General features: G+C 62.3%; 42 protein-coding genes and 1 tRNA gene. 18 read left to right on the top strand and 25 right to left on the bottom strand.

Annotation, left to right across the window (positions count from 1 at the left end):
• Positions 1 to 158: 158 nt before the first annotated feature.
• From aroG to V5B39_RS11515, 6 genes are all read right to left on the bottom strand, one after another.
• Complete coding sequence (gene aroG, locus V5B39_RS11490; protein ID WP_332343032.1) at positions 159 to 1,238, bottom strand: 3-deoxy-7-phosphoheptulonate synthase AroG; 1,080 nt, start codon at positions 1,236 to 1,238, stop codon at positions 159 to 161.
• 204 nt (positions 1,239 to 1,442) lie between these two features.
• The gene (locus V5B39_RS11495) at positions 1,443 to 2,558 is read right to left on the bottom strand and encodes an HD-GYP domain-containing protein (RefSeq protein WP_332343033.1); all 1,116 of its coding nucleotides are present in this window, start codon (positions 2,556 to 2,558) and stop codon (positions 1,443 to 1,445) included.
• Between the two features lie 276 nt (positions 2,559 to 2,834).
• Positions 2,835 to 3,041: an IS3 family transposase gene (locus V5B39_RS11500; protein WP_434735686.1), complete on the bottom strand. Its 207-nt coding sequence runs from the start codon at positions 3,039 to 3,041 to the stop codon at positions 2,835 to 2,837.
• A gap of 132 nt (positions 3,042 to 3,173) precedes the next feature.
• Positions 3,174 to 4,511 (bottom strand): transposase, encoded by a 1,338-nt coding sequence (locus V5B39_RS11505; protein ID WP_332343035.1) that lies wholly within the window; start codon positions 4,509 to 4,511, stop codon positions 3,174 to 3,176.
• Positions 4,512 to 4,686: 175 nt separating this feature from the next.
• Positions 4,687 to 4,762: transfer RNA gene (locus V5B39_RS11510), tRNA-Asn, on the bottom strand.
• 133 nt (positions 4,763 to 4,895) lie between these two features.
• Positions 4,896 to 6,070 (bottom strand): IS3 family transposase gene (locus V5B39_RS11515; RefSeq protein WP_332343036.1). Its coding sequence is split into 2 segments (ribosomal slippage): positions 4,896 to 5,032 and positions 5,032 to 6,070, totalling 1,176 coding nucleotides; the frame shifts between segments, so codons are not numbered across the junction.
• A gap of 163 nt (positions 6,071 to 6,233) precedes the next feature.
• Between V5B39_RS11515 and V5B39_RS11520 the strand changes: the two genes are divergently transcribed.
• The 5 genes from V5B39_RS11520 to V5B39_RS11540 all read left to right on the top strand — a co-directional run bounded on the left by V5B39_RS11520 (position 6,234) and on the right by V5B39_RS11540 (position 10,075).
• Positions 6,234 to 6,794: a YqgE/AlgH family protein gene (locus V5B39_RS11520; RefSeq protein ID WP_332343037.1), complete on the top strand. Its 561-nt coding sequence runs from the start codon at positions 6,234 to 6,236 to the stop codon at positions 6,792 to 6,794.
• The gene (gene ruvX, locus V5B39_RS11525) at positions 6,787 to 7,242 is read left to right on the top strand and encodes a Holliday junction resolvase RuvX (RefSeq protein WP_332343038.1); all 456 of its coding nucleotides are present in this window, start codon (positions 6,787 to 6,789) and stop codon (positions 7,240 to 7,242) included. The genes V5B39_RS11520 and ruvX overlap by 8 nt, the downstream gene beginning before the upstream one ends.
• A 93-nt stretch (positions 7,243 to 7,335) precedes the next feature.
• Complete coding sequence (gene pyrR / locus V5B39_RS11530) at positions 7,336 to 7,863, top strand: bifunctional pyr operon transcriptional regulator/uracil phosphoribosyltransferase PyrR (protein WP_434735687.1); 528 nt, start codon at positions 7,336 to 7,338, stop codon at positions 7,861 to 7,863.
• Complete coding sequence (locus V5B39_RS11535; RefSeq protein ID WP_332343039.1) at positions 7,856 to 8,815, top strand: aspartate carbamoyltransferase catalytic subunit; 960 nt, start codon at positions 7,856 to 7,858, stop codon at positions 8,813 to 8,815. Before pyrR ends, V5B39_RS11535 begins: the two co-directional genes overlap by 8 nt.
• 3 nt (positions 8,816 to 8,818) lie before the next feature.
• On the top strand, positions 8,819 to 10,075 hold the full coding sequence (locus V5B39_RS11540) for a dihydroorotase (RefSeq protein WP_332343040.1): 1,257 nt from the start codon (positions 8,819 to 8,821) through the stop codon (positions 10,073 to 10,075).
• 54 nt (positions 10,076 to 10,129) lie between these two features.
• Here the strand turns inward: V5B39_RS11540 and V5B39_RS11545 are convergent, their stop codons facing one another.
• From V5B39_RS11545 to V5B39_RS11560, 4 genes are read right to left on the bottom strand one after another with little or no spacing between them, the layout of a single operon-like run.
• The gene (locus V5B39_RS11545) at positions 10,130 to 10,420 is read right to left on the bottom strand and encodes a DUF167 domain-containing protein (protein WP_332343041.1); all 291 of its coding nucleotides are present in this window, start codon (positions 10,418 to 10,420) and stop codon (positions 10,130 to 10,132) included.
• A gap of 3 nt (positions 10,421 to 10,423) precedes the next feature.
• On the bottom strand, positions 10,424 to 10,963 hold the full coding sequence (locus V5B39_RS11550) for a YggT family protein (protein WP_332343042.1): 540 nt from the start codon (positions 10,961 to 10,963) through the stop codon (positions 10,424 to 10,426).
• The gene (gene proC, locus V5B39_RS11555; RefSeq protein ID WP_332343043.1) at positions 10,963 to 11,778 is read right to left on the bottom strand and encodes a pyrroline-5-carboxylate reductase; all 816 of its coding nucleotides are present in this window, start codon (positions 11,776 to 11,778) and stop codon (positions 10,963 to 10,965) included. Before proC ends, V5B39_RS11550 begins: the two co-directional genes overlap by 1 nt.
• Positions 11,775 to 12,464 (bottom strand): YggS family pyridoxal phosphate-dependent enzyme, encoded by a 690-nt coding sequence (locus V5B39_RS11560; RefSeq protein WP_332343044.1) that lies wholly within the window; start codon positions 12,462 to 12,464, stop codon positions 11,775 to 11,777. Before V5B39_RS11560 ends, proC begins: the two co-directional genes overlap by 4 nt.
• 69 nt (positions 12,465 to 12,533) lie before the next feature.
• On the opposite strand from V5B39_RS11560, the gene V5B39_RS11565 reads away from it, so the two are divergent.
• The 3 genes from V5B39_RS11565 (at position 12,534) to V5B39_RS11575 (ending at position 15,578) form a co-directional block, all read left to right on the top strand.
• Positions 12,534 to 13,580 (top strand): type IV pilus twitching motility protein PilT, encoded by a 1,047-nt coding sequence (locus V5B39_RS11565; protein ID WP_332343045.1) that lies wholly within the window; start codon positions 12,534 to 12,536, stop codon positions 13,578 to 13,580.
• 27 nt (positions 13,581 to 13,607) lie between these two features.
• A complete protein-coding gene (locus V5B39_RS11570) occupies positions 13,608 to 14,744 on the top strand; it encodes a PilT/PilU family type 4a pilus ATPase (RefSeq protein ID WP_332343046.1) in 1,137 nt (378 codons plus the stop codon).
• 369 nt (positions 14,745 to 15,113) lie between these two features.
• On the top strand, positions 15,114 to 15,578 hold the full coding sequence (locus V5B39_RS11575; RefSeq protein WP_332343047.1) for a YiaA/YiaB family inner membrane protein: 465 nt from the start codon (positions 15,114 to 15,116) through the stop codon (positions 15,576 to 15,578).
• Positions 15,579 to 15,647: 69 nt separating this feature from the next.
• Here the strand turns inward: V5B39_RS11575 and V5B39_RS11580 are convergent, their stop codons facing one another.
• The 6 genes from V5B39_RS11580 to V5B39_RS11605 all read right to left on the bottom strand — a co-directional run bounded on the left by V5B39_RS11580 (position 15,648) and on the right by V5B39_RS11605 (position 20,386).
• A complete protein-coding gene (locus V5B39_RS11580) occupies positions 15,648 to 16,436 on the bottom strand; it encodes a hypothetical protein (protein ID WP_332343048.1) in 789 nt (262 codons plus the stop codon).
• Positions 16,429 to 16,938 carry a siroheme decarboxylase subunit beta gene (gene ahbB, locus V5B39_RS11585; protein WP_332343049.1) on the bottom strand — a complete coding sequence of 170 codons (510 nt, stop codon included), beginning with the start codon at positions 16,936 to 16,938 and terminating at the stop codon, positions 16,429 to 16,431. The genes V5B39_RS11580 and ahbB (V5B39_RS11585) overlap by 8 nt, the downstream gene beginning before the upstream one ends.
• On the bottom strand, positions 16,935 to 17,414 hold the full coding sequence (locus V5B39_RS11590; RefSeq protein WP_332343050.1) for an Lrp/AsnC family transcriptional regulator: 480 nt from the start codon (positions 17,412 to 17,414) through the stop codon (positions 16,935 to 16,937). Before V5B39_RS11590 ends, ahbB (V5B39_RS11585) begins: the two co-directional genes overlap by 4 nt.
• Positions 17,407 to 18,393: a siroheme decarboxylase subunit beta gene (gene ahbB, locus V5B39_RS11595; RefSeq protein ID WP_332343051.1), complete on the bottom strand. Its 987-nt coding sequence runs from the start codon at positions 18,391 to 18,393 to the stop codon at positions 17,407 to 17,409. The genes V5B39_RS11590 and ahbB (V5B39_RS11595) overlap by 8 nt, the downstream gene beginning before the upstream one ends.
• The gene (locus tag V5B39_RS11600) at positions 18,393 to 19,556 is read right to left on the bottom strand and encodes a cytochrome D1 domain-containing protein (RefSeq protein WP_332343052.1); all 1,164 of its coding nucleotides are present in this window, start codon (positions 19,554 to 19,556) and stop codon (positions 18,393 to 18,395) included. Before V5B39_RS11600 ends, ahbB (V5B39_RS11595) begins: the two co-directional genes overlap by 1 nt.
• Before the next feature lie 92 nt (positions 19,557 to 19,648).
• Positions 19,649 to 20,386 carry a c-type cytochrome gene (locus V5B39_RS11605; protein ID WP_332343053.1) on the bottom strand — a complete coding sequence of 246 codons (738 nt, stop codon included), beginning with the start codon at positions 20,384 to 20,386 and terminating at the stop codon, positions 19,649 to 19,651.
• A 240-nt stretch (positions 20,387 to 20,626) separates the two neighbouring features.
• Here V5B39_RS11605 and V5B39_RS11610 point away from each other — a divergent pair, with 240 nt between their 5' ends.
• The 6 genes from V5B39_RS11610 to V5B39_RS11635 all read left to right on the top strand — a co-directional run bounded on the left by V5B39_RS11610 (position 20,627) and on the right by V5B39_RS11635 (position 26,929).
• Positions 20,627 to 21,091 (top strand): hypothetical protein, encoded by a 465-nt coding sequence (locus V5B39_RS11610; protein ID WP_332343054.1) that lies wholly within the window; start codon positions 20,627 to 20,629, stop codon positions 21,089 to 21,091.
• A gap of 332 nt (positions 21,092 to 21,423) precedes the next feature.
• Positions 21,424 to 22,602 (top strand): porin, encoded by a 1,179-nt coding sequence (locus V5B39_RS11615; protein WP_332343055.1) that lies wholly within the window; start codon positions 21,424 to 21,426, stop codon positions 22,600 to 22,602.
• A 385-nt stretch (positions 22,603 to 22,987) separates the two neighbouring features.
• Entirely contained in the window at positions 22,988 to 24,166 is a 1,179-nt protein-coding gene (locus V5B39_RS11620; protein WP_332343056.1) for a porin, read from the top strand.
• Between the two features lie 149 nt (positions 24,167 to 24,315).
• Complete coding sequence (gene rpsT / locus V5B39_RS11625) at positions 24,316 to 24,582, top strand: 30S ribosomal protein S20 (protein WP_034945454.1); 267 nt, start codon at positions 24,316 to 24,318, stop codon at positions 24,580 to 24,582.
• A gap of 257 nt (positions 24,583 to 24,839) precedes the next feature.
• Positions 24,840 to 25,490 (top strand): protein-L-isoaspartate O-methyltransferase family protein, encoded by a 651-nt coding sequence (locus V5B39_RS11630; protein ID WP_332343072.1) that lies wholly within the window; start codon positions 24,840 to 24,842, stop codon positions 25,488 to 25,490.
• Between the two features lie 95 nt (positions 25,491 to 25,585).
• Entirely contained in the window at positions 25,586 to 26,929 is a 1,344-nt protein-coding gene (locus V5B39_RS11635; RefSeq protein WP_332343057.1) for a TolC family outer membrane protein, read from the top strand.
• A 75-nt stretch (positions 26,930 to 27,004) separates the two neighbouring features.
• Here V5B39_RS11635 and waaA read toward each other — a convergent pair whose 3' ends face one another.
• On the bottom strand, positions 27,005 to 28,306 hold the full coding sequence (waaA, locus tag V5B39_RS11640) for a lipid IV(A) 3-deoxy-D-manno-octulosonic acid transferase (RefSeq protein WP_332343058.1): 1,302 nt from the start codon (positions 28,304 to 28,306) through the stop codon (positions 27,005 to 27,007).
• Positions 28,303 to 29,259: a lipopolysaccharide heptosyltransferase I gene (waaC, locus tag V5B39_RS11645; RefSeq protein WP_332343059.1), complete on the bottom strand. Its 957-nt coding sequence runs from the start codon at positions 29,257 to 29,259 to the stop codon at positions 28,303 to 28,305. The genes waaA and waaC overlap by 4 nt, the downstream gene beginning before the upstream one ends.
• 153 nt (positions 29,260 to 29,412) lie before the next feature.
• On the opposite strand from waaC, the gene V5B39_RS11650 reads away from it, so the two are divergent.
• The 3 genes from V5B39_RS11650 to rfbD all read left to right on the top strand — a co-directional run bounded on the left by V5B39_RS11650 (position 29,413) and on the right by rfbD (position 32,892).
• Positions 29,413 to 30,834: a mannose-1-phosphate guanylyltransferase/mannose-6-phosphate isomerase gene (locus V5B39_RS11650; protein WP_332343060.1), complete on the top strand. Its 1,422-nt coding sequence runs from the start codon at positions 29,413 to 29,415 to the stop codon at positions 30,832 to 30,834.
• Between the two features lie 97 nt (positions 30,835 to 30,931).
• Positions 30,932 to 31,999 (top strand): dTDP-glucose 4,6-dehydratase, encoded by a 1,068-nt coding sequence (gene rfbB, locus V5B39_RS11655; protein WP_332343061.1) that lies wholly within the window; start codon positions 30,932 to 30,934, stop codon positions 31,997 to 31,999.
• A complete protein-coding gene (rfbD, locus tag V5B39_RS11660; protein WP_332343062.1) occupies positions 31,996 to 32,892 on the top strand; it encodes a dTDP-4-dehydrorhamnose reductase in 897 nt (298 codons plus the stop codon). The genes rfbB and rfbD overlap by 4 nt, the downstream gene beginning before the upstream one ends.
• A 490-nt stretch (positions 32,893 to 33,382) precedes the next feature.
• Here rfbD and V5B39_RS11665 read toward each other — a convergent pair whose 3' ends face one another.
• The 7 genes from V5B39_RS11665 to V5B39_RS11695 all read right to left on the bottom strand — a co-directional run bounded on the left by V5B39_RS11665 (position 33,383) and on the right by V5B39_RS11695 (position 44,534).
• Positions 33,383 to 33,865, bottom strand: coding sequence for a hypothetical protein (locus tag V5B39_RS11665; RefSeq protein ID WP_332343063.1), 483 nt, complete (start codon positions 33,863 to 33,865; stop codon positions 33,383 to 33,385).
• Complete coding sequence (locus tag V5B39_RS11670) at positions 33,862 to 35,208, bottom strand: AAA family ATPase (protein WP_332343064.1); 1,347 nt, start codon at positions 35,206 to 35,208, stop codon at positions 33,862 to 33,864. Before V5B39_RS11670 ends, V5B39_RS11665 begins: the two co-directional genes overlap by 4 nt.
• 111 nt (positions 35,209 to 35,319) lie before the next feature.
• Positions 35,320 to 36,822, bottom strand: a complete 1,503-nt coding sequence (locus V5B39_RS11675) for a complex I subunit 4 family protein (RefSeq protein WP_332343065.1) — start codon at positions 36,820 to 36,822, stop codon at positions 35,320 to 35,322.
• A complete protein-coding gene (locus tag V5B39_RS11680) occupies positions 36,815 to 38,314 on the bottom strand; it encodes a complex I subunit 4 family protein (protein ID WP_332343066.1) in 1,500 nt (499 codons plus the stop codon). The genes V5B39_RS11675 and V5B39_RS11680 overlap by 8 nt, the downstream gene beginning before the upstream one ends.
• Complete coding sequence (locus V5B39_RS11685) at positions 38,311 to 39,861, bottom strand: proton-conducting transporter transmembrane domain-containing protein (RefSeq protein WP_332343067.1); 1,551 nt, start codon at positions 39,859 to 39,861, stop codon at positions 38,311 to 38,313. Before V5B39_RS11685 ends, V5B39_RS11680 begins: the two co-directional genes overlap by 4 nt.
• The gene (locus tag V5B39_RS11690; protein ID WP_332343068.1) at positions 39,858 to 43,049 is read right to left on the bottom strand and encodes a DUF2309 domain-containing protein; all 3,192 of its coding nucleotides are present in this window, start codon (positions 43,047 to 43,049) and stop codon (positions 39,858 to 39,860) included. Before V5B39_RS11690 ends, V5B39_RS11685 begins: the two co-directional genes overlap by 4 nt.
• Before the next feature lie 12 nt (positions 43,050 to 43,061).
• Positions 43,062 to 44,534: a complex I subunit 4 family protein gene (locus V5B39_RS11695; protein ID WP_332343069.1), complete on the bottom strand. Its 1,473-nt coding sequence runs from the start codon at positions 44,532 to 44,534 to the stop codon at positions 43,062 to 43,064.
• 130 nt (positions 44,535 to 44,664) lie between these two features.
• On the opposite strand from V5B39_RS11695, the gene V5B39_RS11700 reads away from it, so the two are divergent.
• Positions 44,665 to 44,951 (top strand): acylphosphatase (locus V5B39_RS11700; RefSeq protein ID WP_332343070.1); only part of this gene is annotated, 287 nt, incomplete at its 3' end.

Consider the following 44,951-nt stretch of genomic DNA (forward strand, 5'->3'; position numbering starts at 1 on the left):
CATCTGGAAAAGGTCATGTCTGCTCAGGTGCATCGCCCCGCGTCGCTCAGGTCGTCCGAAAGTGCCGCAACTATCCCATACAAATCATCACGCTGGAAGATTTTGTTGAGGGGGTGTGAACGATTACTGATCGGGGGTGCCTGGAAAAATCATGACCGTTAGTGTGCAGCTTCGACCAGCCGGCGCGCGCGTACCCCTTTGGCGAGGATCTCCAGCACCAGCAGCGAGTCCTCCCATCCCAGGCAGGCATCGGTAATGCTTTTGCCGTACTCCAGGGGCTGACCGGGAACGAGATCCTGCCGTCCTTCAACGAGGTGTGATTCAACCATCATGCCGACGATGCGTTGATCGCCGGCGGCAATCTGGCTGGCAGTTTCCCTGACGACTTCGATCTGCCGTTTGAAAAGCTTGTTGCTGTTGGCGTGTGAGGCATCGATCATCAGGCGTGCGGCGAGGTTGGCGGCGGCGATTTCCCGGCAGGCAGCGTCGACATGGGCAGCATCGTAGTTCGGTTCCTTGCCGCCGCGCAGGATGACGTGGCAGTCCTCGTTGCCGCATGTGGAGACAATCGCCGAGCGACCCGCCTTGGTCACCGAGAGAAAATGGTGTGGTGATTGCGCTGCACGGATGGCGTCGATGGCGATGCGGATGTTGCCATCGGTGCCGTTCTTGAAGCCAACCGGGCAGGACAAGCCGGAAGCCAGTTCACGATGCACCTGTGATTCAGTGGTACGCGCACCGATCGCCCCCCAGGCAATCAGGTCGGCCGTATATTGCGGGGTGATCGTGTCGAGGAACTCGGTTGCACAGGGCAGACCCAGGTCATTGATTTCGAGAAGCAGACCGCGCGCCAGGCGCAGCCCCTCATTGATCCGGAAGCTGTTATCGAGACGCGGATCGTTGATCAGGCCCTTCCATCCGACCGTCGTGCGTGGTTTTTCGAAGTACACACGCATCACGATCAAAAGATCGTTGGCAAAACGAGCGGCTTCCTTCTCCAGTCTATGAGCATATTCGACGGCCGAATCGACATCGTGAATCGAGCAGGGGCCAAGGATGACCAGCAAACGGTTATCGGCGCCGTGCAGGATGCGGTGGATGCCCTGGCGCGCTTCATAGGTTGTCGTTGCCGCACGCACACCGACCGGAAATTCACGGAAAATGTGCGCCGGAGGGACCAGTTCCTTGATCTCCCGGATGCGCACATCGTCGGTATTGGGCTTGCTCTGCAAGGTCATGCAACATCCTCCTGGCTTGGGGTCGGGCTCGACCGAGGGCTCGATTCTAATGGAAATGCCGTATCGATTGTGCGCCGCACCAGCAGGATGCGGCAGGTGTTTGCCCATGCCAGGGATGCCAGGGCATCAAGCCGGGTTTCTCCGGGCAACCAGAAACTTCTTCCGCTCTGGTTTACGGACTGCCAGGCACGGTAGCCGTTGCACTTAGGGTATTGCCAGGGCGGTCTGGGCTGGCATATCCGTCTCGCGGATGGCATGCCTTCTGGCGATGCGGATGAATTCTTCCTGGCGGGCAAAAAAGGCATTCACGACGTCCGGGTCGAAATGTGTCCCCCGCCCCTCGTCGATCATCCGCAGCGCTTGTTCAAGGGTAAAAGCCCTCTTGTAGGACCGTGGCGTGATCAAGGCATCGAAGACGTCAGCCAGCGCCATGATGCGTGCAGAAATCGGAATCTGGTTCCCCGCCAGTCCTTCCGGGTAGCCGGATCCATCCCACTTTTCGTGGTGATAATGCGCGATATCCTTGGCCATGCTCAGGAAGTCGACCGAATATTCGGCATCCTGCGCAGCCTGTTCGAGCGCTTGATAACCAAGCTGGCTGTGCGTCTTCATGATGGCCCACTCATCCGGCGTCAGCTTGCCGCGTTTGCGCAGGATGTGATCATCGATACCGACTTTCCCGATGTCATGCAGAGGCGCCGACTTGACGAAGACCTCGATATGGTGTGGCGTCAGGAAATCGGCGAAACGCGGATGCGAACACAATTCTATTGCCAGTGTGCGCACGTAGCCCTGCGTGCGGCGCAGGTGATTGCCGGTTTCCGGGTCGCGGATCTCGGCCAGGCGGGCGAGTGCGCGGATGCTGGTATCCTGGATCAGGAGGTTGTCCGCCATGCGCCGGGTGATTTCCTCTTCCAGACTCCGGTTTCGATCCTGCAGCAGGTCGCGGGCAGCTTTCAGGTCGAGATGAGCCTTGACGCGGGCGATGACGATTGCTGGCCTGATCGGTTTGGTGATGTAGTCCACCGCACCAAGAGCCAGACCACGTTCCTCCTCGTCGGTTTGTTCGAGGGCGCTGACAAAAATGACCGGGATGCCGGACGTGGCCGGGTTGGAAAGCAGGTGCCTGATCACTTCGTAGCCATCCATTTCTGGCATCATCACGTCGAGCAGGATCAGATCCGGCCTTGGCGAGTCGGCTGCAGCCTGCAGGGCGAGTTGTCCAGAAGTGACAGCGCGCACCTGACACATGGGACGCAGCAGGCCGCTCAGGACCGCCAGACATTCGGGGGCATCGTCGACGATCAGAATGGTTGCCATAATGATGAGGATCCTAGCGAAAAAACCGGGGGAAACAGCAATCGGGTGAGCACATTATCCGGGGAAGTGTAAATGACTTGTTTTCTTTTGGACAACCACATCTCCTGCTTGGTTTTCGCTCAGTCGCGCCGCAGCTTAAATGACGGCAGCCGCTTGTCGTTGGGCGTGCCGCGGTCGGTTTTGCGGCGATTGGTCTTTGTTCGATGCCGAACGCCTGCCCGGCCGCGAAAGTCTTTTTGAGGTTCCCTCGGTTTTTCGTCTTCCCAAGGGTGGGTTTCATGCGACCCGTTTTCCCTGATGCGGCTCGCTGATCGAGTTTTCCAGAAACTGAACAGGCGACTTGTCGCCGAAGGTCGAATGCGGGCGTTTCCGGTGGTAAAAAATCTCGATGTATTCCAAGGGGGCTGCTTTGATCTCGGCGGGCGTCGCGGAGCGAATGCCCTGCACCTGCTCGTTCTTGAGGCGGTTGAACCCGCTCTCCATCGGCGCGTTGTCCCGGCAGTGGCCCTTGCAGCTCATCGAGCAAGTCATGCGGTAGGCCTTGAGCTTGTCCAGCCCTTTGCGGGTGTTTTTCTCAGGCTGCGGCCCGCCTGACGAGTAAAAGGCGAGAGGTGGCTACATGCTTGATCTTGCCGCACCTTTCGCGGGGTGGGCGGGGCTTCCTGGGGCCACGGGGGGCTTCCTGTAGGCCGCCAGTCGGGCGTGGCTGGCCCACTCTTTCAAGAGGGCAGCGAATTCGATGACAGTCAGTTCGGCCACGACGCCCCACGTCTCGTCCGGAATGGCCATCTCCAGGCCGCGACGGGTGCCGGCGATCTCCTCTGCGAGGGAATCGCTGGAGAGGGGTTGCTGCACCACCTCTTCGCCATGGGCGGCGCGCAAGGCGGCTTTCACCATGGACAGAAGGTGGTCAGACACCCGCGCCAGGCAGAAGGTGAACAGGGCGGCCTTGTTGGGATACCCCAAAGTATCGATCTTGCCTTCCAGCGTGGCCTCCAACTCCTGGAAAGCCGTCTCTACCGTCCACCGACGACGGGATAACGAGGCCACCTGTCCGGCATCGAGGACGGCTGCCGGAAGATGGGTCAGCAGAGGGATTTCCCACTCGCCGTCACGGGTCGGCTGATCGAGCTTTACCGTCACGCGTCGCACTTCCAGGAACTCGTCCCGCGGCCCTTTCAAGGTCATCGCCTGCGCGAACAGCAGACCCGTGTCTGTGCGTCCCTGCGCTCCGGATTCGCCGATACGGTCAATCTTCAAGGTCGTGGCATGTTGCCGGATGACGAAGTCCGCTTGCCGTTGCGCGAAACCGAACAGGAAGGCCGTGGTGCAGAAATGACGGTCGGCCACCCACCCCTCGTTTGCTTTGGCCCGCGCCAGAATCCGCTCGGTGAGCGAACGCTCCTGCGCATGGCCATCCTCACAGAGCACGACTTCACTGGCCAGCATGAGCTGCGGGTCGAGAATCACCCGCGCCTGCCCCGGCAAAGCGCCCGCTCGCGTCATGCGCAAGGGTTTAAGGCGATGCTCAGTGCCCGCCAAGTGATTGCCGTCGAGAATCTTCACCCGATAGCCCGGCACCCAGGCCGGCAGCTCCGCTCCCATCGCTTCGATCACCGGTCGTAATTCCTGCGCCGTATGCCGCACCAAGGCCTCGGAGACGCCCGTCTCCATCCGCTCGACCTTCTCATACCGCGAGCGCAGCGAACCCTCCAGGGACTCTTCACCCCCTGGATACGCCGCATGCCGCGAGGGCCGCACTCGGCACACCACCCAGGCCATCAGGTCGACAATGGTTGAGAACAACCGCTTCCGGGTGTATTGCCGCGTCGCACTGCGATCAAACCATTGGTTGATCACGGTCGGCGACAGCACCCGTTCCAGGATGGCTCGCGCCATCACGCCAATCGGCGCCCGTTTGGTAAATCGTTCCAACACCTCACTCAGGATCACGATCGTCTCCTTCTGACTCTCAAGTCAGCGTTCAGACACCGAGCCGTGAGTAAGTTCGGAACACCCGCAAAGGGCTGCATTGATCTGGATTACTGAAATTTGCTTACTATGTGCTTACCTGACCGACAGACAACAAAAAGGCCACTCTCTAAAGTGGCCTAACCGATTGATTATTTGGCTCCCCGACCTGGGCTCGAACCAGGGACCTGCGGATTAACAGTCCGACGCTCTACCGACTGAGCTATCGAGGAACAAACAAGCGGGCAGTGTAGCCACTCGTAGTCGGTTCGTCAATATGTGCTCGACCTTTCTGTTAGGGAACCAGTAGTCTGCCCGGTTTTGTAGTGAGGTTCCCTCGGTTTTTCGTCTTCCCAAGGGTGGGTTTCATGCGACCCGTTTTCCCTGATGCGGCTCGCTGATCGAGTGTTCCAGAAACTGAACAGGCGACTTGTAGCCGAAGGTCGAATGCGGGCGTTTCCGGTGGTAAAAAATCTCGATGTATTTCAAGGGGCTGCCTTGATCTCGGCAGGCGTCGCGGAGCGAACGCCCTGCACCTGCTCGTTCTTGAAGCGGTTGAACCCGCTCTCCATCGGCGCGTTGTCCCGGCAGTGGCCCTTGCAGCTCATCGAGCAAGTCATGCCGTAGGCCTTGAGCTTGTCCTGGAAAGCGTGGCTGGCGTACTGGCTGCCCCGGTCGGAGGGGTGCAGCAGACCCGGCGTCGACCGCTTCCTGAACCAGGCCATCGTCAGCGTATCGGTCGCGATGTCCGCCGTCCTGCGCGGCTTCAGCGACCAGCCGACCCCTTCGCGGTTGAACCGATCGCGCACGATGGCCAGATAGAGCCCGCCTTCATTGGTCCACCGGGAAGTCATGTCCGATGTCCAGACCGGATTCGGCGCCGTCGGCGTGAAGTTTCTGGCCAGCAAGCTATCCGCCACCGGCAGGCCAGGCTTCGAGTCCGTCGTGACCTGGTCGCGCCGTTTGTGGCGAGGGCGGAGGCCGTGGTCGCGCATCAGGCGACCGACCCGTTCCTGGCGGGCCGAGCAACCTCTGGCTCGCAGTTCCCTCACCCTGCGCGGGCTGCCGTAGGCCCCCTGGAGTCCGGCAGGGAGGGCGCGCATCAGCGCCAAGTTCGGGCGGTTGGACCAACGCTTGCGATCCGCTGCTCCACCGCGCTTCCATGCCCGGTAGCCGTGGATGCTGACGTCGAGCACGGCACGCCTTTCGGCCAGGGAAAACGACTTGTCCTGCGCAGCAATCCAGGCGGACTTCACAGAACCTCCCTGGCGAAGTCCGTCGTCGCTTTTTTTGAGGATTTCGTTCTCCCGCTTGCGCCGGAGATTCTCGGCGCGCAGCCTGGAAAGCTCCATTGCTTCAGGGGGCACGACTCGGCCGCCAGCGCCGTTAAGCTTGCCTTCCACCGCCGCCTTGGCCCAGTTGCGCAAGGTCTGGTCGCTCCACCCGAGTTCCTGGTAAATCGTGCCGACGTGGCCGTCCTTGATCCGCTTGACAGCCCGTTCCTTGAATCCGGCCGTGTAGGCCTGCTTCGGTCTCTTCATTTCCTGCCAGCCAGAAGTAACGTCGATTTTAGGTCACCCTGGGCAGGCGAAATTTCGGGGGAAGCTCAGTCAGCGGCCCAAGCCCGAAATCGGCGGAAGAACCCGATCTGCTCAAGCATGGATTACCTTTGTGTCAGGCGCCTCTGCCGATTAGAATAGGGCCATGCACAGCATTAATCTCACGGATCATTTTTTGATTGCCATGCCGGCGCTGATGGATTCTTTTTTCTCCAAGACCCTGGTCTATGTCGCCGAACACAACCATCGAGGTGCGCTTGGGGTGATCGTCAATCGGCCGATCGACATGAGTCTGGGAACACTTCTCGACAGAATCGACATTCCCCTGCAGGCTGAAGGTTTTGCCCAGTTGCCGGTGTTCTTCGGTGGGCCGGTACAGACCGACCGTGGCTTTGTCCTGCATCGGCCGGTCGGGAAATGGCAGTCCACGCTGGTGATCAACGAGCACATCGGTCTCACCAGTTCGCGCGACATCCTGCAAGCCGTCGCCCGTAATGGCCAGCCGGTTGATGTGCTGGTGACGCTGGGCTACGCTGGTTGGGCTGCCGGCCAACTGGAACACGAATTGGCACAGAACGCCTGGTTGACCGTGCGCGCCAAGCTCGACATCCTTTTTGAATTCCCCTACGAAGAAAGGCTTGCGTCGGCACTCGAGCTGCTTGGCGTCAATCTCGCCAACCTCGCCGATGCCGCCGGCCATGCCTGAACCAGTCACCACGGGCACGGTACTCGCTTTCGACTTCGGCGAAAAACGCATCGGCGTCGCCGTTGGCGAATGGCAACTGTTGCAGGCGCATCCCTTGACCACCCTGCACGGCGAAGCCAACGCCGAGCGATTCGCCGCGATCGCCGCCCTGATCCGGGAATGGCAGCCGGCCAGCCTGGTCGTTGGCCGACCGCTCGCACTCGACGGCACGCCACACGCCATGACCGCTCGCTGTACTCGCTTCGCCAACCAGTTGCGTGGCCGCTTCGGACTGCGCGTCGATTATGCCGAGGAACGGCTTTCGTCTTGTGCTGCGCAGGCATGTCTGCATGCCGCCGGGCATGATACCCGCAGGGCAAAACGGCATCTCGACGCCGTGGCGGCCCAGATGATTCTGCAGAGCTATTTTGACGACATGGCCGAAGCGGGCCACCGACACTCGTCATGAACGCCAGACGCTGATGAACGATTTCTTCCCCCTTCCTCTCCCGCACCCAGGGGAGATTCCCGAGTCGCAGACGCGACTTTCAGGATTGCTCTGATGACTGCAAAACCGATGCCTGCCATGGACCTCCCAGACGCCGAGGCGCAGTGCGCCCAACTGGCCGAACTGATCCGACCCCGCTTGCGACCGGACACGGTCCTGGTCGGCATCCACAGTGGTGGCGCCTGGGTGGCCAGGCGCCTGCGCGAACTGCTCGCGCTGAACAATGAAATCGGCCTGATCGACGTCTCGTTCTATCGTGACGATTACGGCGCAAGGGGCCTGCATGCACGTGTCCGACCGAGTTCGATTCCCTTCGATGTCGAAAGCCGGCCGCTGATCCTCGTCGATGATGTGCTGTATACCGGCCGCACGACGCGCGCGGCGATCAACGAACTTTTCGATTATGGGCGCCCGGCCAGCATCCAGCTTGCGGTTCTCGCCGACCGTGGCCGGCGTCAACTTCCGATCTGCGCCGATTTCTGCCCCTGGCAAGTCGATCTCGATCCAGCCCAGGAACTGGTACTCTCGACCGACGCCAACGGTCGCCTGCAGTGGAGCCTGGCCGAGGATGCGCATGCGTAATCCACAACTCAACACCAATGGCGAGTTGACGCACCTGTTGTCGACCGAGGGTCTGCCTCGTGAGGTGATCAATCACATTCTCGACACCGCATCGAGTTTCCTCAAGGTCTCGCACCGCGACGTCAAGAAGGTTCCCTTGTTGCGCGGCAAAAGCGTTTTCAATGTGTTCTTCGAGAATTCCACACGCACACGCACCACCTTCGAGATTGCCGCCAAGCGCCTGTCCGCCGACGTCATCAACCTCGACGTGACGCGCTCATCGACCGCCAAGGGCGAGACCTTGCTCGACACGGTAGACAACCTGGTGGCCATGCACGCAGACATGTTTGTCGTCCGGCACGCCGCCAGCGGGGCACCGCACCTGATCGCCGACCACCTGCGTCGCCTTGGGCGAAAAGATGTGCATGTGGTCAATGCCGGCGACGGGCGCCACGCCCACCCGACACAGGGACTGCTCGACATGTATACCATCCGTCACTACAAGCAGGATTTCAACCACTTGGTGGTGGCCATTGTCGGCGACATCCTGCATTCCCGTGTAGCGCGTTCGGATATTCATGCGCTGATCACGCTCGGCGCTGCCGAGGTGCGCGCCGTCGGCCCGCAAACGCTGTTGCCGACGGCCATCGACAAGATGGGGCTGCGGGTCTGCCATGATCTGCGGACAGGACTTCGCGATTGCGATGTGGTGATCATGCTCCGCCTGCAGAACGAACGCATGAATGGTGCGCTACTGCCGTCGGCGCGCGAATATTTCCATTGCTACGGACTGACGCCAGCGATGCTGGCGCTGGCCAAACCCGATGCCATCGTGATGCATCCGGGGCCCATGAATCGTGGCGTCGAAATCGACTCCGATGTCGCCGATGGTCCACAGGCCGTGATCCTGCCGCAGGTCACCTTCGGGATCGCGGTGCGCATGGCGGTCATGGGCATTCTGGCGGGAAACTGAACGATGAACGAGCAACCCCTCCATATCCGGAATGCCCATCTGATCGACCCGAAAAACGGCCTGGATGCGTGCCTCGATCTGTTCATTGCCGACGGACGGATTGCTGCGATCGGCCGGCCGCCAGCAGGTTTCTCTGCCGCACGCCAGATCGATGCCCAAGGGCTGATCGCCTGCCCCGGCCTGGTCGACCTGTCCGCTCGCCTGGGCAGCATCGAATCTGAACTCGCCGCCGCGGTCGCCGGTGGTGTGACTTCTCTTGCCTGCCCGCCCGACACCAAACCGCCACTCGATGAACCGGGTCTTGTCGAGCGCCTCGTCCGGCGCAGCGAAACGCTGGGTCTGGCGCGGGTCTATCCGGTCGGCGCGCTGACTCAGCAACTGGCAGGCGAGAGACTCGCCGAGATGAACAGCCTGTCGCGTGCGGGCTGTATTGGCTTCTCACAGGCCAAGCATCCGATCGTCGACACGCAGTTGCTGATGCGGGCCATGCAGTACGCCGCGACCTTCGGCTACCATGTGCGTCTGTGGCCGCAGGACCAGTTTCTCGCGCGCGAAGGCGTCGCCCACGATGGCGAGGTCGCATCCCGGCTAGGGCTGACCGGCATTCCGGTCTCGGCCGAAACCGTCGCCATCACCACAGCACTGCAACTGGCGGAACAAACCGGTGTGCGCCTGCACCTTTCACGGCTGTCGTCGGCTGCCGGCGTGGCCCTGATCCGCTCCGCAAAACGTACCGGCATGCAGGTTTCCTGCGATGTCTCGATCCATCACCTGCATCTGTCCGAAATGGACATCGGTTACTTCGATAGCAATGCGCGCTTCGACCCGCCTCTGCGTGCATCAAGTGACCGTGACGCGCTGCGCGTCGCCGTCAGGGATGGGCTGGCGGCAATCTGTTCGGACCACACGCCGGTTGATGCGGATGGCAAGCAACTGCCCTTTGCCGAAGCACTGTCCGGGGCGAGTGGACTCGAGCTCCTGCTGCCGCTGACGCTGCGCTGGGCGAAACAGGCGAAGCTGCCGCTGGTGCTGGCACTGGCCCGCATCACCTGTGATCCGGCGGCCATTCTCGGCATCGAGGCCGGCTCGCTGGCCATTGGCAGTGCCGCCGACATTTGCCTTTTCGACCCCACCGAGTCTTGGCTCGTCACCCCGGAAGCGCTGCGCAGCCAGGGGAAAAATACGCCCTTCCTGGGTGACGAAGTGATTGGTCGAACACGCATGACGCTGATTGACGGGCGCATCGTTTTCGAGACCTGAGCATCGGCGCCGGCCTCCTGCCGGCGTCGCAAGACGGTCCAGGCAGGCACCTGCTCACGGCCCGAGCAGGCTGCGTACCGCATCGGCACGCGCACCCAGCACCCACAGCACCTTGTGCCGTGAGGTCTGGCCACTTCTCAGTTCGACTGCCGACTTGGCCAGACCCAGGCGCTGCGCGACAAACGCCAGCAGCGCAGCGTTTGCCCGACCATCGATGGCGGGTGCTGCGAGGCGGATCTTCAGCGCATCGCCGTGCAGGCCGGCGATTTCGCTGCGCTTTGCGCCGGGCTGGACATGAACGGCCAGCATGATTGCACCGTCGACTTCGCGTAGCCAGTCGACCACGGCTTACAGAAAGATCAGCAGCAACTGTGCGAGGACAATGGCCACCAGCGGTGACAGGTCGATGGCGCCAATGGGCGGTACGAAACGCTGGATCGGACGCAGGATGGGGCGCGTCAGTTGCGATACTGGCAGGCTCAGAGGCGAGTACGGACTGACCCACGACAGGACGGCCTGCACCAGCAGCGCGCCAATCAGCAGGTAGAGACTGAAACGCACGGTGGCCAGCAGACCTCGCCAGAGCAGCAGCGGCAGCAGAATCTCCGGTGCCAGAAGCTCACTGCCGACACGCAGCAGGATCAGCGCACCAGAAAAAATCACTTGCAGCAGATAGGCCGGCAGGAGACTCGCCAGATCCAGGCCATACCAGCCCGGCAGAAACTTGCGCAAGGGCCTGACCAGCCAGTTGGTCAACTCGACGACGAACGTACCGATCTGATTGTTGAAGGAAACGCGGCAAGCCTGCATGTAGAAACGCAGCAGCAGCGCAAAGGTCAGGAAACCGGTCAGCGTTTCGAGCAGGAACAATCCAGCCTGCGTGATCATCAACTATCCTTGCCCAGCAGTTCGCCCAATTCACGGCCGCGGATGTTGGCGGCCAGCACGCCGGCAATGAAGCCTTCTTTGACGCCACGCTCGGCCATGGTGCGCAATGCCGCTTCGGTGGTCCCGCCTTTCGAAGTCACGCGCTCGCGCAGCACACACGCGGTTTCATCCGACTGTGCGGCCAGTTTGGCAGCACCGAGTACGGTATCGATCGAGAGCTGGCGAGCCTGTGCCGGCGTCAGGCCCAGTTCGCTTGCCGCCTGCTGCAGTGCTTCGATGAACAGGAACACATAAGCTGGACCACTGCCGGAGATGGCGGTCACCGCGTCCATGTGATATTCATCGGCGATCCACAAGGTGCTGCCGACCGCCTGCAGGATGCGCTCGGCACCGAGTCGCTCGGCCATCGACACGGCGGGCAGCGCACACAGGCCGGTAATGCCGGCGCCCACCAGCGCCGGCGTGTTGGGCATCGCGCGGACGATCTTGCCGTAGCCACCCAACCATCGCGAAACATCGGTCAGGCGCAGACCGGCGGCGATACTGATCACCAGTTGCTGCTTGAGGTATTTGAGTAGCGGCGTACAGGCTTCGCGCATCTGTTGTGGTTTCACCGACAGCATGAGGGCGTCGCAGTCCAGCGCGACGGTGCTGACCGCCTCATAACACCGGACCCCGTAGGCCAGCCGAAGCTTGGCGCGCCCCTGCGCGCCCAGTTCGATGACGGCGATGTCGCTTGCCGAAAAGCCGGTTTTCACCAGGCCACCGATCATCGCGTTGGCCATGTTGCCACCGCCCAGAAAAGTGATTCTCATGCTCTGTGTCTCTCACCAAAAATTGCGGTGCCAACACGCACCAGCGTCGACCCTTCGGCAATGGCCGCTTCAAGGTCATGCGACATGCCCATCGAAAGTGTATCAAGGCACAGGCCATCTGCCTGTAATCGTTCAGAGAGTTCCCGCAGGAGACGGAATGGGCGACGCTGCTCGATGCAGTCATGGTGCGGCGCCGGAATGGCCATTAGACCCCGCAGACGCAGTTTCGGCAGCACCGCCAGCGCATTCGCCAGTGCCGGCGCAGCGGTCAGCGAGACCCCGCCCTTCGATGCCTCGCCACTGACATTGACCTGCAGGCAAATCGACAGTGGGGGCAGTGACGCCGGACGCTGGCCGGAAAGGCGTTGCGCGATCTCCAGACGGTCAACCGAATGCACCCAGTCAAAGGCTTCGGCCACCATGCGCGTCTTGTTGGCCTGCAGCGCACCGATGAAATGCCATTCAAGTTCCAGAGCACGCAGTTCGGCGATCTTCGCGACGCCTTCCCGCACATAGCTTTCGCCAAAAGCCCGCTGGCCAGCGGTGGCCAGCTCGCGTATCTGGGCAGCGGGCCAGGTCTTGCTGACCGCGAGCAGCTGGATCGTGTCGTCAGAACGGCCGCACTGTCCAGCGGCGCTGGTGATTCGCGCGCGAACGGCTTGCAGCTTGGCGGAAAGTATGGTCATAATCGGGTGCTACGCAGATTGCTCGAAGTATAACATCGCACCCTGCTCACCGTCCGAGGACCGAAGCGAATGGACATTACCGAACTGCTGGCCTTCAGCGTCAAGAACAAGGCTTCCGACCTCCACCTGTCGTCCGGCTTGCCGCCGATCATCCGGGTGAACGGCGATGTGCGGCGAATCAACCTGCCCGCCATGGAGCACAAGGACGTGCACGCGATGGTGTACGACATCATGAGCGACGTTCAGCGCAAACAGTACGAAGACACTCGGGAATGCGACTTCTCGTTCGAGATTCCCAATCTGGCGCGTTTTCGTGTCAACGCCTTCATCCAGAATCGCGGTGCCGCGGCGGTCTTTCGGACCATTCCGTCGAAGGTGCTGACGCTCGAAGACCTCAACTGCCCCAAGATTTTCAAGGACATTTCGGACTATCCACGCGGCATCGTACTGGTCACCGGGCCGACCGGTTCAGGCAAGTCGACCACGCTGGCGGCGATGATCAATCACGTCAATGAAACGGCTTATAGCCACATTCTCACCGTCGAAGATCCGATCGAGTTTGTTCACCAGCCAAAGAAATGCCTGATCAACCAACGCGAGGTTGGTCCACATACCCTGTCTTTCCAGAATGCCCTGCGCTCCGCTCTGCGCGAAGACCCGGACGTGATTCTGGTCGGCGAGATGCGCGATCTCGAAACCATTCGTCTGGCGCTCACCGGTGCGGAAACCGGCCACCTGGTTTTTGCCACCCTGCATACCTCGAGTGCCGCCAAGACCATCGACCGGATCATCGACGTATTCCCGGCTGCTGAAAAGGAAATGGTTCGATCCATGCTGTCCGAATCACTGCGGGCGGTGATTTCCCAGTCTCTGCTCAAGACCAAGGACGGTCAGGGGCGGGTTGCGGCACACGAGATCCTGATCGGCACACCGGCGATTCGTAACCTGATCCGCGAAAACAAGGTCGCCCAGATGTATTCCGTCCTGCAGACCGGACAGCAGTACGGCATGCAGACCCTTGACCAATGCCTGGCCGAACTCGTCAAACGGAATATCGTTTCAATGATCGAGGCTCGCAACAAGGCGGCCAACAAAGACAACTTCATGGGCATGTAAGCCGTCCTTGCGGACAGGAGAGAAAGCATGGAAAACGACCAGGCACTGAAATTCATGCACGAGCTGTTGCGCCTGATGGCCCAGAAGAACGGCTCCGACCTCTTCATCACCGCCAATTATCCTCCGGCGATCAAGATCGATGGCAAGGTGGTGCCGGTATCCAACCAGCCGCTGTTGCCGCAGCACTCTGCAGAACTCGCGCGCTCGATCATGAACGACCGGCAGGCTTCCGAATTCGAGGCGACCAAGGAATGCAACTTCGCCATCTCGCCTGCCGGAATCGGCCGCTTTCGCGTCAATGCGCTGGTGCAGCAGGGGCGTGTCGCGGTAATCTGCCGCACCATCAACCTGAATGTGCCGACCCTCGAGGAACTCGGCCTGCCGCTGGTGTTGAAGGATATCGCGATGACCTTGCGCGGTCTGGTCATCTTTGTCGGGGGCACCGGTACTGGCAAGACCACCTCCCTGGCAGCACTCGTCGATCACCGCAACCGCCACAGCCAGGGCCACATCATCACCATCGAAGACCCGATCGAGTTCGTTCACGAGCACAAGAAGTGCATCGTCACCCAGCGCGAGATCGGCGTCGATACGGACAGTTGGGAAGTCGCGCTGAAGAACACCCTGCGGCAGGCACCGAACGTGATCATGATGGGGGAAATCCGGGATCGTGCAACCATGGACTACGCCATCGCCTTTGCCGAAACCGGACACCTTTGTCTCGCCACGCTGCACGCCAACAGTACCAACCAGGCCATCGACCGGATCATCAACTTCTTCCCCGAGGAGCGCCGCCACCAACTGCTGATGGACCTTTCGCTCAACCTGCGTGCGCTCGTCTCGCAGCGCCTGCTGGCCAAGAAGGACGGCAAGGGACGCGCGCCAGCGATCGAGATTCTGCTCAATTCGCCCCTGATTTCCGACCTGATCTTCAAGGGCCAGGTACACGAAATCAAGGAGGCGATGAAAAGGTCGCGCGAACTCGGCATGCAGACCTTCGATCAGGCCCTGTTCGACCTCTACGAGGCCGGCCAGATCAGCTACGCCGACGCACTGCGCAATGCCGACTCGCTCAACGACCTGCGCCTGCAGATCAAGCTGCATGGCAAGGAATCGAAAGACCGGGATCTGACCGCGGGCATCGGTCATCTGGACATCGTTTAATGTGAGGGTCGCGTATGCGACTCACCAATCACCCCACCCCCGCGTGGGAACGAAGGCGGGATTTCGCGGAGCAACTGCTCTGCGCCCATCGAACGATTCCGGCGTGCCAGCCGGAATGCGCCCTGCAAGGGAGGGAAACGGTCATGACTTTGATGATCGGGGTGCCTGGAAAAGTCATGACCGTTAGCAGAATGTTCCGCCACTGACGCTGCGGACCTTCACCGACACAATGAATCTGCCTCCCCCAGGTTCGTCATCTCCTGAGCACCTGGACATCCTTGACCGGCTGGCCAGGCTGACCAGCAAGACCCTGGCATCGCACTCTATTGCGGTGTACGCAGCACCGCCATCCGGAAAGGAGGATTCATCATGCCTCAGAAATATCTGATCCGACGCGACACCCCGTCCTGGAGCGTGCAGGTGTGGTTGTCGTTCGGCCTTGCCGTGACCGCCTGCACGATCGGCATCTGGCACATGCCGAGCCAGGAACTCGACCGGGCGTTTTTGGCCGTCGGTTTCTGTTTCTGCCTGTTTGCCTCGTTTACGCTGGCCAAGATGATCCGTGACAACCGCGACGAGCGAATCGATACCGGCGCCTGGGTGATCACCGTCTGGGCAGGATTCGCGATGGCTGTATCGCTGACCGCCTGGGGCCTCTTCCGGATGGCGATCGGCGACTGGGAGAAAGCTTACATGATCGTCGCCTGGTTCTTTCTGCTCAACACCGTATTTGGCGTGGCAAAACTGGTTCGCGACAAGCAGGAAGCAGATTTGCTGGAGGGAATTGCAGATGCTGAGCCGCGATCTCCAGCGAACGATTCGACCGCGAAGTAGGTGGGCAGTACGCGGGGTCTGTCGGGTTGGGCGACTGGCACGGCACTGTATGGCGCTTATTCCTTGCACTTATTTCTTGCTTCTGACAAAGGCTTCGTGTCTGGCAAGCGCCTGCGCCCTGCCATCGGCAATTCTGGCCAGCGTTCTTTCCAGGCGGGCGTGCAACAGGTCGAGTTGGCGGCACAGCGATTGTTCGGCGGTGCTTCCATCTTCGAGCACGACGCAGCCACCGCTGACCGCGGTTGCCTCGACGTAATGGCGGCAGGCATCCGGCAGGTAGCGCGCAACCATCTCCCGTACGAAAAACGTTTCTTCGATCGCCAGGTCGATCGCATCGAGGTCGGCCGCGGCGAGCGCGGTGATCACCCTGGCGAGCGTTTCCTTGGTCCGCGCGAGCGTCGTCAGCGCGGCCTGCGGCAAGTGCCGGGAGACTTCTTCCAGGTAGTCGTCAAAGCACTCGGCATCGCGCTGCAACTCGCCGGCGTCACCGACCCGCGTCAGCGAGTCGTCGCGCGACGCTGCCCGATGCTGCCGCCACAGCGCTGCCGCTGCGGCCAGCGCCGCGACACCGGCCGCGGCAAAAACGATGGTCGCGCTGCTGAATGGTGCCGAGACCAGCAGCGCGATCCCGCCGACCAGCATGAGCAGGACGGGCGGTGGCGGTCCACCCGGTTTTCCTGCGCCGGCGCGCAAGGCTGCAGTCAGCGGTCGGCCCACCAGATGCTTCCGGTTGGCGCGCTCCAGTCGCTCGATCAGCCGCGTACTCGTCGGCAGGAGTGGAGGCTGTCGGCGGCGCGGCGATGCGCGTGCAGGCAATTCTCCGGCAACCCAGCGGTCACGCCCGCGCGGGTCAGTCATCTCGCCTGGGCGCCATTCTCAGGCCGGTCTTCTTGAGAATGGCGGTTGAAAAGAGCACATCATGCGAATGACAATCGCTGCCGATGATTTCGGCGATGGCCCGTACCTTGGCCAGCACCTCGGTGCGTGAACCGCCATGCACCATGGCAAACAGGTTGTATGGCCATTCCGGAAGCCGGCGTGGCCGGTGGTAGCAGTGAGTCACGAAATCGAGCCCACCGACGCGTACGCCGAGTTCGTCGATACGCTCGTCCGGCACGTCCCAGACGCTCATGCCGTTGGCGGTATAGCCGATCGCGTAGTGATTGGGCACCGCGCCGATGCGGCGGATGACGCCACTCTCAAGCAGGTGGGTCAGGCGCGCCATCACTTCCTCGGGGGCGATGCCGATCGCTTCGGCAAGCTGGTGATATGGCCGTGCGACCAGGGGCAGGCCGTTCTGGGTGGCAATGACGAGACGGCGGTCGGTGGCATCGAGGATGGCGGCGGCTTGAGCGCTCATGACCGCACCGCCAGCTTCATTTCGACGAAGTATTCCTGCAGCTTCGGGAAGGGAAAGACCGGCAGGCCGCTGGCCTCCTCGATCTGGCGTACCGCGGCGTCGATGCCGTCGACGGTCTCGGTGGCGAGGACGAACCACATGTTGAACGCACCGTTGCGGTCGCTTTCTCGTCGGTAGTTGTGCGCCACTTCGGGAAAGGCATTGACGATTTCGAGAACGCGCAGCCATTCCGCGTCGGGAACGCACATCGCTGCCAGAACAAAGGCACCGCCCATGCGCTCGACCTGAAACATCGGGCCGAAGCGAGTCAGCACGCGTGTGGCCAGCATTCGCTGCAGGCGTTCGAGGAGTTCTGTTTCGCTGATGCCGAAGCTGCCGGCGGCTGCAGCATAGGGGCGTTCGCAGATCGGGAATCCACCCTGCAGGCCGTCGATGATCGCACGATCGGTCGCGTCGATGGGGGCCGCTTCACGCATAACGGGCACCACGCTGTTTGAAGCGGGTCAGCGAGAACAGCACCGCGTGCGCGTAATCGGTCAACTGCAGGCGTGCCCGCAGCTCGGCGATGCGGGTCTCGACTTCCGCTCGTGCCTGGCCGTGGATCATGCAGAACAGGTTGTAGCGCCAGATCGGCGGCACGCGCGGGCGCCGATAGCAGAGATTCACCCCGGATTCGCACGCCAGACGCTCGCCGATGGCGCTGACGCTAGCGTCGGGAATGTCGTGCACCAGCATTGCATTGGCCGTATAGCCGAGTTCGTGATGCCTGACGACCACCCCGAAGCGCTTGATGATGCCTTCGGCGCACCAGCGACGGATGCGTTCGAGCACTTCGCTCTCGTCGCAGCCGACCCGGCTGGCCAGCACCGAGAACGGCCGAATGAACAGCGGCAGGCCTTCCTGCAGGGCCATCACCAGACGACGTTCAAATTCGTCGAGCGGCGTCGGTGCAATAAACGGCTGACTGCGCACGCGCACGCTGCCCGACCTCTCTTCCTGCCCGTCAAGCGCAAAACCGAGGTCGATGTGGTATTCCTCGAGCAGCGGCAGCTTCAGCACCGGACAGCCGGCCACCTGTTCGATCGCGCCCAGGGCCGCCTGCAGGCGTCCTTCCGACCCGGCAGTGGCGACGAACCAGAGATTGTAGCGGTGCTCGCGCTCGTAATTGTGGTTAACCTCGGGAAAGCGATTGACCACCTCGGCAATCGCAGCCAGTTGGTCCGCGGGTACCGCCATCGCGGCCAACGTACTGACGCCGATGCGTTTCGGGGCAAAAATGGCCCCGACGCGTGCGATCTTGCCTTGGCGACGCAGCCCTTCCAGGGTCCGTAATACTACGCCCTCGGCAACTCCCAGCCGCGATGCCAGCTCGGCAAAGGGCGCAGGACAAAGCGGAAAATCCCGCTGAAAGTCATTGAGCAGACGAAAATCGATCGCTTCGTCGAGTCTGTCCATCAGAAACCCATGCGGTTGGCGCGACTGGTGAAGAATATTCCGCTCGGCGCCTGCACGTCCAGTTCGCCGAGCTTGGTGAATGTCGCCGTGTCGTAGATCAGCACCCGGTTGTCGTCGCGGGCAGAAATCCAGACCTGTTCACCGCGCGGCGTGAATTCCATGTGCAGGATGGCCCGACCGGGCGCCAGCGTCTTGATGACTTGCCCGCTCAGGGTATCGATCACCTCGACCCAGCCATTGTCGGGAAACGCGTAATTGACCCACACCTGCCGGCCATCCGGCCGCGCCATGACGAACACCGGTTGTCCCTTGACGGCAATGCGGGCGATTTCCTGCCAGTTGCTGCCGGCAACGACCAATACCTCGTGGCGGCCGATCGCCGGCAGATAGGCGTTGCCCTGTGCCATCGACCAGCCGCGCAGGTGCGGCATCTTGAAGACCGGCAGCTTCTCCTGGCCACGCCCGTAGTTCCCGAGAATTCGCCGTGTGCCCAGCTCTGGCCGCCAGGTGTCGAGCAGGGCGACGCCATCCTCGCCGAACAGCCCGGCCAGGTAATGGCGACCATCGGGGGTGACCAGTCCATCGTAGGGCTGCAACCCGGCTGGATACCGTTGTGTCTGCGGCTGCCGAGGGTCGGAAAAATCGCTGACCCAGATCTCGCCGCCGTCGAAGAGCGCGTAGGCAAAACGCTGACCGGCGAGATCGGCGAGACCCACGACTTTCGAAAAACGCCCCGGCGCGTATTCGGCCGGCACTTCGGAGAGCAGTTCGAGGGTCTCGGCGTCAAACGCCTTGATGCCACCGGGTGTGTAATTCTGTGCCACGACAATGCGGCCGTCCTGCGAGATCGCACCGCCGATGGCATTGCCTGACTGCAGCACGCGTTTGACGATACGCGCTTCGAGCAGATCGACCTTCGACAGTCCGCCGTCACGCCCGAAGACATAAGCGTAGCGGCCATCACGCGCATAGACGACCGAGGCGTGCGAGAGGTCACCGAGTCCGCCGATACGCGCATAAACTTCGCGTCGGCTGGTATCGACGAGGCTGAGTTGCCCGCTCGCGCGCTCGATGACCACCCCCAGGTCAGCGCTGCCGCGCAGGGTCGGCGTGGTGCAAGCCGCGAGCAAAACGATCGACAGCAGGGTCAATAATCTCTTCATGTTCATTTCTCCAGGGGCGCCGCTGGCGCCCAGATGTCTGCCGCCGCGCAACACCGAAGCGCTGCCTGGCCATCGTTGCCCACGCACCGGCCCTACCACTTCTTCCTGGCCGGCGCCATGGCTTTGCACATCCTGCCCGGCATCCGCAGGCTCGACTGGTAGGCTGAAATGGCGAGCAGTTGACCATTGTCGTACTTGCTGATGATTCTGACCATCTCCGGGTTGGCGTTGCGGCGCTTGCCGTCGCGGATCTCGGTCATCTGGCGCAGCAGGTATGAATAGTGCTGCCCGGCAATCACCGGATAACCCTTGTCCCTGGAGCCTTCGCCGCTGGCCCCATGGCATTCTCTGCACGCCTTCTCGTAAAGCGCCTTGCCGGTTGCCATTTGCCGGTCGGCGTCCGCCCCCTCGTAACGACCATGCCCGACGGGAATGCACAACCCTTCGATATGGGCGGCGACGTCGGCCAGCTCCTGCGGATCGGTCAGGACCGCGGCAAACGGGTACATCGTCGGGTTGTCGCGCACGCCGGTGCGGATGTCGGCCATCTGCCTGACCAGCACGCTGCTGTGCTGACCCGCGAGCTGCGGGATGCTGCCATCGGGAAGTCCGCCTGCCGACGGCAAATGGCAACTGCGGCACAACTCGTAGATTTCCTGACCGCGCTTCCGGTTGCCCTTGAGTTCCAGTGCTGTACTCTTCTCACCGGCCGGCGCCTGCCATGGATAATCCCTGACCTCGATGCCCGCAGGCCGGGATATCGGCGGCTCGGCATGCGCAAGTAGCGCGGCAAGCATCGCCAGACAAAATCCCGGAACCTGTTTGTTCATTGTTTACCCCCTGCTGTTTGAAAACGGTATCGACCGCCGCGGCCAGCAGTCCACCGCGGCAATATGCCACAGATGGTGAACGCTGGTACTGCCGGATAATTTGATCTGAGTAAAATATTCTGACCGTGGCCGCTTCTCACTGCATCGCTCTGCTGCCGCTGGCGGCTGCCTTGTTCGCCAGGGGACGGCGCACGGACGATAATCTGCTGTCGCTACAAACCTCGACCGATACCCCACCTGATGACCAAGAATCTGTTGCTCGATGCAGCCATCCTGCTTGCCATCGCCACCCTCGCTGGCGTCGGATACCAATTGGCGCCGCTGCTCAACCCGAAAGCCGACATCGCACTGCCGTTGTCAGACTGTCATCTCGACCGGCAAGCCTGTGTCACGAAATTGCCCAACGGCGGGCAGATCGAGTTTTCGATCGAACCACGACCGATCCCGGTGCTCAAGCCGCTGCAGTTGCAGGCCAGCTTCGAGGCTACCGAGGTGCGCAAGGTCGAAGTCGATTTCAGCGGCAGCACCATGAAGATGGGCTACAACCGACCGCAACTCGAAAGACAGAGCGGCAGCGACCGCTTCGCGGCATCGGCCAGCCTGCCGGTATGCATCACCGGCAGTATGGAATGGGAAGCCACCGTACTCGTCGATACCGGCAAGGCCATCCTTGCCATCCCTTTCCGCTTCGTCACCAGCCACTGAAACCACGAGGGCCCATGTGGCGGCAGCGAAGCTTCGATTCCTGACCTTCGCCATATGCAGCCGCGCCGTGCCTGGTCCCGCGTTCTTCCTGGCCTGACGGGCAGACTGTGCAGCAATCAGGCAGCCGAGGAGCCCTTTCGCAAGCATAATGGCGACGCCTGTTGCAAAAAACCAACAACCTTTAACCTGCATTCAAGGAAAGCGTTCAGGGAACTTGCTCAGGCCATCGCCGTTTGCCAGAATCGCCAGAACTTCTCGTTTCTTTTTCGAGAGGTCCAGTTTGATGGAGCAGCAGCGAGCTTCATTGATCTCAAACCTAGAGGAGATTCACCATGCAAAAGAAACTCATCGCACTGGCAGTTGCCAGCCTGGCCTCGGGCGCTGCTTTTGCCCAGACCAACGTCACCATGTACGGCGTGGCCGACATCGGCTATATGTATAGCACCGGCGACGCCGGCAGGGTGGGTAACGTCCCGATTCCTGGCACCAACACCTTCAGCGGCATCAATTCCGGCCTGCTGGCTGGCTCCCGCCTTGGTTTCCGCGGTGAAGAAGCCCTCGGTAATGGCCTGAAGGCGATCTTCACCCTGGAGTACTCGCTCAACCTCGACAACAACAGCGGTGTCGGCAACACCGGCGGTCTCAACGCCCGTCAACAGTACGTCGGCCTCTCCCACGCCGGCTGGGGAACCGTCGCTCTCGGTCGCCAGTATGCTCCCGGCTACCTGGCCTCTGCCAACAATGATCCGTTTGGTGGTGCCGTGTTCGAACCACAGTCTTTCCTGACCGCCCAAGCCGGCAACAGCATCACCCCGAACAGCCCAGCCCGCTGGGATAACGCGATCACCTACACCAGCCCGAACTGGGGTGGCTTCACCGGCAAGGCGATCTACTCCTTCGGTGAGACCAGCTCCGGCGGCACTTACAACGACAAGCTGGTTAGCGTCACGGATAACGGCAAGTGGGGTCTCGGCGCCAACTTCGCCAAGGGCCAGTTCAACGTCGACGTCGTCTACCAGCAACGTCAGCACGTGACCAATGGCTCGCTGATTTCCGTTCCTGGGCTGACCGGCCTGTTCACAGCCAATGGCAAGTCGGTTGACGAAGTGTACGTCGGCGGCAGTTTCGACCTCAAGTTCGTCAAGCTGATGGCCAGCTGGCAGGGTCAGAACGACAAGAACGCGGCCAACCTGGACAACCAGAGCTGGCAAGTCGGCGCGGTCATCCCGGTTCTCGGCTCCAGCAACATTCACATCGGCTATTCCGAACTGTATTGGGATCAGGGTAGCCAATGGGTTGGCGGCGTCAAGGTCAAGCGCCCGCTCAACGACGATTCGCAGTCCGCTGCTCTGGGCTGGACGACCGCCTTGTCCAAGCGCACCACGCTGTATGCCGGTTATGTCTGGGTCAAGAACGACAAGAGAAGCTACGCCGGCGGGCCCGTCACCGGGGTTGCAGCGCGCGGCGAAGACAACAATACCGTCCTGGCCGGTATCAATCACAAATTCTAATTTGACCTCGGTCAACCTGGTTTCTGAAACGGGCGCTTCGGCGCCCGTTTTTTTGTTTCTCCGCAATGCTCTCCAGAATGTTCTTGGTCTTGAACATCATGCATGAGCGCTCATCGCGCTTGTTCTGGCCAGCTTTCAGTAACCCCCTGCGCGATCAAGCCGAGGGAAACAACGCTTCCTCCGTCAAAAGCCGCTCATCCTCAGCGTGACAAAAATACAACAAATACGCTTTACTTGCCTGAAAAGGGGTTGCGAAGGTTGCTTCAAACGCGTCTGGCTGCCAGAATCAGGCCGTGTTCCGCCAATGATTTCGCTGCTACAGCGGCTCAGGCTGGTGGATGTGGATTTTGAGCTTCATGTTTACAGACCTACAGGAGATAGCACCATGCAAAAGAAACTCATTGCCCTGGCCGTTGCGAGTCTGGCCTCGGGCGTCGCCACGGCCCAGACCAACGTCACCATGTACGGTGTTCTTGACCTGGCCTACGCCTACAGTTCAGGGAACGCCGGCCGCGACGCTCTCGGCATCAAGATTCCCGGAAAGAATACCTTTAGCGGCCTGACCGGCGTCGGTGCCGGCAATCGCCTCGGCTTCAAGGGCGAAGAAGCCTTGGGCAACGGCCTGAAGGCGGTGTTCACGCTCGAGTACGGTCTCGATCCGGACATCAACTGCGGCATTGGCACTTGTGGCCTCAACGCCCGCCAGCAGTTCGTCGGTTTGGCTAGCAAGTACGGCACCGTTGCCCTCGGCCGTCAATATGCTCCGGGTTTTAACGCAACCGCCAACAACGACGCACTTGATGCGAGCGACTTTGCCATCCAGTCGAGCCTCAGTGCGCTCAATGGCATGACGATCACACCGAACAGCCCGGCCCGTTTCAACAACGCCATCACCTATACCAGCCCCAGCCTGTCCGGCTTCAAGGCCAGTGCCATCTACAGCTTCGGCGAGACCCGGGATGCTTTTGGCGGCTACAACGACAAGCGGGTCAGCGTCTCGGATAACGGTAAGTACGGTCTTGGCCTCAACTATGCCAACGGCCCGATCAATTTCGACGCGGTCTGGCAATCCCGTACCAATGTCTCCGTCCCGACCGCTACTCCTCCCTACGAGTTGGCCGGTACCGACAAGAGCATCAATGAATGGTACGTCGGCGGAAGTTACGACTTCAAGGTCGTCAAGCTCTTTGCCAGCTACCAGGCTCTGGACAACAAGAACAAAAGGGATGTGGTCACGGGCCTCAGGGTTTCCGGCATCGAGGACAGCAATCTCTGGACGCTTGGCGTGACCGCGCCAATCGGTCGTGGCACGCTCGGACTGAGCTACGGCAGACTGACCAGCGACCGCAAATGGACCAGTGATGGCGTCAGCTGGGGCGCAGGCACCCAGTACACCTATCCGCTGTCGAAGCGCACCTCTCTTTACGGCGCCTATAGCTACTTCAGCAACAACAATAACGTGCTGCCCGGCAACGCTGGACAGGCGATCGCCATCCCGGGCATCGTCGGTGCCACGGGCGAAAGCAACTACGCACTTGGTGCCGGGATTACGCACAGCTTCTGATTTCAGTCTGTTCGCAGAATCGACGGGCGCCTTGGCGCCCGTTTTTTCACTTTTGAAGCACACCCAAATCTTGCTTGCATCAGGCGGCGGCATTCTGTAGAATCGCCGCCTTTCGACCCAAGCAGCAGTTTTTATAGGGACAAACATCCATGGCCAACAGCGCACAAGCTCGCAAGCGTGCCCGCCAAGCCGTCAAGCAACGCGCCCACAACACCAGCCTGCGCTCGAGTCTGCGCACTGCCGTCAAGCGCGTGCAAAAGGCCATTCTGGCTGGCGACAAGGCGGCGGCGCAGAGCATTTACCAGGAGTCGGTATCGGTGATTGATCGCATCGCCGACAAGAAGATCATCCACAAGAACAAGGCAGCACGCCACAAGAGCCGCCTTTCGGCGCAGGTCAAGGGCCTCGGCGCATAAAATCCGGCACGTTGGTCAACAAACGGCGCCTGCGGGCGCCGTTTGTTTGTGCCGAAAGGGAAGAACTCAACCGTCTCAACCCATTCAGCGCCGCGTCGGCCCAGTTCGGCCTGCTGTCGCACCGACCGCATTCTGGCCCGAATCGCAATGGGCGACCGATTGACGATCAAGGTATAATTTCAGGGTCGAGATATAATATTAGGCTTTACTAATATTGCATTATAATTGTGACAAGGAATGCTATGGCTGCGGTCAAGATGGACATGGAACAGGCTCGCTTCAACATGATCGAGCAACAGATCCGCCCTTGGGAGGTGCTGGATCCGGAAGTACTCGGGCTGCTTGCCGCGGTCAAGCGGGAAGTCTTTGTCCCCGAGACACTCACGTCGCTGGCGTTTGCCGATCTGGAGTTGCCGATTGGCCACGGCCAGACGATGCTGCCACCGAAGATTGAAGCGCGCATTCTCCAGGAAGTGGGGCTCAGGAACACCGACATCGTTCTTGAGGTGGGGACTGGCAGTGGGCATATGGCTGCACTCCTTGCATCAAAAGCCGAGTATGTTCATAGCGTCGAGATCGATCCGATCCTTGCTGAGACTGCCCGCCGTAACCTGCGGCATGCAGGTGTTGCCAACGTCAACGTCGAAACGGGTGACGCTTCACAGGGCTGGTCGGGCCACGCCCCCTACGATGTGATCGTCATTTCGGGTTCTCTGCCGGAACTGCCCGACGTATTTCTGCAGCAACTCAAGCTGGGCGGTCGCCTCGCTGCATTCATTGGCGAAGCGCCCGTGATGGAAGCACGGCTGATCATCCGCACCGCTGATCAGGCGTTCAACACGATCAATCTTTTTGAAACCGTGATCGCGCCGTTGACCACCAGGAAGCGCCAGAGCTTCGTTTTCTGAAAGCTGCTCGAACATGCGGCGCCGCTGGGTGCTCGGACTGCAGAGCGGCTGGCGATGATCATTGCTTCATCGCCTACTGAAAGTGAGAGAGTGTGATGCCCTTGAGACTCCGTGTCGGCAGATCCAGCCTGGTGTTGGCGACCCTCCTGTCGGCGGCTCCCGCATGGGCCGCTGACCTGGTGCAGGTCTATCGTGAGGCCCTCGCCTACGACGCCCAGTACGCGGCTGCGCGGGCGGCTGCCGAGGCCGGACGCGAGAAACTGCCGCAAGCGCTTGCGGGCCTGCTGCCGACTATCGGTGCGACCGGCAATACCTTCTGGAACGACACCCGCTACAAGGTGGCTCTCAGCTCCGAGAGGCAAAGCTACCAGAACAAGTACAACAGCCACAGCTTTGGCGTGAACCTGACGCAGCCGCTGTTTCGCTGGCAGAACTATGTTCAGTACGACCAGTCGAAATTGCTGCTCATGCAGACCGAGGCCAATTTTGCGCAAGCCGGACAGGATCTGATCCTGCGCGTTGCCCAGGCATACTTTGACGTGCTCTTCGCCATCGAAAACCTGCGCGCTGTACAGGCCAACAAGACGGCGATCGCTCAGCAACTCGAACAGGCGAAGAAAAACTTCGAGGTCGGTACGGCAACCATTACCGATACCTATGAGTCACAGTCGCGTTTCGACCTGGCGACTGCTCAGGAGATCGCGGCCGACAACGATCTCGAGGTGAAACGTTACGCGCTGCGCGTGCTGGTGGGCAAGGACCCGGGTGAACTGAATCGGCTGAAGCCGAGAGCCGTGATTGAGCCGCCGCAACCGGCAAGAATGGAACCCTGGGTAGAGGCGGCCGAACGTGACAGTTTTGTCGTTCAGGCACAGCAGGCAGCCGCCGAAGCGGCCGCCAAGGGAGTCGACATCAGCCGTGCTGCGCATTACCCGACAGTCGACATGGTCGCCAGCTACGGGCAGAACAACGGCCCTGGACAATTTGGGGTCGGTTCGATCGACACCACCTCCGGTCAGCTTGGTCTGCAACTCAATATCCCGATTTTTCAGGGGGGTGCCGTCAACTCGCGAATCCGTGAAGCCATTGCCAGACGCACGGGAGAACAGGCTGCGCTGGACAATGCGACCCGCAACGCGGCGCTCGGCGCACGTCAGGCCTATCTCGGCGTGGTCAATGGTCTTGCCGGAGTCCGCGCACTCGAGGCGGCGCTGGTTTCGAGTCTGAGTTCGCTGGAATCGAACCGGTTGGGCTACGAAGTCGGTGTGCGCATCAACATCGACGTGCTCAATGCCGAGAATCAGGTCTATGTTACTCGGCGCGATCTGGCCAAAACCCGTTTCGACACCTTGATCAACCAGCTCAGGTTGAAGGCCGCAGTCGGGGCGCTGACCGAAAGCGATCTCGAACGGATCAATTCACTGTTCGAGGCACCCTGACGGTGATGGCGGTGGCAGGCAACCCCGATCAGGAAAGCCATCAACGGTTGTTGCCCTCGTTTCCCGAACCCTTTCTCACTGGCAGGACGGGGGAGTTTCGTGAGTCGCTGACGCAACTTTCACAGCCAGCTGCCCGATCAATGCCATGGTGCGCGCCGTCGCACCACGGTGGGTCTGACTGAAGGTCGTCGCGGCAGTACGCATGGCCAGCAGCGCTTGCGGATGCAAGAGCAGATCCCTGGCCGCCAGCGCCGCTGCACCCGCATCCGGAACTGCACGCGCAGCTCCACAGGCGATGGCGTTTGCACTGGCCTCTGCAAAGTTGAAGCAGTGCGGGCCAAGCAGGACCGGACAGCCACAGGCCGCCGCCTCGATCAGATTCTGGCCGCCAAACGGCAGCAAGGTTCCTCCCATCAGCGCCAAATCCGCGAGCGCGTAGTAGGCGACCATTTCACCCATGCTGTCACCCAGCCAGACCTGCGTATTACGGTTTGGCAGTTCCTCGCGGCTTCTGCGGCAGAACGCCAGCCGGCGATGGCCAATCAGTTCGGCCACCTCGGCAAAGCGTTGCGGGTGGCGCGGCACCAGTAGCAAAAGCAGGTCGGGAATGTCGAGTTCGGTCAAGGCATCGAGGATCAATGCCTCCTCTCCTTCACGGGTGCTGGCAGCGAGCCAGACCGGACGGGCAGCGAGTATTTGCCGCCAGTGCGATCCCTGCTGAAGCATGGCCGGCGCAGGGGTGACGTCAAATTTCAGGTTGCCGCAGACACTGACCTGGCGTGCGCCAATTTTTTGCAGACGTTCGGCGTCGGCCACGCTCTGTGCCGCAACCGCGCTCAGCGATGCCAGAGCTGGCCTGATCAGGCTCGGCAGGCGTGCATAGCCACGCTGCGAGCGCTCCGACAGCCGGGCGTTGATCAGCGCCATCGGTAATTTGCGCCGCCTGGCCGCCTCGATCAGGTTTGGCCACACCTCGGTTTCCATCAGCAATCCAAGCTCGGGCTGGAAGTGATCGAGAAAGCGCCCGCAGGCAGCGGGCAGGTCGTAAGGCAGATAAGCCTGCGTCAGCCGCCCTGGGTGCCTTGCCAGCAACTCCTGACCGGTGGCGCGACCAGTCGGAGTCATGTGCGTCAGCAGGACGCCGTGCCCAGGGTAGGCACGCAGAAGAGAATCGATCAGCGGGGCCGCAGCACGTGTCTCGCCGACCGAAACGGCGTGCAGCCAGAACAGCCGCCGAGGTGGGCGCGAGGCGTAGAAGCCGTGCCGCTCAGCCAACTGCTGCAGATACTCGGGCTGCCTGCGCGCTCGCCAGAACAGACGCAGCCAGACCAGCGGCATGGCCAGATAGAAGAGCAGCGAGTAAAGCAGACGGCTCATCGGCGCAGGACATGCTCGGCAACGGTCAGCACCTCTCTGACCGACGGTGACGCGCCGGCACCGCCGAGATTGCGTACGAAGCCGCTGCCATGAACCCCGGTCAGCGCCGGATCGGTCGCGATGTACAGGGCAATGACCGGAACACGCAAGGCTGCGGTGAGGTGCGCAAGGCCGGTATCGACGCCGATGGCCAGGCTGGCCCGGGCAATCACCGCGGCGACCTGCGGCAGACTCAGCGGCGGTGGCACAACCGCAGCGGTGAGTGCGGCGGCGATGCGCTCGGCACGTTGCCTTTCGATCGCGTTGCCGGCCGGCAGGACCAGCGTCAGCCCACGCTCGCAAAGGGCCTGGCCCAGTTCGCACCAGCGCCGTTCATCCCACAGCTTGTCGTCGCGACTGGTCGCCGTCAGTAGAACCCCCAGACGATCGCCACTGAGCCAGCCGGTTTCGATCGGCGGCGCCGAAATTCCGTAGTCGAGCGGCAGGTCGAGCGGATAGCCGAAAGCGGCGGCGGCCAGCCAGCGGTTACGTTGCACCGCATGCACATTGCGTGGAATGACGAAGGTTTGGTCATAAAACCGTGCTGCCAGGGGTTCACGCGCGGCTTCGGCGGCGTAACCGCAATGCCGGCCCTGCGCTTGTCGGGCAATCAGTGCGCTTTTCAGCAAGCCTTGCGTATCGAGCACGATGTCGTACGCCTTGCCATGGATGAGTCGCCGGAAATCACGCAGTTCCCGCCAGGTGGAGAGCCGGCCGGGATTCCGGCGCCAACGTCTGAGGGCCACCGGAATGACCTGGTCGAGCGCGGGGTGCAAACGGGGAATGTCGGCAAAAGACTCTTCGACACACCAGTCAATCAGCGCTTCGGGAAAGACATGATGCAGATCGCTGAGCACCGGCAGGTTGTGAATTACGTCACCGAGCGACGAGGTCTTTACCAATAGGATGCGCATCGGTGGGCCAGGGTGATGAAGGCAGTAGCCGGGAAGTGCGCATTATAGGAGATGCCGGCCGGCTGCAAGGCTGGGAGACAACAGTGCAGCGCTATAATGCCGCCGCCTGCGATTCCCTCGCAGCAAGTCGGCCCTGTTTTGGAGACGTTGTCAATGAACTCCCCTGTGATTCGTCCGGTCGTCCTTTGTGGAGGGTCCGGAACCCGGTTGTGGCCACTTTCGAGAACGCATTATCCCAAGCAGTTTCTCTGTCTGATTGATGATTTTTCGCTGCTCCAGAATACCTTGCGACGACTCGACGGCCTCGCAGGACTCGGCAAGGCGATTGCCGTGGCCAACGAAAACCACCGCTTCCTGGTCGCCGAACAACTCCTGGAAATCGGGCTGAAGGCCGACATCCTGCTTGAGCCGGCAGCGCGCAATACCGCGCCGGCGGTTGCTGCGGCTGCGCTGCAGGCTCTCTGCGAGGAGGGTGAGAAAGCTGCACCGCTGCTACTGGTACTTCCCTCGGATCACGTGATTGGCGATGTCGTCGCTTTCCAGAATGCGGTCAGGGCAGCGATCCCGCATGCCAGCGCCGGGGCTCTGGTCACCTTTGGCGTGCTGCCTGAGCGCCCGGAGACCGGCTACGGCTACATTCGCCGTGGCGATCCGGTGCTTAACGGCTATGCGCTCGCGTGTTTTGTCGAAAAACCCGATTCCGAGACTGCACAAACCTATCTGGACTCGGGCGACTACTTCTGGAACAGTGGCATGTTCCTGTTTCGCGCCGATACCTACCTCGAAGCGCTCGACCGCTTCGCGCCGGCGATCCGCAACTGCGTGACCACGTCGGTGGCGAATGCGCGCCGCGATCTCGACTTTCTCCGCCTCGATCCGGTTGCTTTTGCGGCCAGCCCGTCGAACTCGATCGACTATGCGGTCATGGAAAAGACCGAGCGGGGGGTGGTGATTCCGCTGGCTGCCGGCTGGAACGACATCGGCGCCTGGGATGCCCTGTCGACCATCGCACAGACCGGTGCCAATCGCAACACGCAACGCGGCGATGTGCATAGCGTCGACACCCACGATTGCGTCCTCTTCTCCGAGGGACGATTGCTTGCCACGGTGGGGGTCAGGGAACTGATCGTGATTGCCACCCCCGATGCGGTACTGGTGGCCGACAAGTCGAAAGCGCAGGAGGTCAAGGCGCTGGTCGAAGAATTGAAGTCCGCGACGCGTAGCGAAACTGAATTTCGGCACATCGTGCATCGCCCCTGGGGCAGTTACGAGGGGGTGGCGAACGGCCCGCGCTATCAGGTCAAGCGCATCCTGGTCAAGCCAGGCGCGAGCCTCAGTCTGCAGAAGCATCATCATCGCGCCGAGCACTGGATCGTCGTCAAGGGCACGGCACAGATCGCGCGCGGCGACGAATCGCTGTTGCTCTCCGAAAACCAGTCGACCTATATTCCGCTCGGCGTCATTCATCGCCTGGAAAACCCCGGCAAGATCGACCTCGAAATCGTCGAAGTCCAGTCCGGTAGTTACCTCGGAGAAGATGACATCGTTCGTCTGGAGGACAGCTACGGCAGATGAATCTGCTGCCGATACCGCTTGGACCCTGCGCGGGTTATGATTCGCCCGCCGATCGCGGCATGCATTCCCCCGCAACCCTGCTTGAAAGGTATTCCCCATGATTCTGGTTACCGGCGGCGCCGGCTTCATCGGAGCCAACTTCGTGATCGACTGGCTGACGCAGAGCGATGAAGCACTGATCAACCTCGACAAGCTGACCTATGCGGGCAATCGCGAAAACCTCGCCTCGCTGGCCAACGACCCGCGGCACCTCTTCGTACACGGCGACATTGGCGACCGCGAACTGATCAACCGCTTGCTGGAGCAATACCAGCCGCGCGCAATCATCAACTTCGCGGCCGAATCACACGTCGACCGCTCAATCCACGGCCCGGAAGATTTCATCCAGACCAATATCGTCGGGACCTTTCATCTGCTGGAAACCGTGCGCGCTTACTGGAGCGGCCTACCTGACGAGGCCAGACAGGGCTTGCGCTTCCTGCAGGTATCCACCGACGAAGTCTATGGCTCCTTGGCCAGAGACGAAGCTGCTTTCAGTGAAACCCATCGCTACGAGCCCAACAGTCCCTACTCGGCAAGCAAGGCAGCGGGCGACCACCTGGTGCGCGCCTACCATCACACCTATGGCCTGCCGGTGCTCACCACCCACTGCTCGAACAACTACGGCCCTTACCACTTCCCCGAGAAGTTGATCCCGCTGATCATCGTCAATGCCCTCGCTGGCAAGTCCTTGCCCGTCTATGGCGACGGCCAGCAGATTCGCGACTGGCTCTACGTCAAGGACCACTGCAGTGCCATCCGGCGCGTCCTTGAAGCCGGTCGTCCCGGTGAGGCCTACAATATCGGCGGCTGGAACGAAAAACCCAATCTGGACATCGTACACACGGTCTGCGCACTGCTCGACGAGTTTCGACCCCGAGCCGACGGCAAGCCCTACCGCGAACAGGTCAGCTACGTCACCGACCGGCCCGGCCATGATCGCCGCTACGCCATCGACGCCCGCAAGATCGAACGGGAACTTGGCTGGAAACCGGCGGAAACCTTTGATACCGGTATCCGCAAGACCATACTGTGGTATCTGGAGAATCAGGACTGGGTTCGTCATGTCCAGTCCGGCGCCTACCGTGATTGGGTCGAAAAGAACTACGGCGAGCGCCAGCCATGAAGATCCTGCTCTTCGGCAAGCGCGGACAGGTCGGCTGGGAATTGCAGCGCAGCCTGGCGCCGCTGGGCCAGATCGTTGCTCTCGATTACGAAGGTGCCGGCAGCCTGTGCGGCAGTTTCACCGATCTCGCCGGACTGGCTGCCTGCGTGCGTGCGGTCGCTCCCGACATCATCGTCAACGCCGCTGCCCATACGGCAGTCGATCAGGCCGAGTCCGAACCCGAACTGGCAAGAACCATCAATGCCCTGGCACCCGGCGTGCTCGCCGAGGAAGCCGGGCGGATCGGTGCCTGGCTGGTGCATTACTCGACCGACTACGTGTTTGATGGCAGCGGTGAAGCCCCGTGGCGAGAAAGCGACCCGACCGGCCCGCTCGGTGTCTACGGCAAGACCAAGCTCGCAGGCGAGCAGGCGGTGGCCCGCTGCGACCGGCATCTGATCTTTCGCACCAGTTGGGTCTTTGCCGCGCGTGGCAACAACTTTGCCCGCACCATGCTGCGGCTGGCGAGCGAGCGCGATCAACTCCAGGTCGTCGCTGACCAGATCGGCGCGCCGACCGGGGCCGATCTGCTGGCGGACGTGACCGCACACGCCATTCGCAGCGTACAGCAGCGCCCGGACCTCGCCGGTCTCTACCATCTGGTAGCCGGCGGCGAGACCAGTTGGCACGGCTACGCCCGGCACGTGATCGAGCAGGCACGCGCGGCCGGACAGGCGATCAGGGTGAATCCAGAGGCCATCCAAGCCGTCCCGAGCAGTGCCTACCCGGTCCCCGCCCCACGCCCCCACAACTCCCGTCTCGACACGTACAAGTTACAGGCCGCCTTTGACCTGGTCCTGCCGGATTGGCAAACGGGAGTGGACCGCATGTTGCTGGAAATCCTCGGACAATGAGTGGAGGGCGCACTCCAGGTACGTGCCACTAACGGTCATGATTTTTCCAGCCACCCCGATCATGAAAGTCATGACCGTTTCCCTCCCTTGCAGGGCTCATTCCGGCTGGCACGCCGGAATCGCTCGATGGGCGCGGAGCATGCTCCGCGAATTCCCCCTCTCGCCCCCCGACCCCTCCCATGGCCCGCGCTGCATCGCGGCCCGGCTACGGCGGCGCGGAGCAGCGCTCCGCGAAACCCCGCCTTCGCCTCCCGCGAGGGAGAGGGGAGATTCGTGAGTCGCTGACGCGACTTTCACATTAACGGTCATGACTTTTTCCGGGCCAACTGATCATGATGCGTTGTGCCGGCGTCTGCTCGATGAACTGCTCGCCCGACATGGCGATGGCGAGGGTCTTGGCGAATGCCGACAGGCAACCGTAGAAATCACCCTGCAGTTTTTCATCGGCAAGCAGAGCCTCGAACGCTGCCTCATCCTGCCGGTTCTCGATTCAGGGCTGCCGGTCGTAGCTGGCCAAATCACTGTCGAGAGACCAGATACGGACACGGCTCATGGGGTGCAAGGCGCAATTGCGTTCCCATTCCTTGATGATCGAGAGATCCGCCAAACTCACCCCCTCGCGCTGCTTTTTGGCCGACTTGCTGCGCATGACCGTATCCGGGAAGTCTCCCAGCCACTTCAAAAATTCTTCACGGTCTGGAAAATAGGTCGCCCGATACGGAGCATTTCCGCCAAAAGCCTTTGTGACATCCTCCAAAAGTCGGGCGGCATGTTGGCGCCGCGTTTGCCCATCCGCGAGATCGGCAATGTGATTACCGGTTTCCCATACCGTGGCCAAGGGCAAGAGGAAGTAATCCCCGCAGCCGATTGAATCCTGGAGTGTGGTAAACACTTCGTCGCGATCTTGATTGAAATCCGGGACATCGAGAATGTTCAGATAGACGGAGGTATCAAGCAAGACGATGGTGCTCATTGTCCTGCACCCCGCTTCATTGTCTCCAGCCATGCCACGGCGCGCTCCTGCCGATCAAGCGCCTGTGGTTGTTTGATAAAGCGCTCCAGCGCTCCACTGGTTACCAAGGCACCGAGCGAATCCTGAGCGATCAGTTCGGGATAATCCGGGACATCCTGTAAACGCACCACGCGGCTTGCCCCTTGTCCTGGATCGCGATAGCAGAACAGCACATCGGGCAAAGCGGAATCCGGTAGCGCGTCGAGCATGGCCGGATTATGTGTGGAAAGAAGCACCCGCAATCCGCGCCGCTCGGCGATGTCGCGAATATTGGCCAGCAGGCGTCGTGCCCTGCTCGGATGAACGCCATTGTCGATTTCCTCGATGACCACCAGGCTGCCCTCCGGCGCGGAGAGCATGGCCGCGGCAATCGACAGCACGCGTAGCGTTCCGTCGGATAACAGCGAGGCATCGTAATCGCGTGTTTGGCCGCCGAAGGTCTCCGTGAGTTTGACCATGACCCCGCCACGTGGCTCCTCCAAGAAGGACAGGCTGGCGATGTCCTGCTCCGGCAGGCTTTGGATGAAAGAGAGGATGGCCCGGCGCTGACTCTCGAACGGCTCCTGTCCGCCGCGTTGTTGCTCGATGGTCTTCTCGCGGTCGGCGCCCCAAAGCCTGTAGAGCACGGCTGACAAATTACGGCCGTCGCCCTGCAATACGCTGTCCGAAGGAAAAGCGTAATCACGCATGCGGGCAGGAACAGGATCGAGAAACAGCATGGCAGACAAGCCCTGCTCGACTTGCTTGACCACGGGGGGAATACGTTCACGCGAGGCTTTGTGCGCTGAGCCAAAGGTCGCAGGGCTGGCCAGTTGCGTGAAAATCGCAGCCTGATCCGAGCAAGTGACATGCGGTTTGTTAGGACCCTTGGAAAAATTGTTGTAAGCCACCCCCGCGTCGGTCCCTCGATCATGCGAGGGCTGATCCAAGGCGTAGAGCGGTACGGTTGCGTCGTTGTGGGTCAGCTTCTCGGCGGCAATGTGAAGCCCATCCGGCCGGCGCACGAGCGTCATCGACAACCGGTTCCATTCCATATCGCTGGTTTGCGCCCCCAAACCGAAGGAGTCGCCGTGCTCGAAAGGCAAATCGTCGATCGTGCCACGCACCACGCGATCCCCACTCTGCACCGCGTATTGAATGGCCGACAGTCTCTGCCCCTGCGCAAGCCAGGACAGCAGGCGCATTCCCTCAATCGCGTTGCTCTTGCCTGAAGCATTGGCGCCGATCATCACCGTAAGTGGCGCCAAGGGAAGCTCGGCCTGCCGGTAGCTTTTGAAGTTCTCCAATGTGATGGCAGTCAGCATGAGGCAAGCTCCTTTTCGAAGGTCTGGTGATACGGTTCGACGATACGCTTGTTGGTCGCAAGCATCGATCGCTGAGCTTTGGTCCAACGCCCGCGCGACGGATCGAACCACCTACAGACCGGCGAGCGCCGCCACCCAGGCTTCGGCACTTGGACGCAGCAGTTCGAGGATCGGCAGCGGATAGACGCCGACCGCGATAATCAACAGGGTCGGCAGGAGCAGCCAGGCCAGCTCGCGTGGCAGCAGGTCGTCGGCGGCGACGAGGTCGGGATTGCGCAAGGGTCCGAGAAAGGCCTGCCGGAAAGGCGACAGGAAGGCTGCGGCAGCGAGCACCATGGCGAACAGCGCAGCGAGGCCGGCACCGGTATGGCTGTGCAGCGTTTCGACGATGATCAGCAGTTCTCCGGGGAAGCCGCTGGTTCCCGGCAGGCCGATGCCGGCCAATCCGAAGAGCAGGAAGAAGCCGGACAGGAGTGGCATGCGGTGGATCACGCCACCGAGCTGGCTGATGTCGGTCGAGTCGCTCCGGCGCTGCAGGAAAGCGAGGACCAGAAAGCCGCCGCCAGCGGCGACGCTGAAGTTCAGCAGTTGCAGCAGCGCTCCCTGCAGTGCCGAAACCGAGAACGATGCCAGCCCCAGCACGACCAGCCCGACATGCGACAGGCTCGCGTATGCCAGTACGGCGCGCAGATTGCTCTGTGCCAGTGCCGCGACGCTGCCGTAGAGAATGGCCACAGTGCCGAAACCGGCGAGCAGCCAGTGCAGCTCGCGCGCTGCGAGCGGCGCCAGCGGAATGGCGAAGCGGATCAGCCCGTAAGCGCCGAGTTTGAGCCCGACCAGCACGGCCGTCACTGCCGCTGGCGCACCCATCGCCAGTGCGGGTAGCCAGGTGTGCAGCGGCAGCAGCGGCACCTTGACGCCAAAACCGGCGAGCAGCAGCAGGAACACCAGATACTGGGTCCGCTCCGGCAGCGCTGTCGCCAGCAGTGTTGGCAGATCAAAGTGCAGTGCGCCGCTCTGTTCGGCATGCCCGAAAGCCAGTGCCAGGAGGCCAAACAGCAGCGGCACGCCGCCGGCGAGCATGACCAGGAAATAGCGCACGGCGGCTGCCTGGCGGCCGGCGCCCAGGCCCCACAGGCTGACCAGGAAGTACAGCGGCAGCAGCGTGAACTCCCAGAAGCAGAAGAACAGGATGCTGTCGAGTGCGCAGAAGACGCCGAGGGTGGCGGCTTCGAGCAGCAGCAGCAGGGCGAAGTACACGCCGGGGGGGATTGCGTCCGCGGCCGGAGAATGCCGCCGCCAGCCGGCGACGACCGCGCCGCAGAAGAGCAGCGCCGTCGCCGGCAGAAAGAGCAGCGAGAGGCCATCGACCCCGACCAAGTAGTGGATATTGACCCCCGGGAGCCAGCTCGCCGAATCCAGCAACTGGAAGTCGGGGTCCTGGTCATCGAAGGCGCCGACGATCAGCAGCGAGCAGAGCAGCGTCAGCACCGCGCTGCCGAGCGCGATCCACTGCGCACCGGCCTTGCGCCGCCACAGCGCAGCCAACAGCGCGCCAAGCAACGGCAGCGACAGCAGCGTGCTCAGCAGTGGCCAGGACGCCAGTTCAATCATGATGGAAATGGGTCGACAGCGCCTGCGTTGCCGCGTCGGTCAACTGCAGCCAGGGCTCGGGGTAGAAACCGGCTGCCAGCAGCACCAGCAGTGTGGCGCCACCAACGAAATACTCCATCTTGCCGGTGCGAGCGATGCGGGCTGCCGGCAGATCCCTGGGTCGCGGCGCGAGAAAGGCGCGCTGGAAAGCCCACAGCAGGAAACCGGCCGCAACGACGTTGCCGAGCGCCGTGGCGATGGTCGGCAAGGCGCCAAAGGTTTCGATCGACGCTTCCAGAACCAGGTGTACGGCGTCGAAACCGGGCGTCCCCGGCATGCCAAGCAGCGCCAGGCCGCCGATCAGGAAGGCAACGGCGATGAAGGGAACGCGGTCGAAGAGACCGCCGAGCCGATCGAGATGGGTGGTGCCGGTACGGCGGTACACGTAACCGACCATCAACAGCATCACCGTAATCGCCAGGCCGAAGTTGACGGCCAGCAGCAGCGCGCCCTGCAGGCCGGCCGGATGCAGCGTAAACAGGCCAATCACGATCAGACTGGTATGGCTGACGACTGCAAAAGCCATCAGCCGGCGCAGATTGACCTGCCGGAAAGCCATGCTCGCGGCAAAAAAGACGCCGACCATGGCGAAGGCCACGACATAGGGCTGCCAGATCATCACCGCTTCGGCGGTCAGCGGCAGCAGGAAGCGCGCCATGCCGTAGATACCGACCTTGACCCCGAGCAGCAGTACCGGGCCCACGGCGATCAGGCCGTAGCCAGCCGAGTTGGGGAGCCAGCCATGCAGGGGAAACAGCGGGGTGCGTACCGCCAGTCCATAAAACAGCAGATAGAAGGCCGCCGACTGGTATTTGCCGATCTGCGGCGTTTTCAGCAATTCGAAGAGGTCGAAGCTCCAGTGGCCGCCCAGGACGTCGGCGTGGCTCCAGACCAGGACGATGGAACCGGCCATGAACAGGCACCAGCCGAAGAGCTGATACTGCAGGAAGCGGGACAGGGCGAGGTTCTCCTCTCTGGCCGAAGCCCAGCGCCAGAGCAGGTAGCCGACCAGCGCCAGTTGTACTGCCGAAGCGCCGGCAAACCACAACAGGTTCATCGTCGTGAGCATGGTCATCTGCGACGACTCGATCAGCAACAGCACACTCAGGAGCTGTACCGGCGAGATCTGCTGGCGGGCCATGCCGTAGAAAGAGAGCAGCACGCCGAGCAGCGCCGTGAGCAGGATGAACAGCACGCTCACCCCGTCGGCCGCAGCATGGTAAGCGAACACATCGACGCGCTCGGCGAACTGCAGGAGGCTGGTCGACACGTCGATGCGGGCGTACAGGTCGATCGCCACGACCAGTTCGGCGACCGCGAAGATACGGCCGATGACCAGCGCCAGGTCGGCCTCGCGCATGATCAGCAGCAGCAGGGCCGCGGCCAGCGGCAAGCATTGCAGCGCTGCCAGTGGCGGGTAGCCGGCCTGCGTGGCCCAGAGGATTTCACTCACAGGATCACCACGAAAGTCGCCATGACCATCAGCATCAGATAGCGCGGTTGTTCGAGCAGCGATTCGATGGCATCCGCGTAGTGTGCGGCGCGTTGCAGCGACTTCTCCATTGCCCCGTCGCCGCTGAGCAGCAGGGCACTTTCCAGGCGCTGCATGCGGTTCGCGAAGTTGAACAATGCGTGACCGGCCAGGCCATGGCCACGGATCAGTTCGTCGGCCGCGTCACCGGTGCCAGGGCGTTCATCGTCGCGGGGTGCGCCGACGATCGGGTCGATGAAACGCTCGTCGAGCGCCCGCACGTCCCTGCCGAGCGCCAGCGTTGGACGCGTCAGCAGGCTGTTGGCCAGCGGTTCGATCCAGAAACGCTGCAGCGCCGCCGTGTACCCCCAGCGTTGCCCGGCCAGCCAGCGCGGCACCGGCGGCGCCGGCTGACTTGCCAGATGCATGTACGCCGGCGCGAGCAGAAACTGATACGCGCGCCAGGCGGCATGCAGGCCCGCGTGGCAGGCGGCCAGCCAGAACAGTCCGAGACCGCAGCAGCCGACCATCAGACCGACCTGGGTCACGGTCGAAAATACCAGCGCCGACTTGACATCGCTCTGCACCAGCGCACAGAGTCCGCCGTACACGGCGGTCGCCAGACCGACGACCGCCAGCAGTGCCAGCAGGTCGGGCACCTGTACGAGCAGACCCTGCAGGCGACAGAGCAGATAGACGCCGGCGTGCACCATCAGCGAACCGTAGAAGATTGCCGAAGACGGCGTCGGGCCTTCGAGCGCGCGCGCGATCCATGGCGTAAACGGCAATTGCGCCGATTTGACCAGCGCCGCCAGCACGAAACCGAACGCCAGCAGGCGCGCCGTCACTTGGGCCAGGCCGCCGTCACCGACCAGTCCGGCCCACTCGAGGCTGCCCACCGACCATGTCGCGAGGGCGATCCCGAGCATGAAACCGGCATCGCCAATGCGGTTGCAGAGGAAGACAAACAAGGCATTGCCGGTCGCGACCGGTCGTTCCCAGGCGTAAGCGATGAGCAGCCAGGAGCTGAAACCGGCAAGTTCCCAGCCGACGAAGGTCAGCACCGCGTTGCCGGCCAGAACGATCAGCAGGATGCCGGCAAGGAACAGGCTCATGCCGAGAAAGAAGCGCGGGAAAGCGGCCTCCCGGTGCAGATAGGTGGCCGAAAAACGGATCGCAATCCAGGCGATCAGGGTGACCAGCGTCGCAGCCGGCAGGCTGTAGGCGTCGGCCACGAAGGACAGGCGAACCGCTACGGCGCCGATACGCAGCCATTCGCCAAACTCCGGATGCGCCGGCAGGGCGCCAGCGATGGCCAGCAGATCGAAGACCAGCAGGAGCAGCAGTGCAGTGAGCGCGGCGGTGCCGGCGATGGCGGCCGTCAGCGGCTCGCCGGCATCGCCAGCGCCGCGGCGCAGGAGCAGAAGAATGGCGATCAGCGCGGCTGACAGCAGCGGCAACAGCGGCACCAGCCAGAACAGGTGACTGGCCATGGCCAACATTTCGAACAGCCCGTCGGGTGCGCTCATGCGGTCACCACCGGGCGCCGCAGCAAGGCTGGCGGCAAGGGTTCGCGCTGGCCGGCGAACCAGTCGGACGAACGCTCGGCCTCGGGCACGTCCGGCGCCGGCTGGCCCGTTGCCTGGGGGCTCCAGGGTTGCCAGCCGGTTGCCGGCGCGAAGAGATCGATGGCCCCCGTCTGTGGGTGTTTGGCGGCGAGAACGATCCACTCCTTGCCAATCAATTCCTGCAGGGGGGGCTGTCGCTGGTAGATCGCACTGATGATTTCCAGCGTCTGTTCGACGATCACCAGCAGCCGCATCGGTTCATGGATCTCGACCATCTGCAGCGGCAGGCCGGTGCGCAGGTCGGAACTGGCCCCCTGCATGATTCCGAACAACCCGGTCAGGTTGTGCATGATCTTGCTGCCACAGCCATAGCCTTCGTTATTGACGGTCGAAAAGTAGTATTCGAGGTTGATCCCGGCGCCAACCGGACCAGCCGCCAGCAGGGTCGCTTCGAGCACGCGCCCGTCGGTATCCGGCAGCGGATCGTAGGAAATCAGGAACACCCGTCGATCGAAAAATGCCCCGCGGCTCATCGTACGGCGGCCGATGAAAGCCGCCGCCACGGTGGCATGTCCGAGTTCGGGGCGTGCCTGCGCGATGTCCTGGCGCCGGTTGAACAGGTGCGCCTGCGCCTGCTGCGGTGAAGGGGCGCGCGGCGCCGAAGCGAAACGGCGGCAACGCTCGACGGCATGGCGGCGCGCCGCTTCCTGACAGTCGCGGCGCAGTGCGGCAAAGGCCTCGCGATGGCTGGCCGGCAATTGCTCGAGGTCGTACCAGACGAAGCTTTCATCGCAGGTGTTGTGCTCGGCGCCGATGAAGTGCGTCGTCTCCGGGATGACGATCCCCTGCCGTGCGAGTTGTGCACGCAACGCCGGCCGGTTGGTCATCGCGGCAAACACGCGTGCATTCGGCCCGCCGTGGCGGCCGGAACAGGCGCCGCAATCGTAGGCGGCGAGATGCGGGTTGTTGCGGCTGTCCGAACCGTGGCCGACGATCAGCACCAGTGGCGCGAAGTGGCTGGTCAGGCCGATGCTGCGCAGAAAAGCGCCGACGCGGGTCAGTTGCTCCTCTTCGCTGAAGCCGATTCGTGGCGCGTCGCTACTGGCGACCCGTTTTGCTTCGTCGGCCTCGGCGGTCAATTCCAGCGCACCCGGCAGCGGCTTGTCGAAGCGGTCGCGAGCGCGCTCAAGCAGCCTCCCGAGAGGTCCCGGCGCCAGCGTCCGCGCCAGTAGCGCGAGCAGGGCCCAAGGTGCGGCGGCAACGCTCAGCAGCGCAGCCTGCAGCCAGCCGCGCCGGCTGCCCTGATGCAGGCGTTCGCGCCACGCCAGGCGCAGCTGGCGACGCTGCTGATGCTGCCGGTACGCCGCTTCGGCGCCGGGCGGCAGGGTCTCGCGCACGCTATTCGTCGGGCGCACGACGATCGGACAGAGGGCGGTCGGCGCCTCGTCGTCGAGGCCCTGCCAGAACATCGGGGTGCCGAAGAAACCGGCGGCACCAAAGGTTTCAAAAGCCGGGTTGACCTCTTCGAGATGACGGCGACTGCCCTCTTCGCGGTCGTCCATGCAGAAAACCCACTGCGCCTGGGCTTTGCCGGCCAGCGCCGGTGCGCGGCCATGATTGGCGAGCAAGGCTGCAAAGATCTGTTGCCGATAGTGATGTTCGTAGGCCAGCAGCCAGAGCAGGCCGCGCTGGTCGTCAGTCAGGGAATCGGCGCAACCCAGCAAGGACTCCACCCCGGATCGGCCGATCTCGCGCAGCCTGCGACCAGTCAGTCCCAGTCTTTGTGCCAGGACGAACAGTGGCCAGGCGGCCAGTGCTTCGGTGTCGGTCGCTGCGGCGTCGGCGTTGTGCGTCTCCGTCAGGCGGCGGGCGAAATGCGGCCAGTCGCCATACGCTGTTTCGGCCGCCAGATGCGGCCGCACCTGGTCGAGCAGGTCGTCCGGCAACTGGCGACTGCCGGCCGCGTGCCTGACCGCCAGCTCAGCCGGATGATCGATGAAGTAGCCGCCGAGTTCGCCGAGCCGCAGGCCCCAGATACGGCGCAGCCACTGCTCGACATGGAGGCGTTCGAGTACCACGCGCACGGCGAGAAAATCGGCCAGGCTGACCGGCGGATCACCGCTTCCGGCGTGCGCTTCATGCCAGTGGTACATGCCGGCCCAGCCCGGCAATTCCATCGCCAGTCGCTGCAGATAGGCACTGCAGCGCGAATCGTCCATGCCCAATGGCTGCAGTTCGTTGGCGATCACCTGCAGCGGATCGTCGGCAAGTTGCCCGATGTCCTGGCGTGCGCCAGCGAATTCGTCAAGTTCCCAGGCCCAGTCGCTGCTGGCGCTTTGTCGCCACGCCATAAAAAAGCCCTGTGCTCGTGCCGGGTTTCTCCAGGCGGCCAGGCCGTGATCCAGGTGGGCCGCAAGATGGCGGATCAGGGCCGCCTGCAGAGCAGGCCGGATATCCTCACCCGTCAGATGAGCGAGCAATGCGCCAAGCGTCCATGGGTTGCCGAGACGGTCGAGCAGTTCCTGCCAGATCGTCGTGGCAGTGGCCGCCGAGGGCTCGGGGCAAGCGACGGCAGGCCGGGCAGTCGGCTCGCGCAAAGCGCATGCCGCTGCCCAGAGGTCGGCGACGGCCGCAGCCTCATCGTGGCCGTCCACAGCGGCAGCGTCCAGCAGCCGCTGCCGCACGACCGGGTCGAGATCCGCCTGCAGGCGCTCGCATGCCGATTTTTCTTCGATTTGCCAGCGCAGACGGGTCGATGAAAGGGTTCCCGGCGGCTGCAGCAGGGTCGCCTGCAGGATCTCGCCGCGACGCAAGCCGGGCAGCGCATCACCGGGCAGCCACTCGTCGGCTCGGGTTTCGGGCAATTGCCGCAAGGCGGCCGCGAGATCGTCCGCGTTCACTCGCCCTTCCTGAAACAGTTTCCGGCAGCGGCTCTCGTCGAGCCAGGGACGTGCGCCAGTCAGGCGGCCAGCTTCACCGAGCGCTTCGGCGAACGGCAGATGCTGGAAGGCGTGCAGGGTGTTGTGATGGACGAAATCGCGCAAGGGCGCCTGCGCCGGCAGCAGGTGCGCAAGCTGCTGTAGGCCGGCCTGTACGCGTTCCAGGCCGGGTGTGGCGGCGGCAATTTTCGGAAGGACGGATGAGGGCATGCGCGGACTCGCTCAGGCGCCGAAGGGGGTGGCCAGCCGGCTCAGCGAAGTGGCCATCAGGCGCAGCAGCGGTGCCGGCAGGATGCCGATCCAGACGATGCCGCCGGCCAGCAGCCAGGCGGCCGCGCATTCCGTGCGATTGAGGTCGGCGAAATGCGCCACCCCAACCGACGCCGCACCGACAGGCCGCTCGGGTCCGGTTGACAGGCAGCGAATGGCGCGCAAGGCGTAGGCTGCGGAAATCAACACCGCGATCGACAGCAGGACCAGCCAGCTTCCCCAGCGGCCATAAGCGCCGATCAGCACCTGCAGTTCGGCGATGAAACCGGCGCTGCCGGGCAGGCCGACCGAGGCCAGCAGCGTGAACACGATCAACACGGCGAAGCGCGGTGCGCTGCGATTGAGCGAACCGTAAGTCGCCAGATCACGGCTGTGCGTGCGCTCGTAGAGCAGACCGATGAGCAGGAACAGCAGTCCGGCGGTCAGTCCATGCGCAACCATCTGGGTCAGCGCACCGCTGAGTCCGACCGGGTTGAGCGCAGCGATGCCGAGCAGGACGACCCCCATGTGCGAGATCGACGAGTAGGCGATCATCGCTTTCAGGTCGGTCTGCCGCCAGGCCAATACCGCACCATAGATCAGGCTGACCAGCGCCAGCAGCGCCAGCCAGTCCTGCAGCGCCAATGCGGCGGCCGGCAGGGTTGCAGCCGCACGGATCAGCCCGTAGGCGCCCATTTTCAGCAGGATTCCGGAGAGCAGAATCGAAATCGGACTCGGTGCCTCGACGTGTGCCAGCGGCAACCAGCCATGCAGCGGGACGATCGGCATCTTCACCCCGAAACCCAGCAGCAACCCGAGAAAGACCAGAATCTGCGTACGCACCGGCAACTGTGCGCCCCCGGCGGCCAGGTCGACCATCGCGAAGCTGTGGCCGGGGGCGACATCGTAGAGCAACAGCAGCGCGATCAGCATGAATACCGATCCCCCCAGCGTATACAGGACAAAATTGAGCGCTGCCCGATGACGGTTGACGCCTCCCAGGCGGTCGATCAGGAAGAACAGCGGGATCAGGGTCAGCTCCCAGCAGACGTAGAACAATGACCAGTCGCGCGCCGTAAACACGATCAGCAGCGAGGTTTCAAGGATCAGCAACAGCGAGAAATACAGTTTGGCGCCGCTGCGGATGCTGGTCGAGGAGAAGATTGCGACGAAACAGAGCACCGTCGCGAGCAGCACCATTGGCAGCGAGACACCGTCCACGCCGAGCGCGAAATGCGAGCCGACGCGCGGATTCCACGGCCGGGTTTCAAAAAACTGGATATCCGCGCTGGCCGGATCGAAGTCGAGCAGCAACAGGCCGGCACAGCACATCGTCGCGGCAGCGATGGCGCTTGCCAGATGGCGCAGCAGATCGACGCGGCGGCTCGGCAGCAGCGACAACAGCGCGGCCCCCAAAAGCGGCAGCAGCAACAGCGTCTTCAGCATCGCCGGACAAGGGCTCCGGAAAGTGATGCCGCTTCCCTTGCTATTCTTCTTTTCATGGACGACGATTATGCCAGTATTGGCTGCGGCCGCACCGCCCCAGTTCCCAGTTTCAACATTTTGGAGTCGAAAGATGAGTCAGACCATCTGCCGAAACCTGCGTATACATGGCCGGGTTCAGGGTGTCGGCTACCGCTGGTCGCTGTGCGCCGAGGCCGAACGACTCGGCCTCTCCGGCTGGGTCCGCAATCGTCGCGACGGCAGTGTCGAAGCGCTGGTCAGCGGCCCGGCCGAGGCGCTTGACGCGCTGCTGCTCTGGGCACAGCGCGGACCCCCGATGGCCAGGGTCGACCGCGTTCTCTGCAACGAGGGCAACGCTGCGGAAATCGGCGCGACGGACGGGTTCCGGCAGATTGCCAC

Origin of the sequence: Accumulibacter sp., assembly GCF_036625275.1 — a bacterium.
Classification (GTDB): domain Bacteria; phylum Pseudomonadota; class Gammaproteobacteria; order Burkholderiales; family Rhodocyclaceae; genus Accumulibacter.

Excerpts from the sequence above, each read along its gene's own strand:
- aroG (WP_332343032.1), bottom strand. The coding sequence starts at position 1,238 with ATGACCTTGCAGAGCAAGCCCAATACCGACGATGTGCGCATCCGGGAG.
- V5B39_RS11495 (WP_332343033.1), bottom strand. The coding sequence starts at position 2,558 with ATGGCAACCATTCTGATCGTCGACGATGCCCCCGAATGTCTGGCGGTC.
- V5B39_RS11500 (WP_434735686.1), bottom strand. The coding sequence starts at position 3,041 with ATGGAGAGCGGGTTCAACCGCCTCAAGAACGAGCAGGTGCAGGGCATT.
- V5B39_RS11520 (WP_332343037.1), top strand. The coding sequence starts at position 6,234 with ATGCACAGCATTAATCTCACGGATCATTTTTTGATTGCCATGCCGGCG.
- ruvX (WP_332343038.1), top strand. The coding sequence starts at position 6,787 with ATGCCTGAACCAGTCACCACGGGCACGGTACTCGCTTTCGACTTCGGC.
- pyrR (WP_434735687.1), top strand. The coding sequence starts at position 7,336 with ATGACTGCAAAACCGATGCCTGCCATGGACCTCCCAGACGCCGAGGCG.
- V5B39_RS11535 (WP_332343039.1), top strand. The coding sequence starts at position 7,856 with ATGCGTAATCCACAACTCAACACCAATGGCGAGTTGACGCACCTGTTG.
- V5B39_RS11540 (WP_332343040.1), top strand. The coding sequence starts at position 8,819 with ATGAACGAGCAACCCCTCCATATCCGGAATGCCCATCTGATCGACCCG.
- V5B39_RS11550 (WP_332343042.1), bottom strand. The coding sequence starts at position 10,963 with ATGATCACGCAGGCTGGATTGTTCCTGCTCGAAACGCTGACCGGTTTC.
- proC (WP_332343043.1), bottom strand. The coding sequence starts at position 11,778 with ATGAGAATCACTTTTCTGGGCGGTGGCAACATGGCCAACGCGATGATC.
- V5B39_RS11560 (WP_332343044.1), bottom strand. The coding sequence starts at position 12,464 with ATGACCATACTTTCCGCCAAGCTGCAAGCCGTTCGCGCGCGAATCACC.
- V5B39_RS11565 (WP_332343045.1), top strand. The coding sequence starts at position 12,534 with ATGGACATTACCGAACTGCTGGCCTTCAGCGTCAAGAACAAGGCTTCC.
- V5B39_RS11570 (WP_332343046.1), top strand. The coding sequence starts at position 13,608 with ATGGAAAACGACCAGGCACTGAAATTCATGCACGAGCTGTTGCGCCTG.
- V5B39_RS11575 (WP_332343047.1), top strand. The coding sequence starts at position 15,114 with ATGCCTCAGAAATATCTGATCCGACGCGACACCCCGTCCTGGAGCGTG.
- V5B39_RS11580 (WP_332343048.1), bottom strand. The coding sequence starts at position 16,436 with ATGACTGACCCGCGCGGGCGTGACCGCTGGGTTGCCGGAGAATTGCCT.
- ahbB (WP_332343049.1), bottom strand. The coding sequence starts at position 16,938 with ATGAGCGCTCAAGCCGCCGCCATCCTCGATGCCACCGACCGCCGTCTC.
- V5B39_RS11590 (WP_332343050.1), bottom strand. The coding sequence starts at position 17,414 with ATGCGTGAAGCGGCCCCCATCGACGCGACCGATCGTGCGATCATCGAC.
- ahbB (WP_332343051.1), bottom strand. The coding sequence starts at position 18,393 with ATGGACAGACTCGACGAAGCGATCGATTTTCGTCTGCTCAATGACTTT.
- V5B39_RS11600 (WP_332343052.1), bottom strand. The coding sequence starts at position 19,556 with ATGAAGAGATTATTGACCCTGCTGTCGATCGTTTTGCTCGCGGCTTGC.
- V5B39_RS11605 (WP_332343053.1), bottom strand. The coding sequence starts at position 20,386 with ATGAACAAACAGGTTCCGGGATTTTGTCTGGCGATGCTTGCCGCGCTA.
- V5B39_RS11610 (WP_332343054.1), top strand. The coding sequence starts at position 20,627 with ATGACCAAGAATCTGTTGCTCGATGCAGCCATCCTGCTTGCCATCGCC.
- V5B39_RS11615 (WP_332343055.1), top strand. The coding sequence starts at position 21,424 with ATGCAAAAGAAACTCATCGCACTGGCAGTTGCCAGCCTGGCCTCGGGC.
- V5B39_RS11620 (WP_332343056.1), top strand. The coding sequence starts at position 22,988 with ATGCAAAAGAAACTCATTGCCCTGGCCGTTGCGAGTCTGGCCTCGGGC.
- rpsT (WP_034945454.1), top strand. The coding sequence starts at position 24,316 with ATGGCCAACAGCGCACAAGCTCGCAAGCGTGCCCGCCAAGCCGTCAAG.
- V5B39_RS11630 (WP_332343072.1), top strand. The coding sequence starts at position 24,840 with ATGGACATGGAACAGGCTCGCTTCAACATGATCGAGCAACAGATCCGC.
- V5B39_RS11635 (WP_332343057.1), top strand. The coding sequence starts at position 25,586 with ATGCCCTTGAGACTCCGTGTCGGCAGATCCAGCCTGGTGTTGGCGACC.
- waaA (WP_332343058.1), bottom strand. The coding sequence starts at position 28,306 with ATGAGCCGTCTGCTTTACTCGCTGCTCTTCTATCTGGCCATGCCGCTG.
- waaC (WP_332343059.1), bottom strand. The coding sequence starts at position 29,259 with ATGCGCATCCTATTGGTAAAGACCTCGTCGCTCGGTGACGTAATTCAC.
- V5B39_RS11650 (WP_332343060.1), top strand. The coding sequence starts at position 29,413 with ATGAACTCCCCTGTGATTCGTCCGGTCGTCCTTTGTGGAGGGTCCGGA.
- rfbB (WP_332343061.1), top strand. The coding sequence starts at position 30,932 with ATGATTCTGGTTACCGGCGGCGCCGGCTTCATCGGAGCCAACTTCGTG.
- rfbD (WP_332343062.1), top strand. The coding sequence starts at position 31,996 with ATGAAGATCCTGCTCTTCGGCAAGCGCGGACAGGTCGGCTGGGAATTG.
- V5B39_RS11665 (WP_332343063.1), bottom strand. The coding sequence starts at position 33,865 with ATGAGCACCATCGTCTTGCTTGATACCTCCGTCTATCTGAACATTCTC.
- V5B39_RS11670 (WP_332343064.1), bottom strand. The coding sequence starts at position 35,208 with ATGCTGACTGCCATCACATTGGAGAACTTCAAAAGCTACCGGCAGGCC.
- V5B39_RS11675 (WP_332343065.1), bottom strand. The coding sequence starts at position 36,822 with ATGATTGAACTGGCGTCCTGGCCACTGCTGAGCACGCTGCTGTCGCTG.
- V5B39_RS11685 (WP_332343067.1), bottom strand. The coding sequence starts at position 39,861 with ATGAGCGCACCCGACGGGCTGTTCGAAATGTTGGCCATGGCCAGTCAC.
- V5B39_RS11690 (WP_332343068.1), bottom strand. The coding sequence starts at position 43,049 with ATGCCCTCATCCGTCCTTCCGAAAATTGCCGCCGCCACACCCGGCCTG.
- V5B39_RS11695 (WP_332343069.1), bottom strand. The coding sequence starts at position 44,534 with ATGCTGAAGACGCTGTTGCTGCTGCCGCTTTTGGGGGCCGCGCTGTTG.